Genomic DNA, 57671 nt, shown 5'->3' with positions numbered 1-57671 from the left:
CACACATCATCACAAAACTGCTTTGTTTAGAAAACGGCAAGTCAGCACGATTAACGAGCTCTCCCGACGCAATCAGATCTGGAATGCGGCCTTGAAGCTTACCCGGAATGCTCTCACGGCTGACAATCGGCACATAACGAAGACGACCTTCATATCGCTGTTGGAGCTGCTCAATCAGGTATTTGTAAACTAAATCTCTTTCGTAACGCACACCATGCACCAGCACAATGTGATCGCTATGTGGAAGTAGATTGATGTCGTCTAACAAAGAGAGAAATGGACCAATGCCTGTCCCCGTTGAAAGCAGCCATAGATCGTTTGCGTGTTTGGGGATGGTATCGTGGATAAGATCGCCATGAGCCGTTTCTCCAACATAAATGCTATCGCCAGTTTGAAGCTGCTGCAGCCTTGGCGTCAGTTGCCCTTCTGGGTTCGCGACGACTAAGAATTCGAGCCACTCGAACTGCTCACTGGGCGCATTCACCACCGAGTATGCACGGCTAATGGGATTGCCCTGTTCGTCGAGCAAGGCGAGTTTGGTAAATTGTCCGGCTTTGAAGGAGAGAGGCGCACCGGAAACTCGTAAACTGAACAGCTCACCTGTCCAGTCGATTCGTTTTTCTACTTTGGCAAGATTGAAACCTTTCAGTTCTGTCATTGGACATCTCCTTTTGGTTACGCTTACTTAAACCTACGCCTCACAACTGACTATGTAAAGTTTTTAGTTTACAAAAATAAGCATCTAATTCATTTCACATTTTACATACAATTTTATTACATTTTAATCAGTTCCATCTAGAATAAATACTCAAAGTGATAAGTCGCTTAGCAAATTGCGGCAACGTCGATGAAAAAGGAACATGAGTAATGGATACGTTATTAAAAGAATTCCCAGTGATTACGGAAATCAAAGTCGCTTGGGGAGAGATGGACGCCCTACAGCACGTCAATAATGCGGTGTATTTTCGTTACTTCGAAACTGCGCGTTTGGACTACTTCAACAAGATTAATCTGTTGGTAGATTTGCAGACGTCTCACATCGGTCCGGTTTTAAGTGAAACACAATGCCGCTATAAGCTACCCGTTACGTTTCCAGATACGCTTTTGATTGGCTCACGCGTAATCGACATGCAAGAAGATCGCATCACGATGGAATACCAAGTGCTGAGTAAGAAGTGGGGCAAGATTGCGACCATCGCGACCGCTACTGGTGTGATGTTTGATTTTAAGAACAACGTGAAAGCTGCAATTCCAGATCACGTTCGCCAGTCGATTTTAGACTTGGAAGGCACCGTGGGCAGTACGCATCATTTGGAGTAAGGAAAGAGGCGAGAAGCGAGAGATTAGAATCGAGATTCCCGACTGCGCTCCTTCGTCGCTATCGGGAATGACGCAGAGGACCTCTTCCAGCCTATGCGATAAGAAAAGTTGTGTCATTCTAGCGGGCCAAGGCGAGACTAAGAATCTACTTACCGCTTGCTGCAAACCATAGAGCGATGAACTACCTCAATATAATCTGAGAGTAGATTCTGAATCACGCTCGTTCCTCGCTGTTCAGAATGACGGTTCTCGCTTGGGTGTTCACCTTACAATACAAGCTCAGACGTCATTCCGGACGAGCCTAAGCGAGCCATCTGGAATCTCGCTTTAAACATCACAACAGAGCTCCCCGACTGCGATCCTTCGTCGCTATCGGGAATGACGCAGAGGAACTATTCCAGCCTATGCGATAAGAAAAGTTGTGTCATTCTAGCGAGCCAAGGCGAGACTAAGATCTACTTACCGTTTGCTGCAAACCATAAAGCGATGAATTACCTCAATATAATCTGAAAGTAGATTCTGAATCACGCTCGTTCCTCGCTGTTCAGAATGACGGTTCTCACTTGGGTGCTCTGCCCTACAATACGAGCTCCGACGTCATTCCGGACGAGTCTAAGCGAGCCATCTGGAATCTCGCTTTAAACATCACAACAGAGCTCCCCGACTGCGCTCCTTCGTCGCTGTCGGGAATGACGCAGAGGAGCTCTTCCAACCTATGCGATAAGAAAAGTTGTGTCCTTCCAGCCTACACGGTAAAAAGTTGCGTCATTCTAGCGAGCCAAGGCGAGACTAAGAATCTACTTACCGCTTGCTGCAAACCATAGAGCGATGAATTACCTCAATATAATCTGAGAGTAGATTCTGAATCACGCTCGTTCCTCGCTGTTCAGAATGACGGTTCTCGCTTGGGTGCTCAGCCCTCAATACGAGCTCAGACGTCATTTCGGACGGGACTAAGCGAGCTATCTGTAAACATCACAACAGAGATCCCCTACTGCGCTCCTTCGTCGCTATCGGGAATGACGCAGAGGAACTCTCCCAGCCAAAGAGATAAGAAAAGTTGTGTCATTCTAGCGAGCCAAGGCGAGACTAAGAATCTACTTACCGTTTGCTGCAAACCATAAAGCAATGAATAAACTCAATATATTCTGAGAATAGATTCTGAATCACGCTCGTTCCTCGCGGTTCAGAATGGCGGTTCTCTGCCCTACAATACAGGGTCAGACGTCATTCCGGACGAGCCTAAGCGAGCCATCCGGAATCTCTCTTTTAAACGTGCACCAAATCCAATTAGCAGAACGTCTCGATGTACAGCGCTTCCACTTTATCTCTCGCCCACTGCGTTTTGCGCAGGAACTTCAGCGACGATTTGATTGAAGGATCTTTCTTAAAGCAGTTCACACGAACGCGCTCATGCATTCCGTTCCACCCAAAGTGTTCAACTAAACGGGTAAGGATTTTCTCTAAACTCAACCCGTGAAGTGGGTTATTCGGCTGCTGTTGGCTCATGCTATTGATCCAGTAAAGTGAAGTTGCGCGCTAATCTAACTCAAACTCGCCGTGCAACCTAATGTTTTAACCTTGAATTGCCCTGCGACTCTCCCCTATAGTAGCCCAAACTTCTTAAAAGCCCTTTTCATTATGAAAGCCCTCAACGATCTGAATATCTTTGTCGAAACCGCACGCCAAGGCAGTTTTTCGAAAGCCGCCAACAGTATGGACATGACACCTGCAGCCATCAGTGCATCGATCAAACGTCTTGAGGGACAAATAGGCTTTCCGCTGTTTGTGCGATCCACTCGCAGCCTTCGCTTAACGTCGGAAGGTGAACTGTTCTTGGATAAAACCACCCAAGCACTCGCAACGCTACAAGAGGGGTTAGATCAGATCTCAAGCGCGCGTGGCGAGCTATCGGGTCAACTGCACATCACTGCGCCATCTGATTTTGGTCGCAACATGCTGCTTGATTGGGTTGATGAGTTTATTGATGTTTACCCAAACGTCTCTATCAAGTTAGAGCTGTCTGACAGCTTGACTGATATGTACACCAAACCCGTCGACATCGCGATTCGTTACGGCGAACCTGCTGACTCTAACCTCGTCGTACTAGCGTTATGTGGTGCAAATGAGCGAATCCTGTGTGCCTCTCCAGAATACGTCGCAAACAATCCTGTGCTGACCAAACCGGAAGATCTAAACCAACACAACTGTTTGTGTTACATGGTGGCGGATTCGGTTTACAACAAATGGACGCTGACTCGTGAAGGTGAAACAGAGCAAGTTGTTGTGGGCGGCAAGCTACTCAGCAACGACAGTGACTTATCCCATCGCTTAGCAATCAAAGGCAAAGGGATCGCCAACAAATCACTGATGGACATCAGCCAAGATTTGATTGAAGGAAGATTAGTAAGAGTATTACCTGAGTGGGATTGTGGTCCGGTACCGCTATACATGGTGTGCGCCGATCGTCGTTTGTTGACGCCAACCATTCGCACTTTCCGTGAATTCATTCATGAAAAATGCTGCCAGCAACGTAAGAAAGTGCTGGCAACATTCTGCTCAGAAGCTTAACCGACAAACGTCATTGGGCGAATCTGAGAGTATTCAACCCAGTCGTTATCTTCTAGCGTCGAGATAAACTGCGCGATATGTGGGCTTTGTAAGTGCTTATCTAACGCTTCTTGCGATGCCCAAATTTCTTGGAACATAAACAAGCCTTCGATCTTTTGATCCAAATACAGTTCGTATTGGCAACAACCCTCTTCTTCACGAGAAGGTTCTAGTAGACCAGAAAGTAAGTTGGTTACGTTGTCGATACTATCTGGGTAGGCTTTAATTTCTGCAACTAAATGAATCATCTTTATTAAATCTCAGTAAACACAGAGCTTTCTTCCCAGCGTGACTTTGGCGTCTTGGCATTAAAGTCATCTTCTGCGTGGTAGCCAAGCGGCACAATCACAACACCAGTGTAGCCTTTTTCGCGAAGACCAAATTCTTCATCCAGCACTTTCGGATCAAAACCTTCGATTGGCACCGCATCGATTTCTAGCGTTGAAGCGCCCAGCAATAATGTACCTACGTTGAGGTAGACCTGTTTCTCCATCCAATGATTGGCGTCTTTCAGGTCAAAACGGTGCATGTTCACAAAGTAACTACGACCGCCACGTACCGCTGCTTTTGCTTCTTCGGTTGGGAATCGACCGTCTTTTTCTTCCTGCGCCAATAGCGCTTCGATGTAGTCATTATCGATACCCGTTTTGGCACAGAACACCAACACGTGTGACGCATTCAAGATCTTCGCAGCATTAAACGCGTAGTTTTCTTGTGCTGCTTTTGCGATACGTTGCTTGCCCTCTTCTGTGCTTGCCAGAATGAAGTGCCACGGCTGAGAGTTCACACTCGATGGACTAAAACGGATCAGCTCTTTGACTGCATCGATCTTTTCTTGTGGCAGCTTACGAGTTGGGTCAAAGACTTTGGTTGAGTAGCGAGATTTAGCAGCTTGAACGATGTCCATCGGGGTCTCCAGTCGAGTAGTTTATGCTGGTTATCACTTTAACCTTATGAGTTACAGGGAAAAACCGATTTCAGTTAAAAACATCTTCAAAATAAATTTGAAAATCGCCGATGTAAGAAGCTTTGAGCACTCTCACTGAAGCAACACCTGGTTTAAGCAATAATGTCGCCTTTGCTCTGTTACCGAACCATTTTCATGCTGCCTCAAGACAACATCATCACGCCCTTTCTCTGCAAAAAACTTGGGCATAATCACCTAAGAATTGCTGGCGAATATTGGCACATTGAAAAGCTGGTTGCCTTGCAATGTATGATGTTGCAAGAGGCACCGACGCTACGTGAAGGTTTGCTGTGGTGGAGCAAAAGTGTTTCGCTATTCGACCGTCGCTTGTACATTGTTTTCGAACACAATGATAATCAGGTTCAGATGCGGCTAGAGTGCAGAGCTGCCGAAATGCCAAGCTGGGCAGAATCGGTTTATGACTTGCTGCTGATGCAATTGGAACAGCTAGGTTTGAATAAATCTGTGCACATTCAACTTCACAACCATGACCTTCATTCTGCTCATTTCGAGCTAGAAGAAGAAACCAACTCAACGCAAAACTCGGTTGTGTTCGACTTGGTGAAACATGTTTATTTGCTGCTGTCTCACCAACCAATTGAACCGCCAGAATTGCTAAGCGTGCTTAATGCTCTGTTCGTCAAAAACAGCAATTACGCACTGAAATTAGACCAAGCCGCACTGCAACTGGGCGTATCCAAGCGCACCTTGCAACGTCGACTGCAAGAAAAACAAATGAGCTATTCGCAATGCGTCGACTTCGCCAAGAAAAAGCACGCATTAGCCCTACTTGCAGACACTCAGCTCACAACGCAGCAAATCGCTTATCAGTTGGGTTATGAAGAGCCTTCCAACTTCCATAGAACCTTTCGCCGTTGGTATTCGTTTTCGCCAATGCAATATCGCCAGCAGTGTTTGGATAACCGCACTCATCTCAATAAGCAACCCATCCGCCTATACTACGCCAAAGCGAATACTTTAGCCGATAACGACATTGACCAACCCGTCGGTAAAATCTGGATGGAAGTAGATAACATTGCGTTTGAAAAAGTGGTCTCCGTTGAGTGTCGAGACCGTGATGGCGTGTGGCGTCGCTACCCCGCCTTCTTCGAGCGTTTCTTGAATAATGGCACTGAACTATGGGCGACAACAGAGCTTCCTGTCGCTCATCCACTGACGTTTAGACTGTGTTATGAAGTCGATGGTGATCGCTACATTGATAACAACCACCAACGCGATTACGTGGTTTCTAAAGGGCTTTTGATTGGCGCAACGAAATACATAGTCCCGACAAGACAACTTATCCAACTCGGCACTCAGTACACCTTGTTTGTGGAACTCGCCTGCGGATTAAAAGACGTGGCGAAGATCGATTGCTACGCGGATGACGAGCTAACTCCGCACGCAATGAGCCAGATTCAGAACGCAGAAGATTACACATGCTGGGCGCTGCAACTGCCCCTACCCCAAACGGTTAAACAATGCCGATTCCGACTCTATGATCATTCTGGTAATGAGTTAGCCAAAGACCATTACCCGATTCAATATCCAATTGTGCAACCACTCAGTTAAATATGTAGCACAGTTCAAATTCAGCTCTTCGTGACATCATTTCACGTCTCTTTTGGCGTGAAATGACACTCTCAATTTCAAACCTTTGTTTTATCGTTTCCGCATTGCTGCATAACGGAGACAAAAACCGTGTTTGAAACCTTACCTAACCCTATGAATAAAATAAAAATACTCCCTCTAGCGATCGCCCTAGCTCTTTCTGGCTGTGGTAGCGATGAAACTACGCCAACCGATACAGGAAGCCACGTGGCATCTCCTGATTGGCAAGACCAGATCATTTACTTCTTGATGATCGACCGTTTTAACGACGGCGACAACACACTTAACGATCAAGGTCAGAATGAGTACGATCCTACCTCAGACAAAAAATTCAGTGGTGGTGACCTTGTTGGTGTCAGTGACAAGCTAGGCTACATCGAAGACCTAGGCGCTACCTCTATCTGGATTACACCGCCAGTGGCAAACCAATGGTGGGATGCAGAACAAAACTACGGCGGCTACCACGGCTACTGGGCGCGTGACTTCCAAAAAGTGGATGAGCACTTTGGTGACATGGAAAGCTACCAAGCGTTAGCGCGAGAAGTGCACGCTCGTGACATGTTCTTGATTCAAGACATCGTGACCAACCACGTAGGTAACTTCTTCACTTACGATGACCCATACAATTACGATCCTAGCCTACCTTGCCAAGGTTTCCGTTTGATTGAAAATGCGCTTCCAGCAGGGCAAGAACTGCCTTACCCACTCAACATGAATGAGTGTAAAGAAGATGGCACAGGCATTTACCACTGGACGCCAAGCATCACCGACCACAACGATCCAGTACAAGAAAAAACCTGGCAACTGTCGGATCTGGATGACCTGAATACGTCCGATCCTGAAGTACGCGCTTATCTAAAAGAGAGCTACCGTAAATGGATTCGCGAAGTGGGCGTTGACGGTTTCCGTATCGATACTGTGAAGTTTGTTGAGCACGATTTCTGGAACGACTTCCTGCATGCCGACGATGGTGTGATGACTCAAGCCGTTGATACTGGTCGCGATAACTTCCTGACCTTTGGTGAAGTCTTCGAAACATCTACGCCTTACAACACCGAAGGTGAAGAGAAGATGCTGACTTACATCGGCGAAAGCGGCTCACCGGAGCAGTTGACCTCGGTGTTAAACTTCCCATTACAAGCAACCATGACGCGCGTGTTTGCAGCAGGACAACCGACCGATTACTTACGCTTCCGCCTTGAGAAAATGATGGAGATGTTCCCGAATCCATACATCATGCCGAACTTCATTGATAACCACGATATGCCACGTTTTCTATCACAAGGCAGTGTCAATGATATGAAGCAAGCGCTGATTACCATGATGGCGGTACCGGGCATTCCTGTGATTTACCAAGGTACAGAACAGGCGATGTCAGCAGCGCGCGATGCGATGTTTGCTGGCGGTTACCGTGAAGATGGCGACTACGTAGATTCATTCGACCAAAACAGCGAGATGTACTTGTTCATCCAAGAGCTTGCTAAGTTACGTACCGAAAACAAAGTCATGACTCGCGGCGAAATGAAAGTGATTGGCAGCGATAAAGCTGGCGCCGGTGTGTTCGCCTTTACCCGAACGTTGGATAACGACGAAGTCTTGGTGGTAATGAATACATCGAATTCCCCGATGTTGATGAACCAACTCGATGTAGAGCAAGCGGGCGGCACCGTCTTCCAACAACAAATCATGTCGAACTGGGCAGACGCTCCGGAGCAGTTAATCGCCGATGAAAACGGTCACGTAACTCTTGAGCTACCAGCCAAATCTGCCGTGATTTACTCGAAAACTAACGACACCCAATCGGTAGATACCCCAGACCTCAACATTCAACTGGCACAGGATTGGGAAGGACAAACCATCACTGATGACATCGTGATTACTGGTACTGCTAACGCAAACGAGAAATTAAACCTTGTCGTAGACGGTAACCTAGAAACAGCACAAGCCATTACCGTGGGTGCTGACGGTCAGTTCAGCGTGACTTTATCTACCCGTCACTTTGCGATTGGCGAACAGCAACACCGCTTCGCGATTTACTCCACGGAGAAGAAAGCAGGCATTGAAGATGTGAACTTTGTGTCGGACTTAAGCTGGTCGAACACGCCAGACGACACGATTGATGACGCAGGTGATGCGCAAGATGGCATGGGCGGTCCTAACGGTAACTACTCGCTACCAACGGATCCAACATTCGACAAAGACAACAGCCAACTCGCAATCAACAAAGCCGAGGTATTTACCGTCGGCAGTAACGTGCGCTTGACCTTCACCATGGACAAGATCACCGATACTTGGTTGCCGCCAAATGGCTTTGACCACGTTGGCTTCACCATCTTCATTGATTTACCGGAAGAAGCGGCAACCAACCTGACGGAACTGCCTAAGATCAACGCTGCTATGCCAAGCGGTACATGGAGTCGCAACGCTGTGGTCTTCGGCTGGCAAAGCTCGATTTACAACACCCAAGGTGCAAACGCGACAACATGGGGCGAAGCCGTAACACCAGCACCAATGGTCAAGGTAGACAAAGCCAACAACACCATTTCGATGGACTTCGCGAGTGACGCGCTGGGTCGACCGGATTCACTGGATGGCATTCGATTCTATGTGACAACTTGGGACTTGGATGGATTGTCTGCCACTTACCGTCCACTTGAACAAGACAAAGGTCCTTGGAACTTCTCTGGCGGCGCTTCGGATGAGAGCAAGATTTGGGATGACTTACCAATCATCACCTTGTCTGAATAATCACTGAACCCGCAATAAACGCGAAAGCAGAATCGACACGAAAGTCGTCTCAGCTATAAAGAAAAAAAAGCAAAAAGCAGCTCACCTTCGAGCTGCTTTTCTTTTTCTGAAATTCTGAACTCACTATCGAGAAACTCGCCCTTGCGCTAGTTAAACAACGACTTCACCCACAGCACTAAACTGTCCCATAACTTCCCAATCCACGAGCCCTCTTCCACTGCTTGGTTACTCACCAACGGATAGCTCGCCACGGTTTTATCGTCACTCTTCCACACGACTTTACCAACCACATCCCCTTTTGCGATGGGTGCAATCAGCGGCTCATTCACGACCACGCTCTTGTCTAAACCAGCGGTTAGAGAGCGAGGCAGCGTCAGGTAAGCATCTTGCGCAAAGCCCAAATCAATCTCACTGACATCGCCTTTCCACACTTTAGCACTCGCCTGAACTTCCCCCTGTTTTGCCACTTGTTTGGTGTCATAAAAGCGAAAGCCATAACTAAGCAGGTTCTTAGACTGGCTAATGCGTGACTGTTTGCTTGGCGTTCCCATCACTACCGAGATCAATCGCATCTTTCCTTGCTTAGCAGAACTGACCAAACTGTACCCTGCATTGCTGGTGTAGCCCGTTTTGCCGCCATCGACATCCATCGATTTGTCCCACAACAGTTTATTGCGGTTGTATTGGGTGATCTTGTTCCACTTAAATACCTTCTCACTATAAAGCGCATAGACTTCAGGCACATCATTGATGATGGATTGCATCAGCGTCGCCATGTCATTAGGAGAGGTTTGAATGCCCTCGCTATCCAGACCGTGCGAGTTAACAAAGTAGGTATCGTTCAAGCTGAGCTTATCTGCCCAACCGTTCATCAAGGCGACAAACGCCCCTTCACTACCTGCAACATGTTCGGCGAGCGCCACACAAGCATCATTACCAGATTGAATGATCACACCACGCATTAGGTTGGCGACGGTGATTTCATCTTTGGGTTGGATAAACATTTTGGAGGAGTCTGGGAATTTGGCTGACCACGCGTTCTCACTCACTGTCACTTTGTCATCCCATTGGAGCCGCCCGGATTTGATTTCTTGCCCCACGACGTAAGCGGTCATCAGCTTAGTTAAACTGGCAGGGGCTAATCCGGCACGTGCATTTTGCTCAGCAATAATGGCACCGGACTGAAAGTCCATTAACACATAGCCTTTTGCCTGCAACTGAGGCGGATTCGGCGTTACGACTGCCAATGCAGGGGCACTGATGGTCTGTAGTAATAAACAAGTGAGCGTTATTCGGGTAAGTGACGTGTTCATCAAGCATCCTCCATGGTCAATGACAGCCAAATGTCTCGTTTCATAAAAACGGTAAGACAGTGATGTCTAAACTGCACCTATCAGATCATAGTTCACTCAGTGCATACCAACACAGAAAGATCGAAGAGTTTCTGTTTTGAGTGCCATTCCTTGCCTTTCCCGCTTCAAAAATCGAGTTCTTACAACAAATCTATTGTTTCTAATAAGGAATTCGATATCGTAAAGCGACTATAAACAAGGACAGACCATAACAATGAACGCTCAATCATTTATCGACGCAGGACTGCATTACACGCCCCACTCGTTCACCGTGCCACTGGATTACCAAGATCTAAGCAAAGGCACGATCAACGTCTTCGCTCGCTCCGTTTGTTTAGTCGGCGATGAAGACTCCAACAAACCGTGGCTAGTGTATTTTCAAGGCGGTCCGGGCTTCCCTTCGCCTCGTCCAAACGGAAACAACGGCTGGATCAAACGCGCACTGAGTGAGTATCATGTACTGCTGCTCGACCAACGCGGCACTGGCAATAGCAGCGTGATTAATCACCAGACGCTTGCGCACCTCTCACCGGAGCAACAAGCAGACTACTTAAGCCACTTCCGCGCAGACAACATTGTTCGCGATGCGGAATTTATCCGTGAACAATTTGGTGTTGAGCAGTGGGCGATTTTGGGTCAGAGCTTTGGTGGTTTCTGCTCACTAACCTACCTATCGCTGTTCCCGAACAGCTTGCTGCAAAGCTACATTACGGGTGGTGTGCCTTCGGTTTCTCGTCATGCGGATGATGTGTATCAAGCAACCTTTAAGCGCACCATGGAGAAAAACCAAGCCTTCTTCCAGCAATTCCCGCAAGCGCAGCAGCTATGCCAGAACATTGCTGATCACTTATTGGAGCACGAAGAGTTTCTGCCAAATGGTCAGCGCTTTACTGTCGAACAGTTCCAACAAATTGGGATTAACTTTGGTGTCAGTGATACCTTCTTGCCAACTTACTACTGGCTAGAAAGTGCCTTGATTGAAGTGAACGGTAAACCTCAGCTTCGTTATGAATTCCTCAACGACATGTTGGCGCAGCAAAACTTCCAGACCAATCCAATTTACGCGATTTTGCACGAGTCGATTTACTGCCAAGGGTTTGCTTCTCAATGGAGCGCTCACAGAGTGCGCCAAGAGCATGATGCGTTCAATTACAAACAAGGTAAGCCGTTTTACTTCACTGGCGAAATGGTCTTCCCTTGGATGTTCGATCAATACGTGAACTTAAAGCCACTGAAAGAAGCTGCAGAATTACTGGCAGAGAAAGCCGATTGGACGCCGTTATACAATGCGCAGCAACTGGCAAACAATAAGGTGCCTGTGAGTTGCGCTGTCTATGCAGACGATATGTTTGTGGAAATGGACATTAGCCGTGAAACACTAGCTGCAATGCCAAACTCAAAAGCGTGGATCACCAACGAATATGAGCACAACGGTCTCCGCGCGGATGGTGAGCGTATTCTCGACAAGTTAATTGCGATGGGTAAACAAACCGTAGCAACGTTGAAATAAGCGGCTAACGCTCAGAATTTGCTAAAAACCTAGATAGAAAAACGCCTCTTTGTCACAAGATAGAGAGGCGTTTTTAGCTCAGCATCAAATATTAATAAATACCATTAGGCAAACCAGACAAATGCATCTTGATGCATTTTATTTCTTATTGTAACATCCTGTTTTTATTAAATTAGTTGGTTATAAAAATGACAAAGTTTACAGAATATAAAGTGGTTCACATTGTTGAAGGTGGTTGCGGCACAATTCTACTAGGTGCAAGTGGCTTGCCTGTGCAAAAGATGGAAGCAGAGCTGAACAAATATGCACAAGATGGTTGGCAAGTTGTATTCCAAGTAGTGGAACAAAAACGCTTTATGCTATTTTGGAAGCGTGAGGCTGTAATTATCACTCTCGGCCGATAAGTTTGCTTAAATATATCTCTTTGAAATTGATCCATCGCTACCAGGCTAGCGGTGGTTCAAAGCAGTTATTGAATATTGAATGTAATTTTGAGCCCACTTGCTCAGAGTACACCAAACAATGTATTGCTAAGTATGGGGCAATAAAAGGTTGGAAACTTGGTTTGGCAAGAATTAAGCGGTGTAACCAACCCGACCTCATTGAAAAAATATATGACGAGGTACCGTAATGCGCTTATTTGAGCCAATTGAACAGCTAGAGAAACAGGAAGAATTACTGAGAAGTCAGGTAAACTCATTACCTGAACATCAAAAGAAAGAATTCTATGAACGCCAGTCTAAAAGTCTCAAGGACCCCGATACCTACGCAACGTTAAACTGGTTCTTTCTTGGCGGTTTTCACCATTGCTACCTAGGTAAATATGCTTTGTTTGCTTTAGAGCTAATATTGTTAATCGTAAGTATCGTTGGCTTTGTTCTTGGACATCCTAGTGCGTTCCTTATCCTCGCGTTACTCATTATATATGAACTACCACAATTGTTTTTTTCACAGAAAATAGCAAGACAGCACAATTATCAGTTATCTTGTGAAATCTTCAATGAAGTGCGAAGAAACTAGATGATTAAACGATATAGCACTCCCCAACGTTTGGCATTTTCAGTTTAAGGTTGGGGAGCGTGTCTCACAACATAATGTGGCGTTAGTCTTTGACTCGCTTGGTCATCATTTTGGTGATCACTCGGTAGCCCATCTTATGGTAGAAATCTTCACCTTCGTGATTAAATGACGCTACGGTTAAACCGAGCTCTTCAATATCTTGGCTGCACAAATCACTCTCGATTTTATCCATCAAAGACAAGCCAATACCTAAGTTACGGTGGCTTTCAGACACCACCAACTCATTGATATATCCAACGCGTCTTTCCGGAGAGAGAATCGAGTTTACCTCTCGCACGGTACCAGAGATAAAACCAACCACCTGTCGGTTCGAACAAGCTATAAAAGCCGTGATGCTGCCATCAAAATATTTATCGAAGATGTTGCGATCTTCCCTTAACTGCGCCATTTCTTCCGGAGAACGGTAGAAATCTGGCTCAGCATCATGGTGAGAAGTGTCGAGTTCGACCAAGAGCGTTTTCAACAGAGGGACGTCTTCTTCTCTTAGTCTTCTGATATGAAACTGTTGCATGTTGAATTCCTTTGCCAACCGACCTGTATCAAGCACAGATCTTTGCTTCAACTGATTATCGGATAAGAAGTTTTAGGAATGTGAAGCGAATCAACAGTACAAATTTCGACCATTTATGTCGAGTGCGTTTTCAACAGTTTTATGAGTTTTTACTGATAATTTGAACATCCACAAAATTTAAGTGGAAATAAAAATCCCCTTTTCTCAATAAAAGGGGATTAGAGACCTAACTTAGAAAGCAGCACTTTGCTCAAAAGCGAGTGCCGATTTTAAGCGACTAAAATCACCAATCGGTTCGCCATCGAGCATAAACTGCGGATAGCTTCTTGCGGTTGGGAATAACTCGAACAAGGTTTCCCGATCAAACTCAACATCCAACTTGAGCGTTGCCACGTTAAAGCCCTGATTTTGCAACCACATTGCTGCGGTTTCACATTGGGAGCACTGCTCCTTGCTGTACATTTCTATTTTCATCACTCTTCTCTGCTATTCCTTGCCGTTAGAAATCTGCATCAAAACTCAACTGGCGATCTTGAGGTCGTTTGTACTCAGTAACGCGTTTCTCGAAGAAATTGGTCTTTCCTTCCATATCCAATAAGCGCATGTAATCAAATGGGTTTTCAGCACCGAAGATCGGGGTGAAACCAAACAAACCAGCGATGACATCGGCAGTGTGCTCAATGTATTGGCACATCAGTTCGGCATTCATACCAATCAAGTCCACTGGTAGAGCTTCCGTTACAAACTCTTTCTCAATTGAAACCGCTTCTCGGCAAATCTCTTCAAACTCTTGTTGTGTAACCTTGCCTTGACCTAAGGTTTTGAATAGCAGCGCAGAAAAGCTAAAGTGCAACCCTTCATCACGAGCAATCAAGTCATTGCTTGCTGCCAAACCAGCCAGCAAACCACGTTTACGGAAGTAGTAAATGGCACAGAAGCTGCCAGCGAAGAACAAGCCTTCCACCAGACCAAAGGCGATCAAACGCATTGCCAAAGGTTTATTGGAAGAGATCCACTTCATTACCCACTCCGCCTTACGCTTCACGGTCGGGACGTTTTCAATCGCATTGAACAAGCGCTCACGCTCTTCAACATCGGGAATGTAAGTTTCGAGTTGCAGTGCGTAAGTCTCTGCGTGAATGACCTCATTAAATGCCTGCAAAGCAAGGAAGCAGCGCGCTTCTGCGATTTCAATTTCGCCATAGAATCGAGTCAATAAGTTCTCGTTGATCATCCCTTCGCTCTGAGCAAAGAACGCCAACACATGTCGAATGAAGTGCTTTTCGCCTTCGGTCAGCTTGGCAAGATCAGCAAGATCTTGAGCAAAATCGAGTTCTTCTGTCGTCCAGAAAGCCGCTTCGTGAGTTTTGTACGCTTGCCAAATCTCTTCGTATTGAATGGGGAACAAGCTAAATTTGTTTTTAACAATCATACCGTTTCCTTACTTTCGGTTGATGTGAATCTTTTTAATTGACGAGATAGGTTTATGCGCCGCAGTTTAGGCAATCTTCATCTTTGCTCTGCTGACCAACGGTGACTTTCACCGCATTCGTCGATGGCTTGGAGCGCAAGTAGTACATGCCGGTTTTCAAACCACGTTTCCACGCGTAGAAGTGCATCGCATTGATTTGGGCGAACGTTGGTGATGCCAGCCATAAGTTGAGGCTCTGCGATTGGCAAACAAACGGGGCGCGAGCTGCCGACATATCAATGATCACTTTCTGAGAGATTTCCCACACGGTGCGATACACGGATTGAAGATCGTCTGGAATGGCATCGATGCCTTGCACTGAACCATTATTGAGAATAATGGTGTCACGGATTTTGCTCGTCCAAAGCCCGCGCTGTTCCAGATCGCTGACCAGATGTTTGTTGATGATGATGAACTCACCCGACAATGTTTGACGTTTATAGATATTGCTGGTTTGCGCTTCAAACGCTTCGTTGTTACCTAAAATTTGCGCTGTCGACGCCGTTGGCATTTGAGCAATCAGTAACGAGTTGCGCACACCATGCTCTGCGATTTGACGCTTGAGCTGTGACCAATCCCAGCGGCTGCTTGGTTGTTCACCCCACAGATCAAATTGGAACTGACCATGACTGATTGGTGAGCCGTCATAACTGGAGTACGCGCCTTTTTGCGCCGCGATTTCACAAGACGCTTCAAGGGAGGCGTGATACATGGTTTCCGCGATGTCACGGTTAAGCTGCAATGCTTCTTCGCTATCGAATGGAAGGTGCATTTTGAAGAACACATCCGCCAAACCTTGGATACCCAAACCAACAGGACGATGCGCGTGGTTCGATTTTTCAATCTTATCGGTTGGGTGATAGTTCACATCGATAACGCGGTCGAGGTTCTTAATCGCGACTTTGGTGACTTGGTGAAGTTTGGCGAAATCAAACCCCGTGTCTGTAACGAACTTAGGCAGTGCCATAGACGCCAAGTTACAAGCCGCCGTTTCATCTGGCGTCGAGACTTCCATGATCTCTGCGCACAAGTTACTCGACTTAATGGTGCCGAGGTTTTTCTGATTCGACTTTTCATTACACGCGTCTTTGTAGAGCATGTACGGTGTTCCCGTCTCAGCTTGCGACTCAATGATTTGCGTCATCAATTGGCGGGCTTTGATGGTCTTCACGCCCAATCCCATACGCTCGTATTCTTGGTACTTCTGAGTAAATTCAGCACCATATAAATCAGACAAGCCCTTGGTATTGTGTGGGCTAAATAGTGTCCATTCCGCGTCGTTTTCAACACGTTCCATGAACAAGTCTGGCACCCATAGAGCAAGGAATAAATCACGTGCGCGGAACTCTTCTTTACCGTGGTTTTTACGTAAATCGAGGAAGGATTCGATATCCGCATGCCAAGGCTCCAGATAAACCGCAAACGAGCCCTTGCGCTTACCGCCACCTTGGTCGACATAGCGAGCAGTTTCATTGAAGACTTTCAGCATTGGCACGATGCCATTCGACACACCGTTAGTACCAATAATTGGCGCCCCAGTCGCTCGAATATTGTGGATGTGTAGCCCAATGCCACCCGCCGATTTAGAAATCAGCGCACAATCTTTGAGGGTGTCGTAAATGCCGTTGATGGAATCTTCTTGCATCGCTAATAGGAAACACGAAGACAGTTGCTGCATCTTACAGCCAGCATTAAACAGCGTTGGCGTAGCGTGGGTGTAGTAGCCAAGACTGAGCAAATCGTATAGCTCTCTAATTTCTTCAAGATCGTCACCCGCGACAGCGACCGCTACACGCATGAACATATCTTGTGGTCGTTCAACCACCACACCTTTTACTTTCAACAAGTAGGAACGCTCGAGAGTTTTGTAGCCGAAGTAATCAAACTGATAGTCGCGTTTGTAGTCAATCATGTCTTCGAGCGCAAACTGATTCTTGGCAACAAAGTCGACGTAAATATCGGAAAGAATACCGATCTCAGAGAGCTCACGTGTTGCAGTTGCGTATCCGCTGGTTTCTTTTTGCAGAGAACTCACCATCACGCGAGCCGCAAGCTTGGCATAATCAGGGTGTTCCGTCGCGAGGCTTGCTGCCGTTTCAGCGAGGAACACATCGATTTCCGTCACCTTAATGCCGTCGTACAAACCGCTTACCACGCGTTGTGCAACCGCAATAGGTTCGACTTTTAGTCCATCAGCCAGCGCTTCGGCTCTTCGAGTCACCTTATCTAGACTGGCTTTTTCTTTCCGTCCATCTCGTTTTATAACGTCCATAATCTATATCTTGTGTGTAGTTTAAATATTGAGCACCATATGTACGCAATAGATCTAGATGATAATGGTTATCATTACAAGAAAGTTTTTTAAAAGTTAGAACTGACCATGGAGAGGGTAAGGAAACATATTGACACTGACACCAAGCTCGATAGGAACAGCAATCAGAGGCAAGCACCGCAAACGTGATAAAGTGATGAAGTTTTCCACAAAGCTTTAATTTTCATTAACTTAGTTCATTTCTAGAAAAGAATAACAAATGTGATCTGGTTCAAACTTTCACACCCTTTAACTTCCAATGCTACGCGCTGAAATTTGTTGAAAAAAACGCCGGGGAAACATGACTAAAAATATCCGCATAGTTTGTCCGTATTTCCGACTAAATTACTCAGGTATACTCCGAGCCGCTAAAATTGTTAGGTATCGAGTCGTCGAACCATCAACCTTTTAAAGTAAGGAATAATCATGAGTCAGTATGTTGTCTGCGCCCTGTATAAATTTGTGGAACTGGAAAACTACCAAGAGTTACGCGAGCCATTGCTTGCCCTAATGGAAGCCCACGGTGTACATGGAACGTTGCTACTGGCGAGTGAAGGTATTAACGGTACGGTTGCAGCGAAACGCGAAGGTATTGATACACTGCTTGCATGGCTAAATGCCGAGCCTCGCCTTACTGGTATTGTTTACAAAGAGTCGTACTCAGATACACAGCCGTTTAACCGCACCAAAGTAAAGTTAAAGAAAGAGATCGTGACATTGGGCGTTGAAGGCATCGATCCTCGCCATGTGGTTGGCACCTACGTGAATCCCCAAGATTGGAACGATCTGATTGCTGATCCTGAAGTATTTGTGGTTGATACTCGTAATGACTATGAAATTGAAATCGGAACATTTAAAGGTGCAGTTAACCCAAATACTGACACGTTCCGCGAATTTCCTGACTATGTAAAACAAAACATGGACCCAGAGAAACACAAAAAAGTCGCGATGTTCTGTACTGGTGGTATTCGCTGTGAAAAGTCGACTGCTTACATGAAAGAGCAGGGGTTTGATGAGGTTTACCACCTAGAAGGCGGTATTCTGAAATACCTTGAAGAAGTACCAGAAGAAGAAAGCTTGTGGGAAGGCGACTGCTACGTATTCGACGGTCGCGTTGCGGTGAACCATCAGCTAGAAAAAGCGGACTACGACTTGTGTAACGCTTGCCGATTGCCAATCACAGAAGAAGACAAACAATCAGAGCAGTTTGAGCAAGGCGTGAGCTGCCCGAAATGTTTTGGTAAACACAGTGAAGAGCAAGTAGCGCGCTTCCGCGAACGTGAAAAGCAAGTGTCGTTAGCAGCGGTTCGTGGCGAACAACACGTCGGTGGTGAAAGTGCCAAACAACGTGAGCAGCGACGCGCAGAAAAACTCGCGAAGAAAGATGCACAGCGCAAACAAGCTTAACCACTACTGTGCGGGCTGAACGATTTAGCTCGCACTTCCTCCCCTTTCAATCTAATTTCAATAGAGCTCGTTGTCTTTGAGCAACACTTCCAGCTCATTAGTACCGCTTCTGCTCCGTTGTCCAACCATTTCATCGTAAGCACTTTGTTGGCGAAGCACCTGCTGTTTCGCTTTCAAGTGACGACATTGCTTTTGCAACTCCAGTATCGAATGCGCTCTTAAAAACTTGCCTTTGTCGTCGGTAACAAAGTGTTCCTCTCCATCGACTAAGACGGATACTTGATACAGAGCGAGATCGAGAGAGTGGATAACGAGCTTGTCGATATAGAAGAATTTTTCCAATTTACTGAGTGGCATAGACATAAAGCACCTCCTTGCACCGTGCCTTTACGTCAACATCAATAAAATCGATCACTGAGTGAGAAATACGCCCCGCAAACACGTAAAAATCGAAAAAACAAGCGAGGGGCACAATGCAAACAATCAACTTAGTTTGGCTAAAACGCGATTTACGCCTGACCGATCATACGCCTTTGCAATACGCGTTATCTTCAGAACATCCAACAGTGCTACTTTATGTTGTCGAACCCATGTTACTGGATAACCCACATTACTCTGCTCGTCACTGGCGTTTTATTTGGCAATCACTCCAAGATATGAACGAAACACTCTCGGCTCTTGGTCATCGAGTGTCCGTAATGTCGGGTAGCGTAATAGATTGCCTCAGCGCGATTCAGAACCAGTTCAACATCAATGCTATTTTCTCCCACCAAGAAATCGGACTGCGTTGTACGTTTGAACGAGATAAACAAGTATCAGCATGGCTTCAAGCACATAGTATTCCGTGGCACGAATTTGAACATGGCGCCGTTATTCGAGGAGCAAAAGACCGACTCGGCTGGGATAAGCATTGGGATACAGTTATGCGAGCCGAGATCGAAGCTATCGACCTTGAAAGAGCTTCTCTTATTCCCCTTGATGCTGAGGCTCTTGGTTATTCGTTTACGCCCCCACCCTCTTGGTTGGAAAAAATAAAAGGCATGCAAACGGGCGGAAGTTCCCTCGCTTGGCAAACCATGGAAGACTTTTTTCAACGTCGGGGACGAGATTATTATCGAAGTATTTCTAGCCCGACAGCTTCTCGAACTGCATGCACTCGCCTCTCTCCCTATCTCGCATGGGGCAATATATCGCTTCGAGAAGTGTACCAGTACCTGTTGCAACATTGGCAAGTGGCAGGGTTTCGTCGCAGCTTAATTGCGCTGTCTTCGAGACTGCATTGGCATTGTCACTTTATGCAGAAGTTTGAATCCGAATGCGAAATGGAGTTTCGTTGTGTCAATAGGGCTTATGAACCTTTATTACAGCAAGAAAGCGTCAGAGATGAGACACTCTTGAACGCTTGGAAGTCAGGCACAACCGGGATACCGCTCATCGATGCTTGTATGCGTTGTCTTCATCACACCGGATATATCAACTTTCGCATGCGTGCGATGTTAGTGAGCTTTTTAACGCATCATATGAACATGGATTGGCGCGATGGCGTAACTCACCTAGCGCAGCTATTTCTCGACTTTGAGCCGGGTATCCATTACCCACAATTTCAAATGCAGGCTGGAGTGACTGGCACCAATACCATTCGTATCTACAATCCGACGAAACAAGCACAAGAACACGATGCCGATGGTGAATTCATTCATAAATGGATTCCGGAGCTCGCTAAGGTACCCACCCCACTGTTGTTTGAGCCTTGGAAAATGACCGCAATGGAAGTCGTGATGTACCAGTTAGAACCGGACTCAAAATACCTCGCCCCAATAGTCGATGTAGAAGCGAGTGCGAAAGCAGCCAGAGAACGATTGTGGGCTTGGCGAAAACGTACCGACGTAAAAATGGAAGGTACACGCATTTTAGCTCAGCACGTCCGTTCTTCTAATAAAAAGAAAGCCAGTTGATCGCCAAGAAAAGGGCGTGCGTACAAACAGGGACTTTATCAGGGAGAGAGCGGTACCCAAACAACAAAAGGAATGCATTATGTTGAAACGCATCTTGGTTACGACCATGGTTTTGTTCGCCACCCTAACTTTTTTACTGCCAGCGAAAGCACATGAACATGGAATGATGAAAGAAGACATCGTTGATGTGGCCGCAGCAAATGGCTCGTTCAATACGTTGGTCGCAGCAGTCAAAGCCGCAGGCTTAGTGGATACGCTAAAAGGTAAAGGTCCATTCACTGTATTTGCACCCACAGATGAAGCTTTTGCTAAGCTTCCAGATGGAACAGTCGAAATGCTACTCATGCCCGAGAACAAAGATAAGCTGGTTGCGATTCTCACTTACCATGTGGTTCCGGGAAAAGTGATGGCTGCAGACGTAGTCAAAATGAATAAAGCGACGACAGTCCAAGGGCAAGACGTGATGATCAAAACCATGGGCGATAAAGTGATGATCAATAACGCTACCGTAATTGCCACCGACGTCAAAGCTAAGAATGGTGTGATACACGTGATCGACACCGTCATCATGCCGAAATAGTGACACAACATGGAAGGGCGAGGTTTCTCGCCCCTTTTTAGGACATGGAAAACATCAAACTCTCAAAGCATGATATACAAACGATGGAGCAGCGCCAAAGAACTCGATTGGTCAACTCCCTTGCGGGATACAAAAGCGCGAACCTCATCGGAACAAGAGACAGGCAAGGACAAGAGAACCTGGCTATCGTAAGCTCTGTGATCCACTTAGGCTCACATCCGCCACTGTTTGGTTTTATTGTTCGTCCACGCAAAAGCCGTCGTCATACATTAGAAAACATCCTCGATACCAAGCACTTCACCATTAATGCCGTCGGCGTCGATTTCGTCCAAAAAGCACATCAAACCTCCGCCCGCTATCCAAAACAGATATCAGAGTTTGAAGCGGTAGGACTTACTCCTTACTATGATGATGCGTTTCCTGCGCCATTTGTCCTAGAGAGCAATCTCAAAATGGGGTTGGTGTTGAGAGAACACATCAAGATTGAAAGCAATCAGACAGAGATGCTGATTGGTGAAGTGTTGATGGTACACGCACCTGAAAGAGCCATCATGCCCGATGGCTACCTAGATCTAGAGCTACTCGACTTAGTGACCATTTCCGGGCTCGACAGCTACCACGTCACGCAACGTCTGCATAGGTTAAGTTATGCCAAACCAGACGCTCGCCTATTCCCTCTGACGAGGGAGGGAGAACCTTCATCTTGGGGAGCACTTGAAGTTGATATGGACTAACCGCTTTAGACATCAAAAGCTAAATACAGAAGTGGCAGTTTTCTCTGTCTAAGCCGTGTTCACCGGCCAGGTTGGTAAGGTGGGCGCGCCCTGCTTCCAATCCCATTTCGTAACCTTCTAGCAATACCGACTGGCGCATTGATAGACGTTGTACACTGAATTCATCCGGCGGTGCAATAACGCGAATGTGCGTGTCTTTTGGAGGATTACGAATGAAATCTAACGATTCGTTGTAGTTCTCTGAACGGCGCAACATTGCCTCTGCCATCTGTGGATGCTCAGCGAACAACTTCTTCATTAACCAAGGCGTTTTTACCGGCTTTTTCTCATAAGCCAAAGGATGAGAAAGGATAACCGTAATATCACGAGCGCCGCGACGATGTGCTTCTCGAACCGGAATGGAATCCGCCACACCACCATCGGTATAACAACCACCAGAGAAGCAAGGAGTATGCTTGTACGCAATAGGCAGTGCCGTCGTCGCTTCCATCGCATTATGGAAGTTATGACGATTTACACGGTAATAATCCGCTTTACCCGTATTTACGTTCGTTGTCGCCGCTAAGAAAGGAATGCCTTCAAACAGTTTCGCTTCATCGACTGGGTACAAACGATTTGATTCTTCAAACAACCATTTCACATCGATCAAATCACCGCCTTTTAAAAAACGAGTAGGATCGAAAAAGCGTTTGCTGGTTGCTAATTTAGTAATGACGTTGATGCTACGGTGCGGGTAATCGGTCAAATAACCGATCAAATTTGAAGCCCCTGCCGATACGCCAATCGCAAAATCAAATGGTTTGTAGTCTTGTTCTAAGAATGCATCCAATACGCCGCTAGCAAAAACACCACGCATTGCACCACCTTCGACTACGATTGCTTTTGTTGCCATGTTTCCCCCCAATAATTGCTCTGAAAAGGTTACTGAAATTCGTGCTACAGCAACAATTGGTTATTCTTATTATTGAGATAGGCGAAGTCTATGTGTTTTTGGCTTTTTAAGTGGAAACTTAGGATCAAAAAATCCACATCAACTGCCTAGTCAATGTGGATTCAAAGTAAAGTATTCAGATGCTAAAGAAATTAAGCAAAAACGGTTTTATACGCCTCTGCAGCGCCATCAATGAACATTTGTGTGCCAATCACGGCGAGGATCAGCCCCATCATTTTGGTGATCACATTCAGTGCACTTGGACCAACAGCTTTCACTAGCTTGTCGCCAAAGAGAAACAAAACGTAAGTAATAGCACAGAGCACAGCAAAGGATGCGATAGTAATAATGGTTTCCGTTATTCCACCCGCTGTTGCAAAGTTCATTGCTGTCGCGAGAGTGCCCGGACCAGCTAAAATCGGCATTGCCAGTGGGGAAACTGCAATACTTAAAGCCGCCTGTTCTTGCTCTGGTGAGTAGGCTTTCTCTTTGGTCTTCTTGTGCGTTGATTCACCTTGCAGCATGTGAAAGCCAATTAAAAAGACTAAGATGCCGCCGGTAATACGCAGCGCGTATAACGTAATGCCGAACAAGTCGAAAATCACCTTACCCGCAACAGCAAACACAGCAACAATAACAAAAGCGATAAAGACCGAACGAAATGCAATTGAGCGGACCGTTTGTTTATCATCATCCGCTGTTAGGCTTAAAAAGATAGGAATGTTAGCGATAGGGTTCATGATGGCAAAAAAGCCCATAAACACTGTGACCGTATGAAGTATTAGCTCTTTCATGTTCTCCACATTTGGTAAGCTATTGATTATTAAAAATCAGTATATACCCAAGTTTATAAATAACGTCACTTTATGTTCAATTTGCTCGGTTGCACTTCGTCAAGTTTTGTCCTGTGGCACACTTTGTAGTGCATCTCTGTTTACGCTCCCAATAAATGCCGTTATGGTGAAGATTCAGCCAAATAGAACCACTCTTCAGGAAGCCAGAACATCATGAACAATACGATTGAAACCATTCTTGCTCATCGCTCTATCCGAAAATTCACCGCAGTTCCTATTACTGATGAACAAAGACAAACCATCATTCAAGCAGGTTTAGCTGCGTCTTCTTCTAGTATGCTTCAAGTCGTCTCAATCGTTCGAGTGACTGACTCTGAAAAGCGTAAGCAATTGGCTCAATTTGCTGGTAACCAAGCTTATGTTGAAAGTGCGGCTGAGTTCTTAGTGTTTTGTATTGATTATCAGCGCCATGCAACCATCAATCCTGATGTACAGGCAGACTTTACAGAACTAACTCTGATTGGAGCAGTAGATTCTGGAATCATGGCACAAAACTGCTTGCTTGCAGCCGAGTCCATGGGATTAGGTGGCGTATATATTGGAGGACTAAGGAATAGCGCCGCTCAAGTTGATAAGCTATTGGGCTTACCGGAAAATAGCGCGGTGTTGTTTGGTATGTGCTTAGGGCATCCCGATCAAAATCCCGAAGTAAAGCCACGCCTACCTGCACATGTGGTTGTTCATGAAAATCAATACCAAGAGCTAAATTTAGATGATATTCAGAGCTACGATCAAACTATGCAAGCGTATTATGCGAGCCGTACAAGCAATCAAAAACTGAGTACATGGTCGCAAGAAGTCACTGGGAAGCTTGCTGGTGAGTCGCGACCTCATATCCTGCCGTACTTGAACAGTAAGGGGCTAGCAAAACGCTAATATCATTGAAATGATGGTTTGTTGTATGAAATCGTTCATCAAACCATCACTTTGTTGAACCCACATCATATTTTGACCATACGCTGCCTACTTTCTGGCAAAACCATAACAAAGCGCTATTGACGTAGAATAAAAAATACGACACGCATCACATTTTAAAGCAAAGCATATAAATTTTTTTAGAAAAATGGTCGCATCAATAACTAATTGAAAAACTGTTAAATTACAAATTTCGTGAGCTGATACGGAAAATTAGAGCTAATTAATAAACACTTTTGTCAAATCCACGCTACTCAACGCACAGAAATATAAAATTCAGCAATATATAGCTGGCTTTTTATCAATTTATCGTCTATTGCCCCTCCTCAAAAAATTCTTTAGAGTGCGCTCGCCAGATGCAACCCGTTTCTTATTGAGTATTTTATAAATTAAAATAAATAATACTGCCCAATAAAATTGTGACGTGTTGTTGTTTAGGCAAAAAACAATGTTGTTCTTAGCAACTCGCTCTTTACGTCAGATGAATGAAAAAGCATGAATTTCAACTATACAAAGCTAGGCAGTTTACTCCTTTCCTCTGTACTTCTCGCTGGATGTACAGTACCGGGCAGTCACTTATCCACGAGTGGAAAGCACATCGTTGAAGACAACAGCGCCAATACGGCGGCAGATTTTAACGTCTTTCCACTGACTCTTGATAAAGTCTCGCAGCTAAAAAGCTCAGATGTAGAGACCAAAGCGAACCCAACACTTGACCATCAACTCGCGGCTTACGAGTATGAAGTCGGTCCTGGCGATATTCTGAATATCACTATTTGGGATCACCCTGAACTTACCATTCCAGCAGGCTCTTACCGTAGCTCTGAAGAAGCGGGTAACTGGGTGCATGCTGATGGCACCATCTTCTATCCATACATCGGTATTGTTGAGGTTGCGGGTAAAAATGTTCGCCAAATTCGTACCATTATTGCTAACAAGTTGGCGAAGTACATTGAGAGTCCACAAGTGGATGTGAGTGTTGCGGCATTTCGTTCCAAGAAATCTTACATCACTGGCGAAGTTAACAAGCCAGGGCAACAACCTATCACCAATATCCCACTTACGCTTCTTGATGCAGTTAACCGCGCTGGCGGTCTAGCAGAAGATGCGGATTGGCGTAACGTCACACTGACACGCCAAGGCAAAGTCGAAAACATTTCTCTCTATGCGCTAATGCAAGAAGGTGACCTTACTGAAAACCGATTACTTCAACCTGGCGACATCGTACATGTGCCAAGAAATGACACTCAAAAAGTGTTTGTTATGGGTGAAGTTAACGATCCTAAGCTACTGAAAATGGATCGCGCAGGCATGAGCTTGACCGAGGCTCTAAGCAATGTTGGTGGTATCAACCAACTTTCTGCGGATGCAACTGGCGTTTTTGTCATCAGAAAATCTCAAGACAATCAAGTATTAGGCGACATTTACCAACTTGATGTCTCTGACGCAGCGGCGTTAGTGATTGGTACTGAATTTGATTTGGAACCTTACGACATTGTGTATGTTACTGCTGCACCAGTCAGTCGTTGGAACCGCGTTATTGCACAGTTAGTACCGACGATTTCAGGCTTCAATGAGCTTACAGAAGGTGTTCTACGCGTTAGAAACTGGCCGTAGTTCAGACGTTCTTGAGAGGGCTTATGTGAAGAGGTAAGCCCTTTCCAATAGTTATTGATAAGGAACAAACCATGTTTTCAAACATTCTTGTCGTATGCGTAGGTAACATTTGTCGCTCTCCGACTGGGGAACGAGTGCTTCAACAACTTCTTCCGAATAAAACCATTTCTTCAGCCGGTATTGCCGTTGAGAAAAGTCGACTGACTGGGAAACCAGCGGATGAGACAGCAACGCTCATTGCCTCGGAAAAAGGGTTTTCTCTTGAGAATCACCAAGCGCAACAACTTACTGCGCAGCTTTGTGCGAAACAAGATCTTATCTTGGTAATGGAACAAGGTCATATCGATGCATTAACTGAGATCGTTCCAGAAGCAAGAGGCAAGACCATGCTGTTTGGGCATTGGATGAATTCTGTCGACATTCCAGATCCATACAGACAAAGCAGAGAAGCATTTGATCATGCGTTTTCTCTGATTGAGCAATCCGCTCAGGCTTGGGCAAAAAAACTATAACTTCAGATTACTTGGCGAAATAAAAAAACAATGGCTAACCAAACTATAAGTTCATCTGCACCAACCGATGATGAAATCGATCTCGGTAAACTGTTTGGCATATTGATAGATGCGAAATGGTTCATCATTGGCATTACGCTTCTCTTTGCAACAATCGGTATTGCCGTGGCATTGCTATCGACACCTATCTACAAAGCTGATGCTCTGATTCAGATCGAACAGAAAAGCTCTGGTGGTATTTCGGCGATGGTCGGCGATATGGGCGAACTTTTTGCTGCAGAATCGTCAGCAACGACTGAGATTGAGATCATCAAGTCACGTATGATCCTTGGTGATACAGTCGATAAATTTAACCTAACGACGATTGCCACTCCGGACTATCTTCCTTTTATCGGTAAAGGTCTTGCTCGCATCAATGGCACTCAAGATTACATCTCAGTTTCAACTTTCGAGATGCCACGTACCGCGCAAGGCTACAAACATCAGCTTGTGGTAACAGATGCAGAGAAAGGCAGTTTTGATCTGATGATTGAAGATCAAATTGTGCTTTCTGGCGTTGTTGGTCAAACGATTGAAATGAATGGCTACCGCATCAAAGTACGTGAACTGGTTGCGCAAAACGAAGACAGTTTTTCAATCGGAAAAATTAGCAAGCTTGACGCGATCAACCGATTGGCTTCACAACTGTCTATTTCAGAACGTGGCGCGAAAACAGGTATTGTGTCACTGAGTATTGAAGGCGAATACCCTGAACGTAACCAGCAAATTTTGAATGACGTTGTGCAAAACTACTTCCTACAGAATGTAAGAAGAAACTCAGCGGAAGCGGAACAGAGCCTAAACTTTCTAAAAGATCACCTACCGGAAATCAAAGAGAAACTGACAGGGTCTGAAGACGTACTGAATCGTTTTAGACAAGAAAACGAATCGATCGACTTAAACCTTGAAGCACAATCAACACTCAAAGTGATGGTCGCTCTTGAAGCGCAGCTTAACGAACTGACATTCAAAGAAAGTGAAATCAGCCAAAAGTTCACGCAGGATCACCCAGCATATAAATCACTATTGGATAAACGTCAGACGTTACTGCAAGAAAAAGCTCGTTTGAACCGACAAGTTCAGAAGCTGCCAAAAACGCAGCGTGAAGTCCTACGTATGACACGTGACGTTGAAGTTAACCAACAGATCTACATTCAGCTTCTCAACAAAGTTCAAGAGTTGAACATTATTAAAGCTGGTACCGTTGGTAACGTACGCATTATCGATAGTGCACAGTCTTACGCTATTCCAGTGAAGCCTAAGAAGCCTCTTATCGTTGTTCTAGCAACATTATTAGGCGGTATGGTTGCCGTTGCTTTTGTTCTGGTTAAAACCGCTTTCCACCGCGGCGTCACTTCTCCAGACGAGATTGAACAAACGGGTATTTCTGTTTACGCAAGTGTTCCTAAGTCGGTACAACAATTAGAAGTTGCGAGCAAACTTAAGCGCAAGAGCAACAAAGACCTGCTTCTATTGGCAGAAGAAAACCCAGCGGATCTTTCGATTGAAGCACTACGTGGACTTCGCACTAGCCTTCATTTTGCGATGATGGAAGCGAAAAACAACGTACTGATGATCTCTGGTCCAGCGCCTTCAATTGGTAAGACATTTGTATCGACAAACTTTGCGGCAGTAGCAGCGAAGACAGGTCAAAAAGTGTTGTTGGTCGATGCGGACATGCGTAAAGGTTACTTGCAACAATGTTTTGGTCTGACGGCTGATAACGGTCTTTCTGATTTCTTAAGCGGTAAGATTAGTCAAGATATGGTGATCAAGCCGACTAAAGTTGAGAACTTAGATGTAATTACTCGTGGTCAAGTACCACCAAACCCTTCTGAGCTTTTGATGCACCCACGATTTGTTGAGTTTGTAGAAAAAGCATCACAAGAGTATGACCTAGTGATCATCGATACACCGCCAGTATTGGCAGTGACTGACCCTAGTATCGTTGGTGCGATTGCAGGAACCACTCTGATGGTAGCTCGCTTTGACCAAACGACATCGAAAGAGCTTGAAGTCGCTCGCAGTCGATTTGAACAATCGGGTGTAGAAGTCAAAGGCGTCATTCTTAACGCAATTGAGAAGAAAGCGGCGAGTTCATACGGCTACGGTTATTACAACTACGCCTATAAGAGTGAGTAATGTCGCTACACCCAAGTGACTTAAGCATACTTGGGGAAAACCATAAATAGAAACACAAAGCCCCGCAATTATCGCGGGGCTTTTTAATAATGATCTAATTAAGATAGCTTCTATTATTGCTTCTTCAATTGAAGAAAAGTGAGCACACTCAATAGCAAGAAGAAGGCGGGATCACTCCAACCAAAGCCAACAAAAACCCCCGTGATGCCAGCATAAGTAGTGATCGCTACGCCCAAGACATTCGTGACCAACAAAGCTTTAAACAGTTGTTTCACCGTGTTGCCAGATTCAACATCACGCAACATCAAACTTACCGCAGCAACCCCACCTAAAAAGATTGACGTATGCTGGGACAAAAACAGTGCGTACTGGTCATTGATTTGTACACCATACATCGGCCACATCATGGTTGGAACAAAAAATAACGCAAAAGCAAATACCGTATAAACCGTGCCATGAACAGTTAGAAAGGTGCGGTTAGTCATAATATTACGCTCCGATTGGACCTTGATTGATGGTACTTAGTGGCGCGTTGATATCAAATATCTGCCCTCTTACTTGTTCAACCCCCATCTGTTTCAGACGAGCAGTGTGCATTTCGAGATAGGCTTGCGCCGTGGCTTCATCTTCAAAAAGATAGATGCCACCACCAAGTTTATCTTTCTCGCTTTCTGTCCAAATTTTCCAAATCATACCCGGTTCTTGGTTAATTGATTTAGCTAAATCGATCAGAGCATTCGACATCTCTTCACCAAACGGACCATGAAATTCAAAATCAACTTGCAATAGTTTCGCCATCTTGAGTCTCCTCTTCTTATTGACTCGCTTTTGATGGGAAGATTATTACCTTTATAAAACTGACAAAAAAGTTCATAATTTTGCCATTAACTGTGGAAAAAACTGACTAATGAGACTCAAAACAACCTTAGAGCAATGGCAAACACTACAAGCAATTGAACAGGCGGGGAGCATTCAGTCAGCCGCAGTGATGCTCAATAAAAGCCATACCACGCTTATCTATTCGGTGAAAAAGCTCGAAGACCAATTAGGTATCAAGCTGATAGAAGTAAAAGGTCGTAAGGCCGGATTAACCGAACACGGTCAGACGATGTTGCGCCGTGCACAATCAATGCTTGAGCAGGCTCGTGAACTTGAAATGATCAGTGAGCAGCTAAATAGCGGTGTAGAATCACAGATAACGGTAGCGATCGATCACTTGTGCGACCCAAGTTGGCTCTATACTCCACTTAGTGAATTTCTCACACATAACAACACGACTTCCGTTCAAGTTGTAGAGACCTCTCTGAGTAAAACCACAGACATGGTAATCAATGAACTTGCGGATATTGCCATCATCAACCTTCCGATCACCAACTACCCTGCTGAAGCGTTCGGCACTACCACTATGGTCCCTGTGATCGCAGCTCGACATCCACTAGCAAAAAAGGAACATATTTCATTGGCGGACTTTGCAACCACCAGCCAAATTGTGGTTCGAGACTTAGGGGAATCAAACAAAGAGAAGCGAGACGTAGGCTGGTTACGCGCGCGTCAAAGAATCACGGTAGATAATTTTGACCACGCATTTAGAGCGGTTGAGCAAGGTGTCGGCTTCTGCCGCCTCCCAAAACATCTCGTTGAGTACCGTCAAAACGACCACATCAAAGAGATAGATCTTGAACATTCGAACCAATATCAAGTCGCTCTACATCTTACCTTGCCGAAAGGGGCGAAAAGTGGACCCGCCGCCCTTGCCCTCTATAAAACACTACTTGATAGTGCCAAAGTGCGAGTTGGATAGAGCGACACAAAACAAGCTCAACAGGCGCAATTCTTAAGCCTTCATCATGGATGCTTTCTCTTCTCCAACTTACTCCTCGCTTAAGTTCTAGAACGTTTTATGTGAAGTTAAGTGCAGTTTTGCTTCTTTATATTATTCAAAGTTGCGATACCTGTTTCGATTACATACCATTGAAGCAGCTCAAGCCTAAAGCACCCAACACTCGCGGAAAGAACTCGGTTCACGGCACCTCAACCACCCTGCTTTTGTTAGCAGGAACAATCTGTTTTTACCTTCTTTTTAACTTCTAATAAAGCGAGTGTGGAAGAGATAAGAAAGGTGAAAAATGCAATCTTACAATAGCTTCTCCATTAACCTTAACCAGCAAAAGTCTGTAGCAAAAAAACGCTTAAAGGCGATCCGCCAAGAAGACACCATTGCACTCAAACAGGTTAAACAGTTTCACTCTCAACCAGAAACGCTTACTCCTAACTCTATCCAGCTGTCAGACGTTCAACACGCTCTAGCTAGAGAGCTTGGCTTACCCAGTTGGAGCAAGTTAAAAGCACATATAGAGGAATTAGAAAGGCACAAGCACGCTATTGACCACCAAGCAAACCCGCTTGATGCAGATTTAAAAACACTCCACGTCCGCTGTGGGCACGATATTCAGCAGCTATTAAAGACTTGCGGGTTTGAAGGTGATTTCTTACCTATGATTGATCCACTGTGCATCGGCCCTATTCCCAATGATAAAAAAGGCTTTGTCGCCATTCGAGCACAATACGTCGTAGGCACATTGCTGACCGTGATGGCTCGCAAAGATTCGGTTCAAAATGTAGCGCAGTTTGAGCAAAACAATATCCATACTCTACTTAACCATCAATACGAACGTATTGTGTTTTGGGTTGAACACGATGCCTATGATCAATTCATGCTACTTCGAGGACTCTCCTTGTTAGAGAACACAGTAGGTAAAGTGATAGAGATCATCGAATTCAACCAGTTTCCAGGAACAGAACGGTTTATTGGCTTTGGGCAACTCCCTGCCGAAGCTATCCGCTCATGTTGGCAACACCGAAAGCCGGTTACAGCGAAGCTTTTCAGTCAAGCCAAACGCTGCTGGCAAGCGTTGCGGGCTCAAACACCGCAGCCGCTCCTTAACTTGCTAGAACAACATGAATTAGATTGCTTACCGAATATCAAAGCAGTGATGAAACGACACCTTCAAGAACTGCCTAACTCGGAGTCAGGATTGAGCTTCACCCAATATTTGGCGTTGCAAGTATTGGGCGAGCAAAGCACAGCCATCACCGTTAAAGATTGGTTTCAAAGAAGTCAGCAAAGAGAGCCCCTTCCCACCCTCGGTGACGTAATGTTTTATGCATTGCTACTACCACTCGCACGAGCGGAAAAACCACTGTTTGCTGTGGATTCATTTGATAAAAATTGGTGGGAACAACAAGTCAGTATTAATGCTCGTGGCAAAGCTTGTTTGAGTGGGAAAGACTTTTTCATTCAAGACTATTGGGTCGGAGGGCTCCATAACCGAGAACAAGACTATTGGACGTGGGATCACACCTCTCTATCAACACTGCGTCATGTCGTGATGAGTTAAACATTTGAGGCAATAAGCAATAAGCAAACTAACGTCGGTAGCCATCTAAAAACAGCGTAAGAATATCCTCAACGACTTTCTTGCGCTGCTCAATACTCGGCACCGCTTGATTGGCAACCAATTGTGGCCACAAACAGTTTCCTTTCAATAAGCACATTAGCATGCAACTCATCATGACTGGGTCAAGCGCTTTGACCTTGTTATCCGCAATGGCTTCTTTAAACCAGTTTTCCAGCAATGCATCTTGGCGTTGAAGTTGGTGTAGGTAGTTCTCTGCCAATTCTGGTGTGCGCATAAACTCACTGATCACCATCTTGGCGAGCGGCAAACCAAAGTCTTCATACATAGAGTCCAACTTGGCATGCAGATAGGTTCTAAGTTGTGTTTCGATATCGCTCTCTGGTGAGTAATTGAGTTGCAATCGTGCACGCTGAGTTTCGAGCACGCTTTGTATCGACTCGATAAACAACACATCTTTACTTTCAAAATGGCGATATAAGGTACGCTTCGATGCCCCAGCTCGCTCACACACTCTATCCATATTTGCGCCACTAAATCCGTGCTCAATAAACTCCTGTTGAGCCGCTTCAATCAGCGCAATGCGTTTTTTTTCCGAAAGTTTCATCGTTCTAGATTCACCAACCTCATGTAAGTGGCTGCAGAGTATAGCGCGCAAGAATCTAAAGTACACTTTAAAGTTTACTTTTTAAATTTTAAGAGTAAGATGCGCTCGCCGAAGTTAAGAAGCCTCTCTAAAAACACATAAAAGCCGCGGATCTTAACTCTCGTTTTGGTGCTTTTTCCTTATGAGAAAGCAGTGATTTTTCCGTGACGATAATTGAATCTCATAAGCTAAAAGTAACCTATCTTCCGCTTACATTGAGATCGCCACGATTTATGAAGTGACTTATGAAATTACCTTCTTTGCTTGTTGCTGCATCTTGCCTGTTTACCGGAGTCGCGAATGCGGATTCCATTTCTCTTCCTATTTGGAAAGAGAAAGCAGAGGCGCTTGGCTACAATTTGCCAAAACCTTTCGGTTTAAACCTCAGCTATATGAGTATGGAACAAGGCATCAATGTCGACTCTATCGCTTTAAAAGGCTTGGGCGGGATTGAAAAACTAGTCGATATGCAAGCAGAGCCAGGTAAACAAGCCACCGATGTAATGACATTGCGTGCTGATGTCTGGCTATTTCCTTTCTTAAACGTTTATGGCTTGATCGGCACGCTCGACGGCTATTCAGAAACGGATGTAAACGTCAAAGTTAAGTTGCCGTTTGTGAAACCACAACGTATTGAGAACTTTCGTCTAGACCTTGACGGTTACACCAAAGGTCTTGGCTTTGTACTTGCCGGCGGCTACGACCAATGGTTCGCACTGGTCGATGCAAGTTACACTCAAACCAATTTAACCGTTATTGACGGTTCAATTGATGCGCTTGTTGTATCTCCTCGTGTTGGTTACGACTTCCATCAAAATGGCGTGCCAATTCGATTTTGGGTTGGTGCTATGTATCAAGATGTCGAGCAAGAACTCTCTGGTTCACTCAAAGATCTTGGACTACCACAATCTTTAGGTGGCGTAATCCCATCAGGCGCGCGTTTTGAAGTAAAACAGCGTTTAGAATCTGAATGGAACACCATCGCAGGCATGCAATACCAAATTAATGAAGATTGGTACCTTTTGGGTGAAGCCGGTTTTGGAGATCGTCAAAGCATCTTCTTCTCTTTAGACCGTCGTTTCTAGGGTAACAAGAAGATGAAAGCCTCTTATTCTCTTGCGCTCACCGCGCTGCTTAGTTCGTCATCTGCTTTTGCTATGCAGCAAGACGAAAGTAGCTTAATGGATGACATCCTGACCAAGCTTGGTTCAAGTGAGACCGTGGATGAATCTAAGTTAATCGACTGGGGCGTATTACCAGGTCCTTTTGTTAACCCAGAACAAGGGTTTGGTATTGGCGTTGCTGCAGTGGGGTTGTACACGCCTTATGACTGGCAAAAAGGCGATCCTTACTCGACCGTCACCGTTACTTCTTATGGTTCAACCTCAGGCTCTTACGGCTTGGGGTTAAACAATCGCACCTATTTAAAAAATGACAAAGTCCGTCTTTTAGGTGAGGCATGGATAAGCCATACCCCCGGTTACTATTGGGGTATTGGCAGCCAAGCCGCAGAAAACGAGAACAACAAAGTGCAGTATGAAGGGCAACGTTTACAGTTGAGCCCAAAAATCGCCGTTGAAGTCGCACCAAATACTTACGCCAAACTTGGCTGGCAATGGCAGTCATTCAGTAAGGTCGACGGTGTCGATGGCGATATTCTCCCTTCAGAAGTTGCCGATGCCACCAGCAGTGGTGTCTTAGTTGGAATGGAATACGACACGCGTGATTTCGAGCCGAACCCAATGCGTGGACAGTTTCTCGATATTGAATGGATAGCGAACCGAGATTCACTCGGTAGTGATGAAGACTACGACAACCTCGTTGCTAACTATCGTGTTTACCAACAATGGTCTGACACTACGATTATCGCAATGGAGGTATATTCACAATCGATTTTCGGTAACGCTCCTTGGTTTGATTACGCCCAGCTAGGTGATGACCAGCGTATGCGTGGCTACTACCAAGGGCAATATCGCGATAAACACCAGCTTTCTACACAAGTAGAGATTCGCCATACCATTGCGGGTCGTCATGGTGTGGTTGGGTGGCTAGGTGCCGGTAATATCGCACCGACTTATCACGACCTCTTTAAAAGTAGCTGGTTACCTACTGTCGGGGTTGGTTATCGATTTGCCTTTAAGGCACGTATTAACGTGCGCGTCGATTTGGGCGTTGGCAAAGACAGCACTGGTTTTTATTTCCAAATTAATGAAGCATTCTAGGAGTAGGGTTTGAAGAAAACAGCACTATTACTACTGAGCCTTTGTAGTGGACTCGTCCACGCGCAAGAACTGAAAGCACCGGTTGGCGTAAGACCGTGCTGTGCATTTGGTGTCGATCTCAAAGCGCAACTAGGAAGCGTGCCTGTTCCATTCTTTTCTCTTGAGAATGTCTTATCCAGCAACGAAGTGGGTACTCACCACTATAACGATGGCAGTGAGTCTGTCTCTGGTAGCCTGCTAGGTCTGAATGAAGAAGCTAACGGCATTATCTTTACCGAACTAGGCGGGTTTATTGATACTGCCCACGTCCGTGATACCGCAGATTACACCTATTATTTATTCACCCTAAATCAACATTATCTCGGTCGCGCAGCGCATCTGGACTTGCCTGGAGAACTTCGTGTTCGTCGTATTCGTTGGTATGAACAAAAAGAGAAGCTTAGCGAAGAAGAGAAGCTAGATCGCAGTGCTCAAGCAGCAGCGCTAACCGCGTTTCGACTGGCTCAATGGCATGAAATAGCTCAGTGGTTCGGTATGGTGTCCGTTAGCGGATTTAAAGAGCTGGCATCTGCCTTTTCATCCGAAGACCTCTACTCCAACATGCTCGGCGCAAAATTAGCCAAGCAAGTATTACTGGACAACCCCGAGCTCGATCAAAAAGGCTTTTCTAGAGCCATGGACAGCGCTTTCAAACAAGCTTTAAAGGATTTAAAAGCTCAATCGAAAGCGATAACGAAACAGAAAATCCAGCAACTCGATGGTGATTGGTGGGATAGCTCGCGACGCTTACCTGATAAATGGGTAGTTCGATTCCGAGATTACCATATGGCACTGAACTTAACGCCCAACTACTCTGGTGCAAACCATGAGCTTTCGTTATCCGCGACCTTTGCCGATCAACAACCAATTGACCAGTGGATGAGCGTAGAGTTTAGAGCAAGCGACAATGAAAAAGCCTTCTCAGCACTGCCTAAGTCTCTGACCTCAAAATCAATTTGGACACCTAAAGATTATCAACAGATTTCAGATTTTGCTCGTACCATCGATAACCAAACCCGCCCTCCGTTGAAATAACACCGCAATAAACAACTGAATAAAAGATGCCTAGTTATGCACTTGGCATCTTGCCCTCTACTTGTATGCAAACAGTTTTCTACCAATCAAGAATGTAAGAATTCATTTCTATCGGTTGTAAATTCGATAAATTTGTTAATTAACAAACATTTCAACCAGCCTTTTAGTTGCCATTTGGTTAATATTCTATTTTTTAAAGTGACTAACTTCACATCTATCGACCATTCAGAGGATTATTCTTTCGTATTTTCACACTCCGCTGCTAATCTGCACGCCGCCTTGAAGTGAACTCAAGGTGCATAACTATAAGGAGTGTTCTCATGAATACCAAGAAACCGATGTCGCTCACCAGCCGCGTAATTTTGGGTATGGTAGCGGGTATCTTGACAGGATTTGCAATTCGCACACTTTTTGCCGACAACGGATTTGTCGACGCATACATTGTTAATGGATTATTCGAAGTTGGTGGACAGATCTTCGTTGCCAGCTTAAAAATGCTTGTTGTACCGCTAGTATTTGTTTCGCTAGTTTGTGGTACCAGCTCTCTAAAAGACCTATCTACATTGGGTCGCATGGGTGGTAAAACCCTTGCTTTCTACGTAGCAACAACCGCTATCGCAATCACACTTGCTCTAACCATGGGTACGCTATTCCAGCCGGGTGCTGGTGCAGACCTAACCGCAGCAAGTTCATTCAAATCAGCAGAAGCGCCATCTTTGGGTCAGGTGATCATTGATATGTTCCCGACTAACCCAATCAGCGCAATGGCAGAAGGTAAAACCCTGCAAGTTATCGTGTTCGCCGTCCTATTCGGTATCGCGATCAGTGCAGCAGGTAAGCCAGGCGAGCGTATCGCAGCATTCTTCTCTGATCTGAATGAAGTAATCATGAAATTGGTTGCGATTCTGATGAACCTTGCGCCTTACGGTGTGTTCTTCCTAATGGCGAAGCTGTTTACAGGTCTTGGTCTAAGCGCAATCTTCAACCTTGCTGAATACTTCGTTGTACTAGCAGGTACGCTATTGCTGCACGGCCTTGTGACTTACAGTCTGATGCTAAAAGGCTTCACTGGTCTAAACCCAATTACGTTCCTACGTAAGATGGAAGACGCAATCATGTTTGCTTTCTCTACAGCATCATCAAACGCGACCATTCCAGTGACAATGGAAACGGCTAAGCACCGTATGGGTGTTGAGAACCGCGTATCATCGTTCACAGTACCGCTAGGTGCAACCGTGAACATGGACGGCACGGCGATCATGCAAGGTGTGGCGACAGCGTTCATCGCGCAGGCATTCAACATCGACCTAACTATGGGTGACTACCTAATGGTTATCATGACGGCAACATTGGCGTCTATCGGTACCGCAGGTGTTCCTGGTGTTGGTCTAGTAATGCTAGCAATGGTATTGAACCAAGTAGGTCTGCCACTAGAGGGCATTGCACTTATCATGGGTGTTGACCGTCTACTTGATATGATTCGTACCGCAGTAAACATCACCGGTGACAGCGCAGTGACTATCATTGTTGCTAAATCGGAAGGCGCACTGGATGAAACTCGCTTCAACGATCCAAAAGCTGGGGTCGCCGAAGAAGAAGTGCATCTGAAACGCGCGGAAGCTTAAACCCTTCTAAACTAAATTATCCTGTCTAAGCAAAAACCACCTTATTCTGAGGTGGTTTTTTATTTCCAATAAACCCGAAATCAAAAAGGTTTAGATAAAATTCTCGTCCCCCGAGGTTGTTTCAATTACTAATCGGTAAGTAGTTAGATTCTATATTAGTTCATCTAGAGGGTTAAGATAACTGGCCTATGTTTATCACTTTGAAAATGATATATGGGACATTTTCATCATACAGAGATACAAATTCCATTATCAAATTAAAGATCAAAACCAAATCGCGATAGATAGTAGTCTGATAATTAGGTTGGTACTAAGATACATACATCATAATTTCATATTTAAAAATAGTCTTTTTTATTCATTTTATCATATCCAATACTTGCATTAGGTTTCAACGAAAGTATGTTCGATTTTTTTAAGAAATTTAAATATACATTAAGCCCAGAGATAAAAGGTACTTTAGTTCTTGATCAAAGACCTCTAGAAAATCTAACGGTTTACTTAGAAGCTAATTTTTTAAAGAATACTTACAAAAGGAGTTCAAGTACTAATGAGTTAGGTGAATTTCACTTTAAACCAGTCATACATTCTCAAAGGTTCAAAGAATTCGCTTTGAATCAAACATACTCATACATAGGGATATACACCTATATAAATGAAGAAAAGAAATATATTTGGGAGTCTCAGTTAAACTACGTTTCACCACCTATATTTATAGAGGACAACTTAAGTAATCTTTACTGTGAGCTTGAAGATACCGAGTTTCGATACTTTTTCAAGAATATAAACCTAGAAAATGCTCGAGATCTAATGGTGGTTAGCTCCTGCAATTTAAATGGATTTTTATATAAAAGACATTTTTCATAGAGTTTATGATTGTGATGATTATTAAACTCAAAGTTCTTTAAAAGCAAAAGCTATACCTGAACGCCTCAATCAAGTTTAAACATATCAATCAAAGTGCTCATTCTCAGAATTTTTCTCTAAAGGAATTCACTACTTAACTTTCGTATACTCCTGATTCCACATAACCAGTTAGTTTGCACTGACTGTACACATAAGTATCATCTTCACCATTTCCAAAATAAGAAAAAGCGAAGTAGTAAACTTCATTGGTTACTTCACAATTCAAATTTCCCATATTTTCTCTAGCAAACTCATAAGTCTCATAACCATCAATTGAAGACTCCCATATCGTCACCTCTTCTCCATTTGCTAGATGAGTCTTCAGGAAAACGAGCACGTATTTCTGATTTAGGCTCAATATGCCTTGAGATTTACGCTCTTCAAATGCAGGGAAGGCAAACGCTCCGCTAGAATCAGTAAGAGTTTGAAACTCATGTATGGTTCCACGAACACCAACTCGAAGGACCACTAATTGAGATGACAACGGTGTTCCGTTCAAAGTTAACATCCCCCGGATATCTGGCGTATACCTGTACATGGAAGGCTGCCCTTAGCTAAAAACTTGAATCCGAAAGTATACTTTCCAATAGACCAAATCCACCACGGTAAACAACATTACGACGAGCTCGTGTGCTTTGAGTAAATGTTAAAAATAACAATTTCTTATTTGAACTAAACCAAACATTGAACATGTTTGATGGGCAGTTTCCCCACCTACTTCACCATCGAACTCAGCTTTTCTCTCGCTTGCTCTTCATGCTCATCGGTGATGGCATTGCCGACCGAGTTCGCCGCTAGAGTCAATGCTGCCATGTCATCGGTAAAGCCGACACCTGCTAACACGTCTGGCACCATATCTGTTGGTAGGACGAAGTAAGCCAGCGCGCCACCTAAAATTGCCTTGTGGCGAACAGAGGTATTGGAATCTGCCATCGCAAGCCATGATTTGATGCCCATAACAGCAATCTCTTCGCCTGCTTTCTTGACGGAATTTTTCATTTTACGCCAGAAGGTTTTCTCATCTGGTGCTTGCATCGTTTGGTCTAAGACGTCATCGGACGCCGAATTTACAGACATGCTTGTGGTCATCGTGCCTCCTAAACTTATGACTGTGGCATAGATATTAAGACGATGAACCTGAACGTAGGATTAATAGCGAGTAATGATAATGAAGAAAGGAAGCCAATTGGCTAGATAAAAAAATCCCCAAACCGAAGTCCGGGGATTATTGCTTTGGAGACAAAAAGTCTTGGAAATCAGCTGGTTTTGAAACCAACAGCTTTGAAAACCAAGATTTAGAAGCAGAATGCCTTATTGAGCAATCTTCTCCAATACACGCATCAACATTTTGATACGTGGTTCGATAGACTCAAGCAACAAGTACTCTTGGTCACTGTGGAAGCCCGCACCGATAGGTCCTAGACCATCCAAAGTTGGAACACCAAGAATCGCCGTGTTATTTGCATCAGAGCCGCCACCCACTTCTTTCCAGTTGATGTCGATCGCCAGTTCACTTGCGGCTTCTTCAACTAATGTCATTAAGCTTTCTGTTTGTGGGCTTGGCACCATAGAAGGCTTATAAGCTTCACGAACCAACTCAATGCTCACGCCATCAACGAATGGTGTTTCCAGCATGCCATTTAGCTTGCTATCGACATCATCGTATTCTTCGTTGCTCCAGAAACGCACATCCACGATCGCTTCAGCATGTTCCGGAACTATGTTCGCACCGTTACCGCCAGAAACAATACCGACGTTCAACGTGGTACCAGATTCAAAGTTGGTCATTGCATTGACAGCCAAAATCCAATTCGCCATCTCAGTGATTGCGCTGCGACCGTTTTCTGGCTCGTTACCTGCGTGAGCAGCAACGCCATTAAAGGTCATTTTGTAGCGAGCCATGCCTTTGCGCGCTTTCACTAAACCGCCGTCTGCACGTGCCGCTTCTGCAACCAGAACATTCTTTGCGTTTTTCGCAACTGATTGAATCCAATCCACAGAATCCAAAGAGCCAGTCTCTTCATCTGGGTTCATGCAGATAGCGATAGATAACTTATCCAACACCGCTTGGTCTAGATTGCGCATCGCGTATACGATGTTAAGCAAACCAGATTTCATGTCAGACACACCTGGACCGTAGGCTTTCTCTGCATCTTGAGACATTGGACGAAGCTCAGCGGTACCCACGGGGAACACGGTATCCATATGACCAATCAGCATCACATCGATTTGCTCAGCTTCCGGCTTATTTCGAACTTCAAGACCAACACCGGCTCTGCCACAGTCGATGCGTTTTATGCTCCAACCTGACATCGCTTGGTACTTCTCTTCAAATTGAGAAGCGATAAACTCGATACCATCAGTAGTGTAAGTGCCACAATCCACATTGATTAGCGGACGTAGCTCCTCTAGATATTCATTTAGAGAGAATTGCATGACTCACTCCTAGACAAACAGATTCATCACTAGCATTGCGCCAAATGCGTTCAATACTGAGATTGCAATCATAACTGGGATGTAACGACCTTCAGTACCAATTGGACCCATGATACGACCCATGTACTGAACTTGAGAGCCCATTAGGTAGATAGCAGGCGCAAGAATCGCAATGTGCGTGCCGTTCAGGATGCCTTGGTCAAATAACGTAATCACTACACCAACCGCGCCGCCCATCGACATCCAAGCCCCGATCAATACCGCTGCTGCTTCACCCGGAAGACCAAACACTGCCATGATTGGAGAAAACACAGTGCCCATCAGATCCAGCGCACCAGTGATTTGCAGCGCTTTGATGATAACGAACGCCATTAATACGTTAGGAACCGTAGAGGTAGTCGCAATTACCCAACCTTTCTTAGCACCTTCGACGAAGATATCCGTCACCATTGGTTTTTTCGCTTTAACGTCACCCATTATGCCGTCTCCTCTTTTAGGTTCTCTGATTTGTTTTGGTCTTGCTTGTCTTCTTTACCTTCCGTCATGTTTAGGTAGATACGGAACAGGTTCGCACCAATGATCTTAAACGCGAACATCACCACAACCGCCAAACCAATAGAAGAAGTTACTGCTAGAGAGCCGTCAGCCATCGTCAACGTGAACAATACCGCACCCGATGAGAAGAAGTTCACGATGGTTGCACCCGCAGTGAACTGGAACATGGTAAATACGTCCGTTTCACGCTTAGTTAGGTGACCTTCATCTTTTAGTTGACGCGTCATAGCCGCACCTGCATCGGTACTTTGTAGAGAAGCAATCAGAGCCAGACCAGAGTTACCAGGGATGCCCATTAGAGGACGTAGAAGAGGAGTAAGAAGCTTACGAGCGGCTTCAAGTGCACCGTAGTGCTCAAGTACGTTGATCATACCTAACGCGAACATAACGGTTGGAATCAAAGTAAGCGCAAAAATGAAACCGTCACGAGCACCGCTACCACCAGTACCACGGAAAGATGTGGTCGCAGCTTGTACCGCGCCATCTGCACCTTCCGTCACGCCGTAAGCGACTTTACCGAAAGAACCATTAAGCGTTGTAAAGTCGAATACACCGTACCATTCGTTGGATTGCATCAGACCAGAAAAGAACACAACCGCAAACGCGAGTGCAATGTAACACCCGATCGTCACCTTGCGTTCAGCATGAACAGGGCTTGTCATAAATTCACCTATATATGTGGAACAGAACGCATAGATGATCCCCTGAACGACGTGCTAGAGAGATGATCAAAATCAATCCATTTACCGAACAGTCATGCTGCTTAGTTATGAAGTTTTATTTTATGATTTGAATCACATTTAAAAGATAATAAATATTTATGACCAAGATAAGGTAGATTTATCTGAGAATCAGCAAGTTCAATCCATTAACAAAGCAAGTTAAAGTTTGGAACAAGTTTGCTATTAGCCACATTCTCGACGTGCTTCATGATTTGTTGCCTATTTAAGATTTCTTGACCGAAAACTAACAAATTTTCTGTGCAATTTAATTTAGGGTGGTGCGGTCATTACTTAGAGACTTACTCAGGGTTTGCCTTTTGCTTCGATCACAATCCAACATCGCTCGATGGACACTCGCCCTTGTGGCTTGGGTTGTCGTGATCTGTTTAAGTAAAAATGTAGGTCTCTTTCAATCTTGTCCTCTCATTGGCGATCAAGTGACGACTGAGCATGCCACTGGGCAACAGCAAAAGAGCGAAAAAGGACTGACTAAGCAGTGTGAATTGTCTGAAAAACTGATTCAGGTTTCACAAAACCATCTCGACAGCTTCATTGTCCCCTTATTCCTATTTGCGTTTGTCTTGCTGTCTATCAGTGGCAGCGAGCGCAATGCTTTCCGCCATCATACTGAACCGATACCCGACAAATATCGGGTGCACCTCAAGCTATGTGTGTTTAGAGAATAAAACCCGATTGCTATTCACCCCCAAATCAATTGTTTTATTTTTAATCACTTCGCACAAGAAACGCGAAGAAAAAGAGTTTTAGGAAAAATCATGAAATTCACTCGCACACTATTAACTGTGGTTATCGCACTTGTTCCGCTATTTTCACACGCAGCAGAAAAAACGTCAGAAGAGAAGCTGCAAGAAATTACTCAACTGCTGAAAGAAAACCCGCAGATCCTCGATTCACTGCATCAAAACCTACAAGACTACGTCGCTTATCAAAAGACGTTTAACGCAACTTTGGATGAAGCGCGCGCCTATCTTAACGATGGCAAGCACTCTTATTTCGGTGCAGAGAACCCAGAGCTGACGCTCATCAACGTGACCGATTACAGCTGTCCTTTCTGTAAACGTCTTGAAGGTGAGCTAGTGAAGGTAGAGAAAGAATACCCGCAGGTAAAAGTGCTGAACATGACGGTATCGTTCAAAGAACAGTACGAAAAGAACGGTTACAACTCGGCAAGTTACGCATTGAACGTTTGGCAGAACCAACATGACAAGTACAAAGAAGTGCACGACTTGTTGGTGAAGAAGCCGGGTCCACATGATGCAAGTTCACTACAAAAAATCGCTAAGAAGACCGGCACAGAAGCACAGCTTGTCGACGACAAAGAGACCAAAGCATTGTTGGATAAAAACTACGAGTACTTCACTCGCTTAGGTCTACGAGGCACACCAGCGATCATCATTAATGACCAAGTCATTCCGGGTTATGTCCCTTTCGAGGAGCTTGAGAAAGTCATCGACCAAGAGCTAAAGAAATAACTATCGAAACAGGTAGCTATTAGGGTCTGTTGACCTTGCGCGGTTAAATTTTGTTCGAGATAAAATCGTTTTAGGCGAGGCAAGGAGTGTGTCGCCTAGTCACTCTAAGCAAATGCGCCTTAACAAAGCATAAAACGATTTTAGCCGAACCCTTTGGGCAGCGTTTGTTGGTCATTTCTACTGCGTTATCGACTTCTCATGTAGGCTAGCTACATAGCAAAGTCTCTGTCTTGTATAAATACCCAACAATTCGCTGCAAAAATCAGCTCGAAAGGTCAACAGACCCTAGAATAGATAAGTAACCATCAAAAACAACAAAGCCCTTCCCTGAGAACTCAAGGAAGGGCTTTTTCTATCTAGGCTTAAAACGAAGTTCTAACTACTTGTCACGCCCCACAAACGCCACAACGACTTTGTCATTGCCAAGTGAACGAGAGAACACGTACGCGCCTTCTTGTTCAATCACTTGATGCTGACCCGCACCAATCGCTGGATGCGCTTTACGGAACTGACCTAGAGTTTGCCAGTGTTTGAGCAGCGCTTGCTTCTCATCAGATAGCTTCCATACCATGTCAGAGCGTGTGCCTTGGTGGAAATCATCCGCGTAAGGACCAATGTTACGACCCACTTCGTCACCGTAGTAAACCTGAACAGCACCAGGGCTTAGAAGCAGTGCATTCGCGGCGTTACGCTGCATGCCATAGTCTTTGAAGCGAGAGAAGAACAGCTCGGTATCGTGAGAAGACATGTAGCTCACTGGGTTGAAGTCTTTCTCGTTGGCGATTGTGTCTGCGTAACTTTGGTAGGTGTCTGCCATTTGGCTGAAACACGCCGCGCCTTTATCTAATTTCTTCTGCATGTCGAAGTTAATCAACGCATCAAAGCCATCGTCAAAGTAAGGGCTGCGATAAGCGGTATGCCCCCATACTTCACCCATCATCCAAAATGGCAGACCCGATTTTCCGTTCTCTTTGCGCCACTGCTCTAGACTGCTTGATGCTTCTTCTTTCAAGCGCTTCCACACATCACCTTCAACGTGCTTCACCGTATCAACACGGTAACCATCAATACCAAAGCGTTTCACCCAATCAGTTTGCCACTCAATCAAGTAATCGGAAACGGTGTAATTGTCACGCGCTTCTACACGTGTGCCGGGGTTATCCAATAGCCATTGCGCTGGCTTCACGGCTTTGTCTGATTCAGTGATAAAGTCAGGTAAACCCGCCAATGACATAGTGATATCGCTGCTGCCCGGAGCAGGGTAGCCCGGCAAACCGGTTCTTACCCAATCACCGCCCCACCATTTCGCCCAGTTTGGACTCTGGTAATCAATATTCTGGTGGTAGCTATGCCAATTTTCGCCCGCTTTTGGTTGCCAATCCCCCCACTTCTTCGGTAGGTCAGCGTTTGGCTTTAGCACCTCAATACCGTCAAATTGCAAATCGGCTAACGTTGAGTAGCCAGTGTGGTTGATTACCGCGTCCATCAAGACTTTGAGACCACGCTTATGCGCCTCTTCCACCAGCACTTTAAGGTCATCTTCGTTACCAAAGTTCTCATCAATCTTGGTGAAATCACGCGTCCAGTAACCGTGGTAAGCATAGAACGGGAATGAGCCGCTATCGCCGCCGCCCACAAAGCCGTGTACTTGCTCAACGATTGGCGATAACCAAATAGCATCTGTACCTAGGCTCTTGATGTAATCCAGTTTCTCGATCACGCCTTTTAGATCACCGCCGTGGAAGGTACCGATCTCTTCTTTGCCGTCTTTCTTGCGCCCATAGCTATTGTCATTGCTCGTATCGGCGTTGTTGAAACGGTCGACCATCACGAAGTAAATGTTGGCATTACGATAATCAAACGGCACTGCTTCTTTGGTTTTCTTCACTGGCTCTAGTAGCACCAAACCGCCAGAGTCTTTGCTTGGCGTGAGCGATACTTGCTGATCTTTTACTTCGACCATTTGACCAGAATAGGCATCACGTAACTTGGTGCCATCTGGGAAACTGTCACCTAACGCGATGGTGACTTCGCCGCCTTGGTAAACCTCACATTGCACTTGTGGGATTGGGCGTTTGAATTCTGTCTTGGCAGCTTTCTTAGGTTCACGCTTGAAGCGCAGTGTTTTCGCTTCCGCATCAAAAGCGAAAGAGTAATCGCCAGTAAAACGGATTTTTAAAGGCAATTCCGTTGGCTTTCCACAATTCAGCGCGAGCGGTTTGTTGAATTTAACTTTCTGACCATCGGGCGCAACGCAATCGCCTTCAACGCCAGTGATTTTAAGCGTATAGCCGTCTTTGGTTAATGGCACAACCAAAGGCTGCTCTGCACTTAAAGGAAAGTCACGGCTGTTGGTCGTGGTAGATATGGTGATGTTTGGCTCGGCGATGGCACTTGCCGATGCAAGCAATAAGGTAGTCGTAATCAGATTCAGTTTCATCGTTCAGTCCATTGGTTGCGCATAGACGCAGTATTCGTGTTGTAGTTTTATTCACACTAATAGTAAATGGATGAAAAACTGAGCACATCATTCTATAAGGCTACGCCCTAAAGCTTGTGACGCTTCACATTTTGCATTTATCGGGGCGTAGTTCTATTTACGGACACAAGATAGTTAAGGAAAAGAGAAACTTATAACTCGACGTTGCCAAGATTGCGCATTTGGGTCAGAGCCCAATTGGTGCGATGTTGAGTGTAATTAGTGTGCGGATACACTTTGATCTTGTAAGGATTCGGCAGAACCACCGCTAACCTCGCCGCTTGCCATTGGGTCAGTTGGCTAGCCCGAATGCCGTAATAGTTTTGTGCTGCAGCTTCGATACCGTAAATACCGGGACCAAACTCCACGACATTCAAATACACTTCGAGGATGCGTTCTTTACTCCACATTGCCTCCATTAAAAGAGCAAAGTAGAGCTCGTACGCTTTGCGCACATAAGAGTGTGAAGGGAACAGAAATACGTTCTTTGCAGTTTGCTGAGTAATCGTACTTGCACCACGAGAAGGTCCGTTCTCGCCGGCTTGTGAGATAACAGAAAACAGTGAATCAAAATCCACCCCATAGTGATGAGGAAATTTCTGATCTTCCGTAGCCATCACCGCAAGTTGGATATTTTTTGAAATCTGAGACAGCGGTACCCACTCTTGCTGGCTACTCTCTGGATAGCCTTCTGGTGGCGAGATCATGCGGCTGATCTTCCATCCCCATAGAGGCGGATTCACGTATTTGACAAAGCCCACCAGCAAAACGGGAGTCAGTAACAAAACCAATGAAATTTTGAATAGAAACGACTTCAGTCTTTTCAGCATGCTTTATTTGCCTAGCCAGAGTAAGGAATACGCCACTTTTACACGTGTGGGTGTTCAAGTAAATGGGAGCGAAGGTTGCCTGATTCAAGGTAGAACAACAAGTTTACAAGGTCAAAAATTGGTTAAAAAAAGCCCAATTTACAATGTAAACCGGGCTTACTGTTTGATTAATGAAAGTTATTTCGTCAGTTTATAGAATACTGTCGATAGAGGTGGTAAACGCAGCTCAAGAGATTGAGGTAACGACTCGCTTTCTACTTCTTGCGTTTCGACGTTGCTTAGTACCTCAAAGCCGCTGCCGTCGTATTTCGCGTCGTCAGTATTCAACAGAAGTTCGTACTTGCCTTCCATCGGCACACCCAAACGGAAACGCTCATGAGGCACAGGTGTGAAGTTACTGATCACCAATACACGTTCGCCATCTTGGCTAATACGTTCATGCGCAAGGATACTTGCTTCCGCTTCATCTTGCAGACGCCATTCAAAGCCAGCAGGCACACAATCTTGATCGTGCATCGCCGCTTCGTCACGGTACAAGTGGTTCAAGTCGCGAATCAGTGCTTGCACACCTTGGTGGCGACCAAACTCAAGTAAGAACCATTGTAACTGGTCATCGTGATTCCACTCTGCGGTTTGACCAAGCTCAGCGCCCATGAAGTTTAGCTTCTTACCCGGTTGACCATACATGTAACCGTAATAAGCACGTAGGTTCGCCGTTTGTTGCCACTCATCACCTGGCATCTTGTTATGGATAGAACCTTTGCCGTACACCACTTCATCATGAGATAGCGACAGCACATAGTTCTCGCTGTGTGCGTAAACAAGCGGGAACGTGATGGTATTGTGGTGGTATTTGCGGTGAATAGGATCTTCTTGGATGTAAGAAAGACTGTCGTGCATCCAACCCATATTCCACTTAAAGCCAAAGCCTAAACCGCCCATAAATGTCGGTGCAGATACGCCTGGGAATGCCGTCGATTCTTCTGCAATGGTCATTGCATTCGGGAAGTGCTTGTACACTTCTTCGTTCATCCACTTCAACGTTGCGATCGCATCGTAGTTCTCGTTGCCGCCGTCCACATTTGGAATCCACTGATCGTGACTGCGTGAGTAGTCTAGGTAGAGCATCGACGCAACAGCGTCCACACGGATACCATCAATATGGAATTGCTCAAACCAGTACAGTGCGTTAGACACAAGGAAACGGCGCACATGCTCACGACCTAGATCGTAGATGTAAGAGTTCCAGTCTTGGTGCCAACCGCGGCGAGGATCTGGATCGTGGAACAGTGGTGTGCCATCAAAGTTCGCTAAACCATGATCATCCGATGGGAAGTGCGCAGGTACCCAATCCAGTACCACGCCCAAGCCAGCTTGGTGACAGGCATCAACAAAGAATTTGAAATCATCTGGAGAGCCGTAGCGACTCGTCGGCGCAAACAACCCTACAGGTTGGTAACCCCAAGAGCCAAAGAACGGGTGTTCTGAAACTGGCATCAGCTCAACGTGGGTGTAGCCCATATCCACAAGGTAAGGCACTAACTCAGCCGCGAGTTCACGGTAATTTAGGAAATCCCCATCTGCGTTACGCTTCCAAGAACCCGCATGCAGTTCGTAGAAAGATAAGGCTTCATCACGTTTCTGTGTGACGGGACGATTTTGCCATTTTGCATCTTGCCATTGGTAACGGTTGTGATCGTAAGTGATCGACGCGAATGATGGGTATTGTTCAGAGTAGAAGCCCCAAGGGTCTTGCTTATGAGGGAGCCCTTCCCCATTTGGACCTTTGAGTTCGAATTTGTATTGTACGCCCTCTTCCAAACCAGGAATAAACAAGCCCCAGATACCGTAGTCGAGACGTTGCATTGGATGGCGACGACCATCCCACTGGTTGAAGCTGCCCACTAAGCTGATGGCAGAAGCATGAGGGGCGTAAACAAGGAAGCGCACACCAGAGATATTTTCACCACCGCGTTCGATGGTCACAAACTGCGATCCCATGTAGCGGTACATGTCTTTTGGCGTGTGCAGGTGTTCGTATTCTTGATAAATGTTGTGGTACTGGTAAGGGTCGTCAATGAGCTGTTCCACGCCATCCCAATCCACAGCAAGTTGGTAGTGAGTTAGGTGCAGGTCACGCTTCTCTCTCAAGATGAAGCCGCTCTCGCCTTCGCGTTCTAACTCAACACGAGGTTCACCGCTGACAACCAATTCAACTTTGTCTGCACCCGGCATCCAAACTCGTAACGATCCTTCGCCATCATCGATGAATGGACCAAGTGACGCAAATGGGTCTGAGTAAGCCGCCTCAGCTAGTAATTCATAGGCGCGTTCGTATTTTTTCTTTACCTTGGTTTTCAAATCTTTCTCCCTAGCACCGATATTCTCCTTATGGTTTTTGAACATCGGATTTCCTCAGCCAAACGTTGTGAATTCACACAATTATAAAAAACCGCACTCTATCCAAGAGATGAATAAAATAGCGTCAAAAAACAAAAATGCCCGCTATTGTTGCGGGCATAATAACGGTACTTCATCCTAACGGATTGTGCCGATTTAATGAGTGACCTAGGCTGTACTTTCGTACCTCAGCGCAATTAAATTCGCGAACTCCTACATCACCCATTCCACCTTATTTGCTCGCTTTCGCACGCACTTCAGTGAGGCGCTTAGAAATACGGTTAACGTCTTCACGGCTGAAGATTTCGTCAAGGTTCATCGATAGTTTACGACGCCAGTTTGGATACTCGTCAACAGTACCTGGAATGTTTACCGGTTGGTCCATTTCTAGCCAGTCTTCAAGCTGAACACTTAGTAGTGCTGAGTCACCCGCAGCCACATGCAGTTGCAATGCTTCACTTAGGTAACCATCCATTGGTACGTACTGCGCATCATGACCGATACCTTCTGGTAGGTAACCATGCCAACGAACACTGTCTAGGATGCCTTGTTTGCACTTCAAACGGTCATCAAACAGACCTTCCAGTTGTTGCTCGTCTGGGTACAGACCGATCTCTCGACCCATCTTCAAGTCATCACAGTGCCAGAAGCCACGTAGGGTTGGCATATCGTGCGTACACAATGCCGCCATAGACTGCTCAGCGTAATGCTTCGGAGAAATGAAGCCACCGTCGTCTTTTGATGTTTCGAAGAAGAATACTTTGTATGAGTGAACACCTGCGTCACGAAGGATATCAACGATTTCATCAGGCACGGTACCCAAATCTTCACCGATTACAGAACACTGATGACGATGAGATTCTAGCGCTAGGATTGCTAGCATATCTTCAACTGGGTAGTACAGGTATGCTCCTTCTGTCGCCTTCTCACCTTTTGGAATCCACCAAAGGCGAAGCAGACCAAGAACGTGGTCAATACGCAGTGCGCCACAATGCTTCATGTTTGCACGTAGCAACTTGATGTACGCGTCGTAGCCTGTCGCTTCCAACACTTGTGGGTTTAGCGGAGGCAGACCCCAGTTTTGACCCAGAGGACCAAGGATATCTGGTGGCGCACCGATGCTTGCATCCAGTACTAGGTTGCCATCATCAGCCCAAGTCTCGCTGCCTGAATCTGCAACACCAACAGCAAGGTCTCGGTATAGACCAACCGCCATGCCTTTTTCTTCTGCAAGAGCCTGTGCTTCTTTGATCTGATCGTCTGCAATCCACTGTAGGTACATGTACAGGTGAACGCGGTCAGAGTTGTCTTTGATGTACTTCTGAGTTGCCGCAGCATCAAACGTACGGAATTTCTCAGGGAATACCGGCCAGCCCCAAACACTTGAATCTTCAGCGTGTAATTCACCATGCAGAGCATCAAATGCCGCTTGGTGAAGTAGGCTCTCACCGCCAAGTTCTACAAACTCTAGGAACGCGCGCGCACGATCAGTGTTCTTGTCTAGATGACGTGCTTTGAACTCGCTAAATAGCAGCGGAAGAATGTTCATCTTAAGCTCAGAAACCTCGGTGTAGTTCACCCAGTGTGCTTCACGAGCTTTTTGCAGACGCTGTTGGAACTCAGCGCTGCCAACGCGTTGTTGTGCTTCTGCACTTAGTGCAAATTCAGGCACAGAGCTTACGTCGATGTACATGATGTTCAGCCAACGACGAGAAGACGGGCTGTATGGGCTCGCACCTTCAGGGTTCGCTGGGAACAATGAATGAATTGGGTTCAAACCAATGAAGTCACCGCCACGAGAGGCGATATCACTGACCAACTGCTTAAGGTCACCAAAGTCACCGATACCCCAGTTGTGCTGAGTACGCAGTGTGTAAAGCTGAATGCTTGGACCCCATAGCTTTTTATGTTGGTTTAGATCTTCTTGTTTGAAACACGCTTTCGGTGTGATGATCAGCGACATTTCGTAAGGTGTCTTACGGCGTTTACGACTGATGATCAGTTTGTGGTAACCCCATGCCAAATTCTTTGGCAATGCAAACACTAGAGGGCCACCCTCAGCTCGTTCATCACGAACAATTTGTGACTGAAGATAGCCTTCAAGTACCTCTCCTTGTTCTGTTTCTAAACGCCAGCTAAATTCACTCTCACGAGCACTCGTACCTAGGTTTAGTTCCACTTCGACTGGGTCGCCGTCGCGTAAAACAAGAACAGGGGCTAGTACGTCTTTCTTATGTTTTTTCTCAGCAGAAGCCAATAGCTTCTCATCGCTGCTAGTATCGTAGCCAAGTGAAGTGAGCAAGCGGCGTAGTGTCTCCTCAGAAACTTTTGCCTCGTCTCCCCACGCGCTGACGTAGCTATCAGCTAATCGCGCCATGTCTGCGACTTTCTTTAATGCTGTTTGTTCTTTCATCGCTTTCTCCGAAGGTAATACCAACACCTTCCATGTAGGGTTTTATTGTTATCAATAACTAATTCTTGAAAATGACCAAAGGTAGCGCTCGGCTACCTTGGTCTTATACCCAAGTGACCTCAAGATGCACAGTTCAGAGCGTTGTCATTGATTCGAGTTCAAGGAAAACAACGCCGTGGAATAGCAGCCTCTTTCCTAGTTGTTTGACACCGAAATCGGGTCAATGACACGCTCCCAAAGGGCGAGTTGCCTTGTCTTACATGCTTCGTTAACAATTTTTGATATAGAACCACTATATCTTCAAATCGTTGCCTTGCCTGAAAACCAAGTCAATCTCGCTGAACAAAGCATCCTGGGGTTACTTGGGTATCACTTTTAACGTTTTACCGCTTCTAGTTTCCAGATGTTGTTCACATAGTCACGAATTGAGCGGTCTGATGTGAACTTGCCAACTAGGGCAGTGTTAAGAATGGCTTTCTTAGCCCAGCCAGCTTGGTCTTTGTATTGTTTGCCCATTTCTTCATGCGCTTTCACATAAGATGCGAAGTCAGCAAGACATAGGTACGGGTCACCGCCATCGAGTAGGCTATCGAATGTAGCGCGTAGTAGACCTGGTTGACCTGGCGTAAACTCATCACCTGTTAGTAGGTCTAGAGACGCTTTTAGTAAGTGGTCAGCATTGTAGTAGTCGTAAGGGTTGTAGCCAGCTGCTTTAACCGCTTTCACGCCTTCAACATCAAGACCGAAGATGTAGATGTTCTCGTCGCCCACTTCTTCGCGAATCTCAACGTTAGCACCATCCATCGTACCGATAGTTAGGGCACCGTTAAGAGCCATCTTCATGTTACCTGTACCAGATGCTTCTTTACCTGCTAGAGAGATTTGTTGCGAAACGTCTGCCGCAGGGATGATGATTTCAGCCATGCTCACGCGGTAGTCAGGGATGAAGACCACTTTCAGTTTGTTGCCGATACGTGGATCGTTGTTGATCTTCTCTGCAACCTTGTTCACTGCGAACATAATTTCTTTCGCTAGGTGGTAACCTGGAGCAGCTTTCGCAGCGAAGAAACATACGCGTGGCTCACACTCGAAACCAGGTTCGTTTAGGATGCGGTGGTATAGAGACAGAATGTGTAGCAGATCTAGGTGCTGACGCTTGTACTCGTGTAGACGCTTGATTTGAACGTCGAAGATAGCGTTAGTATCTAGTTCGATACCCATGTTATCTAGAACCCAATCAGCAAGACGCTGTTTGTTTTCTTTCTTAACAGCCATGAACTCTTTTTGGAATTTCGCGTCTGTTGCGTACTTAGCGATACCTTCTAGTTGCTCAAGTTTTGCTGGCCATTCAGGACCGATCTTGTCGGTAATTAGCTTAGATAGACCTGGGTTACAGAACTTCAACCAACGACGTGGCGTGATACCGTTTGTTACGTTATGTAGACGAGTTGGGTACATCTCGTGGAACTCTGGGAATAGGTCTTTCTTAACCAACTCAGAGTGAAGTGCTGCTACGCCGTTAACTGCGTAAGAACCGATTACACATAGGTTTGCCATGCGAACCATGCGGTTGAAACCTTCTTGGATGATAGAAAGCTTAGCTTGCTTCTCACCGTCACCAGGCCACATCTTACGAACTTCTTGTAGGAAGCGGTGGTTGATTTCAAAAATGATTTCCATGTGACGTGGAAGTAGACGCTGGATTAGCGATTCTGGCCATGTCTCTAGTGCTTCAGGAAGTAGCGTATGGTTAGTGTACGCGAAAGTCTGAGAACTGATTTCCCAAGCCGCTTCCCAAGTCAGACCTTTCTCGTCCACTAGGATGCGCATTAGCTCAGGAATAGCAATCGTTGGGTGCGTATCGTTCAGCTGGATAGTCTCTTGCTTCGGTAGATCCGCTAGCGAGTAGCCTGCTGCTTCGTGGCGACGTAGGATGTCGCGTACAGATGCTGCAGAGTGGAAGTACTGTTGCATTAGACGCAGTGTTTTACCTTTCTCGTGGTTATCGTTCGGGTAAAGCACTTTAGTGATGTTGCCTGCGTCGATCAGTGCGTGCTGAGCTTCGAAGTAATCACCGTTGTTAAAACTTTCTAGTGAGAATGGCGCAATTGCCTGACATTCCCATAGACGTAGAGGGTAAACAGTATCTGATTCGTAACCTACGATAGGCAGATCCCAAGGCATTGCTTTTACAGACATGCCAGGAACCCATTTACGAACTTCTTTACCGTTTTCGTTTACCACCTCAACGTGACCGTAGAAGCCGATTTCTTGCGCTAACTCTGGACGAGCCACTTCCCAAGGGTAACCTTCTACACCACGCCATGCGTCTGGTGCTTCTTGTTGACGACCATCTTTAAACGACTGCTTAAATAGACCGTATTCGTAGTGTAGGCCGTAACCTACTGTTGGGAATTCTTGAGCCGCACATGAATCCATGAAACATGCAGCTAGACGACCTAGACCACCGTTACCCAGTGATGGGTCGCGCTCTTCTTCTAGAAGGTCTGTTAGGTTGTGACCTAGTTCAGCCATCGCTTCAGTGATCTCTTCGTAAAGACCCATGCTGATTAGGTTGTTACCAGTCAAACGACCGATAAGGAATTCTAGTGAAAGGTAGTTAACGCTTTTCGCTTCTTGGATGCGAGCGTCTGCTTCAGTAGCAAGCAAATCACAAGTCGTAAACTCAGCCAATGCACGACCCATTGCTAGGTACCATGCGCGGCTATCTGCATTTTCAACCGTGTGAGCGTAAGTCACAGATAGATGTTTCTTTACGCTTTCTTGGAACGACTTCTTGTCAAATTGTTTCTGTTGAGTAGGTTTCATTAAGAAATTCTCACGTCTTTTAGTAATTCATCTGCCATACATCGTGCATTTCCCTCTGTGAATAAACATCCTCCCATTTGTCCTCCCTACAAGGAGGAGGGGGTAGGGCGTAGAGGGCGTAAGCTTGCAAACTTAGTGATCCAAATCGCAACACGGCAGCCTATAACCCTATTCTTAGTGATTCGGATCACAGCCACCTGTGAGAAAGATTAAAATTTGTTCATGACGTTTTTTATTCCCCCTTCCAACTCCAATGTAAAAACTGTCTTATCGATCACATTACGTCTTTTAACATTGATAATTTCTCCTTAATAGATGTGCAACTCTCTCTACATGGGATCAATACCATCGATGTTTAAGTGACCAAAATCACAAATACAGGGCGTAGTTGGTGGCATTTGCATCAACTCTTGAGAATTAGGAAGTGGATCAAAGTAACAACCAATTCTGTTGTCGTAACATCCAAAACGACTCGCAAGCCTGTACACTTTTTATACAAACTAGAATTTAGTGGTGTGAGTCAGTTTCTAGTTTCGCTAGCTCAAAAAATTAAGGACAGAATTTATAATGTGGATTCCATCTAAACTTACTCGCCCAGGTCGCCTGCACAACGCAATCGTCCGTCCGCGAGTGTTGGACTTACTGCAACAAGCGCCTTACTACAAACTGGTATTGTTTCGCTCGCCGGCTGGTTACGGGAAAACCACCATGGCGGCACAGTGGCTGTCAGACAAACCCAATGTAGGTTGGTACAGTATCGACGACAGCGATAACGATGGTTTCCGCTTCGTTAACTATCTACTGCAAGCTTTAAACAAAGCGACCAACTACAACTGCTCTAACGCTCAAAAATTGGCTGAAAAGCGTCAGTTCTCTTCTTTACGCTCTTTATTCAGCGAAGTTTTCGCTGAAATGGCAGATTTTCAGCATGAGTGTTACGTCGTACTCGATGACTACCATCTGATCACTAACGACGAAATTCACGAGTCCATGCGTTTTTTCTTAAAGCACATGCCAGACAACCTTACTGTAGTGGTTACTAGCCGTGCGGCACCGCCATTAGGCACTGCGAACCTTCGTGTCCGTGACTTGATGATCGAAATCGGCAACGAAATGTTGGCATTCGATACCGAAGAAACCACACGCTTCTTCAACCAACGCATTGCCGATGGCATCGATGAAGACATGGCGAACAACTTACGTACTTACGTTGAAGGTTGGCCATCAGCGTTACAACTTATCGCCCTACAAGCACAGCATCAGAACCGCACTCTGGCACAAACCGTAGAGTCGGTGTCTCAGTTTAATCATGCACACTTATGGGATTACTTAGTCGAAGAAGTCTTTGATCTACTAGACAAAGAGACACGTCATTTCTTAATGCAAGTGTCGGTACTCGACCATTTCAACGACGAACTCGTCTTTGCATTGACGCAACGTGAAGATGCACTCGGCATGATTGAGTCACTCAATCGATACGGCTTGTTTATCTATCCACTGGAAGGTGAACAAAACTGGTTCCGATTCCACAATCTGTTTGGCGAATTTTTGTCGCATGAACGTCAAGCGCGTATTCCTCAACAAGAGAAAGATCTACACCGCAACGCAGCTGTCGCCTGGCTAAAACAGAAAGCACCGCATCAAGCTATTCACCACGCACAGAAATCTGACGACACTGATCTAATCGTAGAAATCTTGAATGAATTTGGTTGGAAGATGTTCAACCAAGGTGAGTTAACAACGCTAGAAGCGGCGATCAACCAGCTTGATAAAGACTTACTCTTCAGCCACCCGAAACTGTCGATGTTGCGCGCATGGTTGGCGCAAAGCCAACACCGCTACAACCAGGTTGGTGAGCTACTAGCAGAAGCCGAAGAAGAGCATAAGAAACGTAATATCGAACTTGATTCTGGCTATCAAGGTCAAGCTAATGCCCTACTCGCTCAGGTTGCAATCAACAGCAACCAACCAGAGCGTGCATTAGAGTTAGCCGAGTTAGCACTGAGCCAACTTGACCCAACGGTGTACCGCAGCCGTATCGTGGCGACGTCAGTCGTTGGTGAAGTAAACCACGTACTGGGTAAACTTGACCGCGCATTACCAATGATGCAACAAACCGAAAAACTGGCACGTCAGTATCAGGTTTACCACCAAGCGTTATGGGCAATCTTGCAACAAAGTGAAATCATGATCGCGCAAGGTTACGTCCAAGCAGCATTTGAGCTGCAAGATTCCGGCTTCCGCTTGATTGAAGATCAACAGCTTCAGCATGTTCCTCTTCACGAGTTTTTATTACGAATTCGCGCGCAAGTATTGTGGTGCTGGAACCGCTTGGATGAAGCAGAAGAGTGCTCATACAAAGGGCTACAAATTCTAGAAAACCACTCACCAAGTAAGCACTTACATAGCTACTCAATGTTGGCGCGTATTGCGATTGGTCGCGGTGAA

General features: G+C 45.5%; 51 protein-coding genes (2 of these 51 cut by a window edge). 26 read left to right on the top strand and 25 right to left on the bottom strand.

The window, feature by feature from the left end; all coding sequences use genetic code 11:
- A protein-coding gene (locus OH463_RS05655; RefSeq protein ID WP_269990785.1) for a ferredoxin--NADP reductase crosses the window boundary here: on the bottom strand, window positions 1-658 show its 5' portion. The gene continues 107 nt to the left of window position 1, outside the view; the window shows 658 of its 765 coding nt (coding positions 1-658); it begins with the start codon at window positions 656-658; its stop codon lies beyond the left edge, outside the window.
- A 209-nt stretch (window positions 659-867) separates the two neighbouring features.
- On the opposite strand from OH463_RS05655, the gene OH463_RS05650 reads away from it, so the two are divergent.
- A complete protein-coding gene (locus OH463_RS05650; protein WP_005453229.1) occupies window positions 868-1320 on the top strand; it encodes an acyl-CoA thioesterase in 453 nt (150 codons plus the stop codon).
- A 1290-nt stretch (window positions 1321-2610) separates the two neighbouring features.
- Here the strand turns inward: OH463_RS05650 and OH463_RS05645 are convergent.
- A complete protein-coding gene (locus tag OH463_RS05645) occupies window positions 2611-2829 on the bottom strand; it encodes a VF530 family DNA-binding protein (RefSeq protein WP_005436214.1) in 219 nt (72 codons plus the stop codon).
- Window positions 2830-2961: 132 nt separating this feature from the next.
- Between OH463_RS05645 and OH463_RS05640 the strand changes: the two genes are divergently transcribed.
- Entirely contained in the window at window positions 2962-3891 is a 930-nt protein-coding gene (locus OH463_RS05640) for a LysR family transcriptional regulator (RefSeq protein WP_059678347.1), read from the top strand.
- On the opposite strand, the gene OH463_RS05635 is transcribed toward OH463_RS05640, so the two are convergent.
- Window positions 3888-4178: a putative quinol monooxygenase gene (locus OH463_RS05635; protein WP_005436210.1), complete on the bottom strand. Its 291-nt coding sequence runs from the start codon at window positions 4176-4178 to the stop codon at window positions 3888-3890. The genes OH463_RS05640 and OH463_RS05635 overlap by 4 nt on opposite strands.
- Window positions 4179-4183: 5 nt before the next feature.
- Window positions 4184-4837 (bottom strand): oxygen-insensitive NAD(P)H-dependent nitroreductase NfsB, encoded by a 654-nt coding sequence (locus OH463_RS05630; protein WP_009706468.1) that lies wholly within the window; start codon window positions 4835-4837, stop codon window positions 4184-4186.
- A 195-nt stretch (window positions 4838-5032) separates the two neighbouring features.
- Here OH463_RS05630 and OH463_RS05625 point away from each other — a divergent pair, with 195 nt between their 5' ends.
- Together OH463_RS05625 and OH463_RS05620 are read left to right on the top strand one after the other, a co-directional pair.
- Complete coding sequence (locus OH463_RS05625; protein ID WP_269990918.1) at window positions 5033-6469, top strand: helix-turn-helix domain-containing protein; 1437 nt, start codon at window positions 5033-5035, stop codon at window positions 6467-6469.
- A 129-nt stretch (window positions 6470-6598) separates the two neighbouring features.
- Window positions 6599-9256: an alpha-amylase family glycosyl hydrolase gene (locus OH463_RS05620; protein WP_269990784.1), complete on the top strand. Its 2658-nt coding sequence runs from the start codon at window positions 6599-6601 to the stop codon at window positions 9254-9256.
- A gap of 146 nt (window positions 9257-9402) precedes the next feature.
- Here OH463_RS05620 and OH463_RS05615 read toward each other — a convergent pair whose 3' ends face one another.
- Window positions 9403-10569 (bottom strand): D-alanyl-D-alanine carboxypeptidase family protein, encoded by a 1167-nt coding sequence (locus OH463_RS05615; protein WP_005436203.1) that lies wholly within the window; start codon window positions 10567-10569, stop codon window positions 9403-9405.
- Between the two features lie 253 nt (window positions 10570-10822).
- On the opposite strand from OH463_RS05615, the gene OH463_RS05610 reads away from it, so the two are divergent.
- The 4 genes from OH463_RS05610 to OH463_RS05595 all read left to right on the top strand — a co-directional run bounded on the left by OH463_RS05610 (window position 10823) and on the right by OH463_RS05595 (window position 13138).
- Window positions 10823-12118, top strand: a complete 1296-nt coding sequence (locus OH463_RS05610; protein WP_269990782.1) for an alpha/beta fold hydrolase — start codon at window positions 10823-10825, stop codon at window positions 12116-12118.
- 188 nt (window positions 12119-12306) lie between these two features.
- Window positions 12307-12522: a DUF4177 domain-containing protein gene (locus tag OH463_RS05605; protein WP_005447484.1), complete on the top strand. Its 216-nt coding sequence runs from the start codon at window positions 12307-12309 to the stop codon at window positions 12520-12522.
- A gap of 2 nt (window positions 12523-12524) precedes the next feature.
- Window positions 12525-12749: a membrane protein insertion efficiency factor YidD gene (gene yidD, locus OH463_RS05600; protein ID WP_005447483.1), complete on the top strand. Its 225-nt coding sequence runs from the start codon at window positions 12525-12527 to the stop codon at window positions 12747-12749.
- Window positions 12749-13138 carry a hypothetical protein gene (locus OH463_RS05595; RefSeq protein WP_005447482.1) on the top strand — a complete coding sequence of 130 codons (390 nt, stop codon included), beginning with the start codon at window positions 12749-12751 and terminating at the stop codon, window positions 13136-13138. The genes yidD and OH463_RS05595 overlap by 1 nt, the downstream gene beginning before the upstream one ends.
- Before the next feature lie 82 nt (window positions 13139-13220).
- On the opposite strand, the gene OH463_RS05590 is transcribed toward OH463_RS05595, so the two are convergent.
- The 4 genes from OH463_RS05590 to OH463_RS05575 form a co-directional block, all read right to left on the bottom strand.
- Window positions 13221-13709 carry a GNAT family N-acetyltransferase gene (locus tag OH463_RS05590; RefSeq protein ID WP_009697997.1) on the bottom strand — a complete coding sequence of 163 codons (489 nt, stop codon included), beginning with the start codon at window positions 13707-13709 and terminating at the stop codon, window positions 13221-13223.
- A 231-nt stretch (window positions 13710-13940) separates the two neighbouring features.
- Window positions 13941-14183 carry a glutaredoxin family protein gene (locus OH463_RS05585; RefSeq protein ID WP_172622598.1) on the bottom strand — a complete coding sequence of 81 codons (243 nt, stop codon included), beginning with the start codon at window positions 14181-14183 and terminating at the stop codon, window positions 13941-13943.
- A gap of 25 nt (window positions 14184-14208) precedes the next feature.
- Window positions 14209-15141, bottom strand: coding sequence for a ribonucleotide-diphosphate reductase subunit beta (locus OH463_RS05580; protein WP_269990779.1), 933 nt, complete (start codon window positions 15139-15141; stop codon window positions 14209-14211).
- A 52-nt stretch (window positions 15142-15193) separates the two neighbouring features.
- Entirely contained in the window at window positions 15194-17452 is a 2259-nt protein-coding gene (locus tag OH463_RS05575; RefSeq protein WP_269990778.1) for a ribonucleoside-diphosphate reductase subunit alpha, read from the bottom strand.
- 465 nt (window positions 17453-17917) lie between these two features.
- On the opposite strand from OH463_RS05575, the gene trhO reads away from it, so the two are divergent.
- Entirely contained in the window at window positions 17918-18898 is a 981-nt protein-coding gene (gene trhO, locus OH463_RS05570) for an oxygen-dependent tRNA uridine(34) hydroxylase TrhO (RefSeq protein WP_269990776.1), read from the top strand.
- Window positions 18899-18955: 57 nt separating this feature from the next.
- Here trhO and OH463_RS05565 read toward each other — a convergent pair whose 3' ends face one another.
- Window positions 18956-19261, bottom strand: a complete 306-nt coding sequence (locus tag OH463_RS05565) for a DUF6482 family protein (protein WP_049534951.1) — start codon at window positions 19259-19261, stop codon at window positions 18956-18958.
- Window positions 19262-19371: 110 nt separating this feature from the next.
- Here OH463_RS05565 and OH463_RS05560 point away from each other — a divergent pair, with 110 nt between their 5' ends.
- The 3 genes from OH463_RS05560 to OH463_RS05550 all read left to right on the top strand — a co-directional run bounded on the left by OH463_RS05560 (window position 19372) and on the right by OH463_RS05550 (window position 22167).
- Window positions 19372-20853 (top strand): cryptochrome/deoxyribodipyrimidine photo-lyase family protein, encoded by a 1482-nt coding sequence (locus OH463_RS05560; protein ID WP_269990773.1) that lies wholly within the window; start codon window positions 19372-19374, stop codon window positions 20851-20853.
- Window positions 20854-20932: 79 nt separating this feature from the next.
- Window positions 20933-21433, top strand: coding sequence for a fasciclin domain-containing protein (locus tag OH463_RS05555; RefSeq protein ID WP_269990771.1), 501 nt, complete (start codon window positions 20933-20935; stop codon window positions 21431-21433).
- Window positions 21434-21477: 44 nt separating this feature from the next.
- The gene (locus OH463_RS05550; protein WP_005447467.1) at window positions 21478-22167 is read left to right on the top strand and encodes a flavin reductase family protein; all 690 of its coding nucleotides are present in this window, start codon (window positions 21478-21480) and stop codon (window positions 22165-22167) included.
- Between the two features lie 19 nt (window positions 22168-22186).
- Here OH463_RS05550 and OH463_RS05545 read toward each other — a convergent pair whose 3' ends face one another.
- Window positions 22187-23059 carry a patatin-like phospholipase family protein gene (locus OH463_RS05545; protein ID WP_029788335.1) on the bottom strand — a complete coding sequence of 291 codons (873 nt, stop codon included), beginning with the start codon at window positions 23057-23059 and terminating at the stop codon, window positions 22187-22189.
- Window positions 23060-23250: 191 nt separating this feature from the next.
- Entirely contained in the window at window positions 23251-23892 is a 642-nt protein-coding gene (locus OH463_RS05540) for a MarC family protein (RefSeq protein WP_005447464.1), read from the bottom strand.
- A gap of 213 nt (window positions 23893-24105) precedes the next feature.
- On the opposite strand from OH463_RS05540, the gene nfsA reads away from it, so the two are divergent.
- The 4 genes from nfsA (at window position 24106) to OH463_RS05520 (ending at window position 29177) form a co-directional block, all read left to right on the top strand.
- Window positions 24106-24828 carry an oxygen-insensitive NADPH nitroreductase gene (gene nfsA / locus OH463_RS05535; RefSeq protein WP_017189686.1) on the top strand — a complete coding sequence of 241 codons (723 nt, stop codon included), beginning with the start codon at window positions 24106-24108 and terminating at the stop codon, window positions 24826-24828.
- Between the two features lie 534 nt (window positions 24829-25362).
- Complete coding sequence (locus tag OH463_RS05530) at window positions 25363-26484, top strand: polysaccharide export protein (protein WP_017818404.1); 1122 nt, start codon at window positions 25363-25365, stop codon at window positions 26482-26484.
- Window positions 26485-26555: 71 nt separating this feature from the next.
- Window positions 26556-26996: an arsenate reductase/protein-tyrosine-phosphatase family protein gene (locus tag OH463_RS05525; protein ID WP_005447459.1), complete on the top strand. Its 441-nt coding sequence runs from the start codon at window positions 26556-26558 to the stop codon at window positions 26994-26996.
- 30 nt (window positions 26997-27026) lie between these two features.
- The gene (locus OH463_RS05520) at window positions 27027-29177 is read left to right on the top strand and encodes a polysaccharide biosynthesis tyrosine autokinase (RefSeq protein WP_009698013.1); all 2151 of its coding nucleotides are present in this window, start codon (window positions 27027-27029) and stop codon (window positions 29175-29177) included.
- Window positions 29178-29290: 113 nt separating this feature from the next.
- Here OH463_RS05520 and OH463_RS05515 read toward each other — a convergent pair whose 3' ends face one another.
- Window positions 29291-29662, bottom strand: coding sequence for a hypothetical protein (locus OH463_RS05515; protein ID WP_269990768.1), 372 nt, complete (start codon window positions 29660-29662; stop codon window positions 29291-29293).
- A 4-nt stretch (window positions 29663-29666) separates the two neighbouring features.
- The gene (locus OH463_RS05510) at window positions 29667-29975 is read right to left on the bottom strand and encodes a monooxygenase (protein WP_101959789.1); all 309 of its coding nucleotides are present in this window, start codon (window positions 29973-29975) and stop codon (window positions 29667-29669) included.
- A gap of 109 nt (window positions 29976-30084) precedes the next feature.
- Between OH463_RS05510 and OH463_RS05505 the strand changes: the two genes are divergently transcribed.
- The gene (locus OH463_RS05505; RefSeq protein ID WP_009698016.1) at window positions 30085-30978 is read left to right on the top strand and encodes a LysR family transcriptional regulator; all 894 of its coding nucleotides are present in this window, start codon (window positions 30085-30087) and stop codon (window positions 30976-30978) included.
- Between the two features lie 325 nt (window positions 30979-31303).
- Window positions 31304-32575, top strand: coding sequence for a DUF1835 domain-containing protein (locus OH463_RS05500; protein WP_269990765.1), 1272 nt, complete (start codon window positions 31304-31306; stop codon window positions 32573-32575).
- Window positions 32576-32603: 28 nt separating this feature from the next.
- Here OH463_RS05500 and OH463_RS05495 read toward each other — a convergent pair whose 3' ends face one another.
- Window positions 32604-33200, bottom strand: a complete 597-nt coding sequence (locus tag OH463_RS05495; protein ID WP_029788340.1) for a TetR/AcrR family transcriptional regulator — start codon at window positions 33198-33200, stop codon at window positions 32604-32606.
- A gap of 284 nt (window positions 33201-33484) precedes the next feature.
- On the opposite strand from OH463_RS05495, the gene OH463_RS05490 reads away from it, so the two are divergent.
- The 5 genes from OH463_RS05490 to OH463_RS26265 all read left to right on the top strand — a co-directional run bounded on the left by OH463_RS05490 (window position 33485) and on the right by OH463_RS26265 (window position 39027).
- Window positions 33485-34324 carry a hypothetical protein gene (locus tag OH463_RS05490; protein ID WP_005447451.1) on the top strand — a complete coding sequence of 280 codons (840 nt, stop codon included), beginning with the start codon at window positions 33485-33487 and terminating at the stop codon, window positions 34322-34324.
- Between the two features lie 12 nt (window positions 34325-34336).
- Window positions 34337-35461 (top strand): BamA/TamA family outer membrane protein, encoded by a 1125-nt coding sequence (locus OH463_RS05485; protein WP_114092882.1) that lies wholly within the window; start codon window positions 34337-34339, stop codon window positions 35459-35461.
- A gap of 9 nt (window positions 35462-35470) precedes the next feature.
- Complete coding sequence (locus tag OH463_RS05480) at window positions 35471-36535, top strand: DUF4056 domain-containing protein (protein ID WP_269990761.1); 1065 nt, start codon at window positions 35471-35473, stop codon at window positions 36533-36535.
- A 320-nt stretch (window positions 36536-36855) separates the two neighbouring features.
- Window positions 36856-38160 (top strand): dicarboxylate/amino acid:cation symporter, encoded by a 1305-nt coding sequence (locus OH463_RS05475; protein WP_005437888.1) that lies wholly within the window; start codon window positions 36856-36858, stop codon window positions 38158-38160.
- 402 nt (window positions 38161-38562) lie between these two features.
- On the top strand, window positions 38563-39027 hold the full coding sequence (locus OH463_RS26265) for a DUF6795 domain-containing protein (protein WP_313905200.1): 465 nt from the start codon (window positions 38563-38565) through the stop codon (window positions 39025-39027).
- Between the two features lie 133 nt (window positions 39028-39160).
- On the opposite strand, the gene OH463_RS05470 is transcribed toward OH463_RS26265, so the two are convergent.
- The 5 genes from OH463_RS05470 to OH463_RS05450 all read right to left on the bottom strand — a co-directional run bounded on the left by OH463_RS05470 (window position 39161) and on the right by OH463_RS05450 (window position 42719).
- Window positions 39161-39574: a DUF6795 domain-containing protein gene (locus tag OH463_RS05470; protein WP_333482789.1), complete on the bottom strand. Its 414-nt coding sequence runs from the start codon at window positions 39572-39574 to the stop codon at window positions 39161-39163.
- 206 nt (window positions 39575-39780) lie between these two features.
- Window positions 39781-40155 carry a YkvA family protein gene (locus OH463_RS05465; protein WP_017818396.1) on the bottom strand — a complete coding sequence of 125 codons (375 nt, stop codon included), beginning with the start codon at window positions 40153-40155 and terminating at the stop codon, window positions 39781-39783.
- A gap of 222 nt (window positions 40156-40377) precedes the next feature.
- On the bottom strand, window positions 40378-41502 hold the full coding sequence (locus tag OH463_RS05460; protein WP_038898264.1) for a M20 family metallopeptidase: 1125 nt from the start codon (window positions 41500-41502) through the stop codon (window positions 40378-40380).
- Between the two features lie 9 nt (window positions 41503-41511).
- On the bottom strand, window positions 41512-41979 hold the full coding sequence (locus OH463_RS05455; protein ID WP_005374849.1) for a YjiG family protein: 468 nt from the start codon (window positions 41977-41979) through the stop codon (window positions 41512-41514).
- A complete protein-coding gene (locus tag OH463_RS05450; protein ID WP_005437881.1) occupies window positions 41979-42719 on the bottom strand; it encodes a nucleoside recognition domain-containing protein in 741 nt (246 codons plus the stop codon). The genes OH463_RS05455 and OH463_RS05450 overlap by 1 nt, the downstream gene beginning before the upstream one ends.
- Before the next feature lie 422 nt (window positions 42720-43141).
- Here OH463_RS05450 and OH463_RS05445 point away from each other — a divergent pair, with 422 nt between their 5' ends.
- A complete protein-coding gene (locus OH463_RS05445) occupies window positions 43142-43465 on the top strand; it encodes a hypothetical protein (RefSeq protein WP_005447443.1) in 324 nt (107 codons plus the stop codon).
- A gap of 90 nt (window positions 43466-43555) precedes the next feature.
- Window positions 43556-44272: a DsbA family protein gene (locus tag OH463_RS05440; protein WP_269990753.1), complete on the top strand. Its 717-nt coding sequence runs from the start codon at window positions 43556-43558 to the stop codon at window positions 44270-44272.
- A gap of 379 nt (window positions 44273-44651) precedes the next feature.
- On the opposite strand, the gene OH463_RS05435 is transcribed toward OH463_RS05440, so the two are convergent.
- The 5 genes from OH463_RS05435 to OH463_RS05415 all read right to left on the bottom strand — a co-directional run bounded on the left by OH463_RS05435 (window position 44652) and on the right by OH463_RS05415 (window position 55223).
- Window positions 44652-46712, bottom strand: a complete 2061-nt coding sequence (locus tag OH463_RS05435; RefSeq protein WP_269990752.1) for an alpha-amylase — start codon at window positions 46710-46712, stop codon at window positions 44652-44654.
- Window positions 46713-46903: 191 nt separating this feature from the next.
- A complete protein-coding gene (gene mtgA, locus OH463_RS05430; protein WP_005447428.1) occupies window positions 46904-47581 on the bottom strand; it encodes a monofunctional biosynthetic peptidoglycan transglycosylase in 678 nt (225 codons plus the stop codon).
- Window positions 47582-47758: 177 nt separating this feature from the next.
- Window positions 47759-49987 (bottom strand): 1,4-alpha-glucan branching protein GlgB, encoded by a 2229-nt coding sequence (glgB, locus tag OH463_RS05425; protein WP_269990750.1) that lies wholly within the window; start codon window positions 49985-49987, stop codon window positions 47759-47761.
- Window positions 49988-50213: 226 nt separating this feature from the next.
- Window positions 50214-52394, bottom strand: coding sequence for a 4-alpha-glucanotransferase (gene malQ / locus OH463_RS05420; RefSeq protein WP_005447424.1), 2181 nt, complete (start codon window positions 52392-52394; stop codon window positions 50214-50216).
- Between the two features lie 375 nt (window positions 52395-52769).
- Complete coding sequence (locus OH463_RS05415; RefSeq protein WP_005447423.1) at window positions 52770-55223, bottom strand: glycogen/starch/alpha-glucan phosphorylase; 2454 nt, start codon at window positions 55221-55223, stop codon at window positions 52770-52772.
- Window positions 55224-55790: 567 nt separating this feature from the next.
- On the opposite strand from OH463_RS05415, the gene malT reads away from it, so the two are divergent.
- Window positions 55791-57671, top strand: the 5' portion of a protein-coding gene (gene malT / locus OH463_RS05410; protein ID WP_009698026.1) for an HTH-type transcriptional regulator MalT. It continues 828 nt past the right edge of the window; 1881 of the gene's 2709 nt are visible here — the first part of the coding sequence; it begins with the start codon at window positions 55791-55793; its stop codon lies beyond the right edge, outside the window.

This window comes from Vibrio sp. NFR (assembly GCF_027587095.1).
Taxonomy (GTDB): domain Bacteria; phylum Pseudomonadota; class Gammaproteobacteria; order Enterobacterales; family Vibrionaceae; genus Vibrio; species Vibrio harveyi.
The sequence above is the reverse complement of the archived record's forward strand: the minus strand, read 5'-3'. Positions and strand labels throughout refer to the sequence as shown.

Excerpts from the sequence above, each read along its gene's own strand:
- OH463_RS05650 (WP_005453229.1), top strand. The coding sequence starts at position 868 with ATGGATACGTTATTAAAAGAATTCCCAGTGATTACGGAAATCAAAGTC.
- OH463_RS05645 (WP_005436214.1), bottom strand. The coding sequence starts at position 2,829 with ATGAGCCAACAGCAGCCGAATAACCCACTTCACGGGTTGAGTTTAGAG.
- OH463_RS05640 (WP_059678347.1), top strand. The coding sequence starts at position 2,962 with ATGAAAGCCCTCAACGATCTGAATATCTTTGTCGAAACCGCACGCCAA.
- OH463_RS05635 (WP_005436210.1), bottom strand. The coding sequence starts at position 4,178 with ATGATTCATTTAGTTGCAGAAATTAAAGCCTACCCAGATAGTATCGAC.
- OH463_RS05630 (WP_009706468.1), bottom strand. The coding sequence starts at position 4,837 with ATGGACATCGTTCAAGCTGCTAAATCTCGCTACTCAACCAAAGTCTTT.
- OH463_RS05625 (WP_269990918.1), top strand. The coding sequence starts at position 5,033 with ATGCTGCCTCAAGACAACATCATCACGCCCTTTCTCTGCAAAAAACTT.
- OH463_RS05615 (WP_005436203.1), bottom strand. The coding sequence starts at position 10,569 with ATGAACACGTCACTTACCCGAATAACGCTCACTTGTTTATTACTACAG.
- OH463_RS05610 (WP_269990782.1), top strand. The coding sequence starts at position 10,823 with ATGAACGCTCAATCATTTATCGACGCAGGACTGCATTACACGCCCCAC.
- OH463_RS05605 (WP_005447484.1), top strand. The coding sequence starts at position 12,307 with ATGACAAAGTTTACAGAATATAAAGTGGTTCACATTGTTGAAGGTGGT.
- OH463_RS05595 (WP_005447482.1), top strand. The coding sequence starts at position 12,749 with ATGCGCTTATTTGAGCCAATTGAACAGCTAGAGAAACAGGAAGAATTA.
- OH463_RS05590 (WP_009697997.1), bottom strand. The coding sequence starts at position 13,709 with ATGCAACAGTTTCATATCAGAAGACTAAGAGAAGAAGACGTCCCTCTG.
- OH463_RS05585 (WP_172622598.1), bottom strand. The coding sequence starts at position 14,183 with ATGAAAATAGAAATGTACAGCAAGGAGCAGTGCTCCCAATGTGAAACC.
- OH463_RS05580 (WP_269990779.1), bottom strand. The coding sequence starts at position 15,141 with ATGATTGTTAAAAACAAATTTAGCTTGTTCCCCATTCAATACGAAGAG.
- OH463_RS05575 (WP_269990778.1), bottom strand. The coding sequence starts at position 17,452 with ATGGACGTTATAAAACGAGATGGACGGAAAGAAAAAGCCAGTCTAGAT.
- trhO (WP_269990776.1), top strand. The coding sequence starts at position 17,918 with ATGAGTCAGTATGTTGTCTGCGCCCTGTATAAATTTGTGGAACTGGAA.
- OH463_RS05565 (WP_049534951.1), bottom strand. The coding sequence starts at position 19,261 with ATGTCTATGCCACTCAGTAAATTGGAAAAATTCTTCTATATCGACAAG.
- OH463_RS05560 (WP_269990773.1), top strand. The coding sequence starts at position 19,372 with ATGCAAACAATCAACTTAGTTTGGCTAAAACGCGATTTACGCCTGACC.
- OH463_RS05555 (WP_269990771.1), top strand. The coding sequence starts at position 20,933 with ATGTTGAAACGCATCTTGGTTACGACCATGGTTTTGTTCGCCACCCTA.
- OH463_RS05550 (WP_005447467.1), top strand. The coding sequence starts at position 21,478 with ATGGAAAACATCAAACTCTCAAAGCATGATATACAAACGATGGAGCAG.
- OH463_RS05545 (WP_029788335.1), bottom strand. The coding sequence starts at position 23,059 with ATGGCAACAAAAGCAATCGTAGTCGAAGGTGGTGCAATGCGTGGTGTT.
- OH463_RS05540 (WP_005447464.1), bottom strand. The coding sequence starts at position 23,892 with ATGAAAGAGCTAATACTTCATACGGTCACAGTGTTTATGGGCTTTTTT.
- nfsA (WP_017189686.1), top strand. The coding sequence starts at position 24,106 with ATGAACAATACGATTGAAACCATTCTTGCTCATCGCTCTATCCGAAAA.
- OH463_RS05530 (WP_017818404.1), top strand. The coding sequence starts at position 25,363 with ATGAATTTCAACTATACAAAGCTAGGCAGTTTACTCCTTTCCTCTGTA.
- OH463_RS05525 (WP_005447459.1), top strand. The coding sequence starts at position 26,556 with ATGTTTTCAAACATTCTTGTCGTATGCGTAGGTAACATTTGTCGCTCT.
- OH463_RS05520 (WP_009698013.1), top strand. The coding sequence starts at position 27,027 with ATGGCTAACCAAACTATAAGTTCATCTGCACCAACCGATGATGAAATC.
- OH463_RS05515 (WP_269990768.1), bottom strand. The coding sequence starts at position 29,662 with ATGACTAACCGCACCTTTCTAACTGTTCATGGCACGGTTTATACGGTA.
- OH463_RS05510 (WP_101959789.1), bottom strand. The coding sequence starts at position 29,975 with ATGGCGAAACTATTGCAAGTTGATTTTGAATTTCATGGTCCGTTTGGT.
- OH463_RS05505 (WP_009698016.1), top strand. The coding sequence starts at position 30,085 with ATGAGACTCAAAACAACCTTAGAGCAATGGCAAACACTACAAGCAATT.
- OH463_RS05500 (WP_269990765.1), top strand. The coding sequence starts at position 31,304 with ATGCAATCTTACAATAGCTTCTCCATTAACCTTAACCAGCAAAAGTCT.
- OH463_RS05495 (WP_029788340.1), bottom strand. The coding sequence starts at position 33,200 with ATGAAACTTTCGGAAAAAAAACGCATTGCGCTGATTGAAGCGGCTCAA.
- OH463_RS05490 (WP_005447451.1), top strand. The coding sequence starts at position 33,485 with ATGAAATTACCTTCTTTGCTTGTTGCTGCATCTTGCCTGTTTACCGGA.
- OH463_RS05485 (WP_114092882.1), top strand. The coding sequence starts at position 34,337 with ATGAAAGCCTCTTATTCTCTTGCGCTCACCGCGCTGCTTAGTTCGTCA.
- OH463_RS05475 (WP_005437888.1), top strand. The coding sequence starts at position 36,856 with ATGAATACCAAGAAACCGATGTCGCTCACCAGCCGCGTAATTTTGGGT.
- OH463_RS26265 (WP_313905200.1), top strand. The coding sequence starts at position 38,563 with ATGTTCGATTTTTTTAAGAAATTTAAATATACATTAAGCCCAGAGATA.
- OH463_RS05470 (WP_333482789.1), bottom strand. The coding sequence starts at position 39,574 with ATGTTAACTTTGAACGGAACACCGTTGTCATCTCAATTAGTGGTCCTT.
- OH463_RS05465 (WP_017818396.1), bottom strand. The coding sequence starts at position 40,155 with ATGACCACAAGCATGTCTGTAAATTCGGCGTCCGATGACGTCTTAGAC.
- OH463_RS05460 (WP_038898264.1), bottom strand. The coding sequence starts at position 41,502 with ATGCAATTCTCTCTAAATGAATATCTAGAGGAGCTACGTCCGCTAATC.
- OH463_RS05455 (WP_005374849.1), bottom strand. The coding sequence starts at position 41,979 with ATGGGTGACGTTAAAGCGAAAAAACCAATGGTGACGGATATCTTCGTC.
- OH463_RS05450 (WP_005437881.1), bottom strand. The coding sequence starts at position 42,719 with ATGACAAGCCCTGTTCATGCTGAACGCAAGGTGACGATCGGGTGTTAC.
- OH463_RS05440 (WP_269990753.1), top strand. The coding sequence starts at position 43,556 with ATGAAATTCACTCGCACACTATTAACTGTGGTTATCGCACTTGTTCCG.
- OH463_RS05435 (WP_269990752.1), bottom strand. The coding sequence starts at position 46,712 with ATGAAACTGAATCTGATTACGACTACCTTATTGCTTGCATCGGCAAGT.
- mtgA (WP_005447428.1), bottom strand. The coding sequence starts at position 47,581 with ATGCTGAAAAGACTGAAGTCGTTTCTATTCAAAATTTCATTGGTTTTG.
- glgB (WP_269990750.1), bottom strand. The coding sequence starts at position 49,987 with ATGTTCAAAAACCATAAGGAGAATATCGGTGCTAGGGAGAAAGATTTG.
- malQ (WP_005447424.1), bottom strand. The coding sequence starts at position 52,394 with ATGAAAGAACAAACAGCATTAAAGAAAGTCGCAGACATGGCGCGATTA.
- OH463_RS05415 (WP_005447423.1), bottom strand. The coding sequence starts at position 55,223 with ATGAAACCTACTCAACAGAAACAATTTGACAAGAAGTCGTTCCAAGAA.